Origin of the sequence: Streptomyces sp. NPDC001787, assembly GCF_040297465.1 — a bacterium.
In the GTDB taxonomy this organism is placed as follows: domain Bacteria; phylum Actinomycetota; class Actinomycetes; order Streptomycetales; family Streptomycetaceae; genus Streptomyces.
In genome coordinates, this window is sequence record NZ_JBEOZE010000003.1 from 1 (window position 1) to 56,896 (window position 56,896).

General features: G+C 70.3%; 51 protein-coding genes, 1 tRNA gene and 1 pseudogene (1 of these 53 cut by a window edge). 22 read left to right on the plus strand and 31 right to left on the minus strand.

What is annotated here, in order from left to right; genetic code table 11:
• Positions 1-138: 138 nt before the first annotated feature.
• From fbaA to ABT170_RS05000, 6 genes are all read right to left on the minus strand, one after another.
• On the minus strand, positions 139-1,161 hold the full coding sequence (fbaA, locus tag ABT170_RS04975) for a class II fructose-bisphosphate aldolase (RefSeq protein ID WP_329942788.1): 1,023 nt from the start codon (positions 1,159-1,161) through the stop codon (positions 139-141).
• Between the two features lie 189 nt (positions 1,162-1,350).
• Positions 1,351-1,890: an orotate phosphoribosyltransferase gene (gene pyrE, locus ABT170_RS04980; protein WP_329942787.1), complete on the minus strand. Its 540-nt coding sequence runs from the start codon at positions 1,888-1,890 to the stop codon at positions 1,351-1,353.
• 41 nt (positions 1,891-1,931) lie between these two features.
• Entirely contained in the window at positions 1,932-2,726 is a 795-nt protein-coding gene (locus ABT170_RS04985; RefSeq protein WP_329942786.1) for an aldose epimerase family protein, read from the minus strand.
• A 22-nt stretch (positions 2,727-2,748) separates the two neighbouring features.
• The gene (locus tag ABT170_RS04990; protein WP_351864138.1) at positions 2,749-3,741 is read right to left on the minus strand and encodes an SRPBCC domain-containing protein; all 993 of its coding nucleotides are present in this window, start codon (positions 3,739-3,741) and stop codon (positions 2,749-2,751) included.
• Between the two features lie 106 nt (positions 3,742-3,847).
• Complete coding sequence (locus ABT170_RS04995; RefSeq protein ID WP_329942784.1) at positions 3,848-5,446, minus strand: polyamine aminopropyltransferase; 1,599 nt, start codon at positions 5,444-5,446, stop codon at positions 3,848-3,850.
• Positions 5,447-5,569: 123 nt separating this feature from the next.
• Positions 5,570-6,091, minus strand: coding sequence for a DUF2617 family protein (locus ABT170_RS05000; protein WP_351864141.1), 522 nt, complete (start codon positions 6,089-6,091; stop codon positions 5,570-5,572).
• A gap of 789 nt (positions 6,092-6,880) precedes the next feature.
• On the opposite strand from ABT170_RS05000, the gene ABT170_RS05005 reads away from it, so the two are divergent.
• Positions 6,881-8,065 (plus strand): pyridoxal phosphate-dependent aminotransferase, encoded by a 1,185-nt coding sequence (locus ABT170_RS05005; protein ID WP_351864144.1) that lies wholly within the window; start codon positions 6,881-6,883, stop codon positions 8,063-8,065.
• Positions 8,066-8,174: 109 nt separating this feature from the next.
• On the opposite strand, the gene ABT170_RS05010 is transcribed toward ABT170_RS05005, so the two are convergent.
• A complete protein-coding gene (locus ABT170_RS05010) occupies positions 8,175-8,738 on the minus strand; it encodes a YbjN domain-containing protein (protein ID WP_329942781.1) in 564 nt (187 codons plus the stop codon).
• A gap of 138 nt (positions 8,739-8,876) precedes the next feature.
• Entirely contained in the window at positions 8,877-11,462 is a 2,586-nt protein-coding gene (clpB, locus tag ABT170_RS05015; RefSeq protein WP_351864147.1) for an ATP-dependent chaperone ClpB, read from the minus strand.
• A 364-nt stretch (positions 11,463-11,826) separates the two neighbouring features.
• On the opposite strand from clpB, the gene ABT170_RS05020 reads away from it, so the two are divergent.
• A complete protein-coding gene (locus tag ABT170_RS05020; RefSeq protein ID WP_351864150.1) occupies positions 11,827-12,228 on the plus strand; it encodes a pyridoxamine 5'-phosphate oxidase family protein in 402 nt (133 codons plus the stop codon).
• 108 nt (positions 12,229-12,336) lie between these two features.
• Here ABT170_RS05020 and ABT170_RS05025 read toward each other — a convergent pair whose 3' ends face one another.
• Together ABT170_RS05025 and ABT170_RS05030 are read right to left on the minus strand one after the other, a co-directional pair.
• On the minus strand, positions 12,337-12,657 hold the full coding sequence (locus tag ABT170_RS05025; RefSeq protein ID WP_266922404.1) for a Rieske (2Fe-2S) protein: 321 nt from the start codon (positions 12,655-12,657) through the stop codon (positions 12,337-12,339).
• Positions 12,654-12,950 carry a hypothetical protein gene (locus ABT170_RS05030; RefSeq protein ID WP_329942778.1) on the minus strand — a complete coding sequence of 99 codons (297 nt, stop codon included), beginning with the start codon at positions 12,948-12,950 and terminating at the stop codon, positions 12,654-12,656. The genes ABT170_RS05025 and ABT170_RS05030 overlap by 4 nt, the downstream gene beginning before the upstream one ends.
• Positions 12,951-13,060: 110 nt before the next feature.
• On the opposite strand from ABT170_RS05030, the gene ABT170_RS05035 reads away from it, so the two are divergent.
• Complete coding sequence (locus tag ABT170_RS05035) at positions 13,061-14,062, plus strand: helix-turn-helix transcriptional regulator (protein WP_329942777.1); 1,002 nt, start codon at positions 13,061-13,063, stop codon at positions 14,060-14,062.
• A 98-nt stretch (positions 14,063-14,160) separates the two neighbouring features.
• Here ABT170_RS05035 and ABT170_RS05040 read toward each other — a convergent pair whose 3' ends face one another.
• The 4 genes from ABT170_RS05040 to dnaK form a co-directional block, all read right to left on the minus strand.
• Entirely contained in the window at positions 14,161-14,607 is a 447-nt protein-coding gene (locus ABT170_RS05040; protein WP_266922401.1) for a heat shock protein transcriptional repressor HspR, read from the minus strand.
• Between the two features lies 1 nt (position 14,608).
• Complete coding sequence (dnaJ, locus tag ABT170_RS05045) at positions 14,609-15,796, minus strand: molecular chaperone DnaJ (RefSeq protein WP_329942776.1); 1,188 nt, start codon at positions 15,794-15,796, stop codon at positions 14,609-14,611.
• A gap of 93 nt (positions 15,797-15,889) precedes the next feature.
• Positions 15,890-16,540 carry a nucleotide exchange factor GrpE gene (gene grpE, locus ABT170_RS05050; protein ID WP_329942775.1) on the minus strand — a complete coding sequence of 217 codons (651 nt, stop codon included), beginning with the start codon at positions 16,538-16,540 and terminating at the stop codon, positions 15,890-15,892.
• The gene (gene dnaK / locus ABT170_RS05055; protein WP_266922399.1) at positions 16,537-18,384 is read right to left on the minus strand and encodes a molecular chaperone DnaK; all 1,848 of its coding nucleotides are present in this window, start codon (positions 18,382-18,384) and stop codon (positions 16,537-16,539) included. Before dnaK ends, grpE begins: the two co-directional genes overlap by 4 nt.
• Before the next feature lie 385 nt (positions 18,385-18,769).
• Here dnaK and ABT170_RS05060 point away from each other — a divergent pair, with 385 nt between their 5' ends.
• The 3 genes from ABT170_RS05060 (at position 18,770) to ABT170_RS05070 (ending at position 23,221) form a co-directional block, all read left to right on the plus strand.
• Positions 18,770-19,504, plus strand: coding sequence for a sugar transferase (locus ABT170_RS05060; RefSeq protein WP_329942774.1), 735 nt, complete (start codon positions 18,770-18,772; stop codon positions 19,502-19,504).
• Between the two features lie 81 nt (positions 19,505-19,585).
• A complete protein-coding gene (locus ABT170_RS05065; protein WP_351864156.1) occupies positions 19,586-21,853 on the plus strand; it encodes a heterodisulfide reductase-related iron-sulfur binding cluster in 2,268 nt (755 codons plus the stop codon).
• 411 nt (positions 21,854-22,264) lie between these two features.
• Positions 22,265-23,221 (plus strand): Yip1 family protein, encoded by a 957-nt coding sequence (locus ABT170_RS05070; protein WP_329942772.1) that lies wholly within the window; start codon positions 22,265-22,267, stop codon positions 23,219-23,221.
• An 86-nt stretch (positions 23,222-23,307) separates the two neighbouring features.
• Here the strand turns inward: ABT170_RS05070 and ABT170_RS05075 are convergent, their stop codons facing one another.
• On the minus strand, positions 23,308-23,805 hold the full coding sequence (locus ABT170_RS05075; protein WP_329942771.1) for a phosphoribosyltransferase: 498 nt from the start codon (positions 23,803-23,805) through the stop codon (positions 23,308-23,310).
• A 10-nt stretch (positions 23,806-23,815) separates the two neighbouring features.
• Positions 23,816-24,391, minus strand: a complete 576-nt coding sequence (gene dcd / locus ABT170_RS05080; protein ID WP_266922394.1) for a dCTP deaminase — start codon at positions 24,389-24,391, stop codon at positions 23,816-23,818.
• 543 nt (positions 24,392-24,934) lie between these two features.
• Here dcd and ABT170_RS05085 point away from each other — a divergent pair.
• The 5 genes and pseudogenes from ABT170_RS05085 to ABT170_RS05105 all read left to right on the plus strand — a co-directional run bounded on the left by ABT170_RS05085 (position 24,935) and on the right by ABT170_RS05105 (position 28,848).
• Positions 24,935-25,008: transfer RNA gene (locus ABT170_RS05085), tRNA-Gly, on the plus strand.
• Between the two features lie 382 nt (positions 25,009-25,390).
• Positions 25,391-25,761, plus strand: a pseudogene (locus ABT170_RS05090) (helix-turn-helix domain-containing protein); the annotation flags it as partial.
• A gap of 839 nt (positions 25,762-26,600) precedes the next feature.
• Complete coding sequence (locus ABT170_RS05095) at positions 26,601-26,879, plus strand: hypothetical protein (protein WP_351864161.1); 279 nt, start codon at positions 26,601-26,603, stop codon at positions 26,877-26,879.
• 107 nt (positions 26,880-26,986) lie between these two features.
• Positions 26,987-28,309 carry a UDP-glucose dehydrogenase family protein gene (locus ABT170_RS05100; RefSeq protein WP_351864164.1) on the plus strand — a complete coding sequence of 441 codons (1,323 nt, stop codon included), beginning with the start codon at positions 26,987-26,989 and terminating at the stop codon, positions 28,307-28,309.
• 26 nt (positions 28,310-28,335) lie between these two features.
• A complete protein-coding gene (locus tag ABT170_RS05105; RefSeq protein WP_351864167.1) occupies positions 28,336-28,848 on the plus strand; it encodes a MazG-like family protein in 513 nt (170 codons plus the stop codon).
• A gap of 60 nt (positions 28,849-28,908) precedes the next feature.
• Here the strand turns inward: ABT170_RS05105 and ABT170_RS05110 are convergent, their stop codons facing one another.
• Positions 28,909-29,532, minus strand: coding sequence for a hypothetical protein (locus tag ABT170_RS05110; RefSeq protein ID WP_351864169.1), 624 nt, complete (start codon positions 29,530-29,532; stop codon positions 28,909-28,911).
• Positions 29,533-30,456: 924 nt separating this feature from the next.
• On the opposite strand from ABT170_RS05110, the gene ABT170_RS05115 reads away from it, so the two are divergent.
• From ABT170_RS05115 to ABT170_RS05130, 4 genes are all read left to right on the plus strand, one after another.
• On the plus strand, positions 30,457-30,705 hold the full coding sequence (locus ABT170_RS05115; RefSeq protein WP_351864172.1) for a type II toxin-antitoxin system CcdA family antitoxin: 249 nt from the start codon (positions 30,457-30,459) through the stop codon (positions 30,703-30,705).
• Complete coding sequence (locus ABT170_RS05120) at positions 30,702-31,103, plus strand: DNA-binding protein (RefSeq protein ID WP_351864175.1); 402 nt, start codon at positions 30,702-30,704, stop codon at positions 31,101-31,103. Before ABT170_RS05115 ends, ABT170_RS05120 begins: the two co-directional genes overlap by 4 nt.
• Positions 31,104-31,607: 504 nt before the next feature.
• Positions 31,608-31,823 carry a DUF6243 family protein gene (locus ABT170_RS05125; RefSeq protein ID WP_329942763.1) on the plus strand — a complete coding sequence of 72 codons (216 nt, stop codon included), beginning with the start codon at positions 31,608-31,610 and terminating at the stop codon, positions 31,821-31,823.
• Between the two features lie 487 nt (positions 31,824-32,310).
• Positions 32,311-33,144, plus strand: a complete 834-nt coding sequence (locus ABT170_RS05130; RefSeq protein WP_329942762.1) for a PIG-L family deacetylase — start codon at positions 32,311-32,313, stop codon at positions 33,142-33,144.
• Positions 33,145-33,479: 335 nt separating this feature from the next.
• Here the strand turns inward: ABT170_RS05130 and ABT170_RS05135 are convergent, their stop codons facing one another.
• From ABT170_RS05135 to ABT170_RS05145, 3 genes are all read right to left on the minus strand, one after another.
• On the minus strand, positions 33,480-35,195 hold the full coding sequence (locus ABT170_RS05135; protein WP_351864178.1) for a sensor histidine kinase: 1,716 nt from the start codon (positions 35,193-35,195) through the stop codon (positions 33,480-33,482).
• A gap of 139 nt (positions 35,196-35,334) precedes the next feature.
• Positions 35,335-36,156, minus strand: a complete 822-nt coding sequence (locus ABT170_RS05140; protein WP_329942760.1) for an ABC transporter permease — start codon at positions 36,154-36,156, stop codon at positions 35,335-35,337.
• On the minus strand, positions 36,153-37,166 hold the full coding sequence (locus ABT170_RS05145) for an ABC transporter ATP-binding protein (RefSeq protein WP_351864181.1): 1,014 nt from the start codon (positions 37,164-37,166) through the stop codon (positions 36,153-36,155). Before ABT170_RS05145 ends, ABT170_RS05140 begins: the two co-directional genes overlap by 4 nt.
• 291 nt (positions 37,167-37,457) lie before the next feature.
• On the opposite strand from ABT170_RS05145, the gene ABT170_RS05150 reads away from it, so the two are divergent.
• The gene (locus ABT170_RS05150) at positions 37,458-38,219 is read left to right on the plus strand and encodes a response regulator (protein ID WP_329941889.1); all 762 of its coding nucleotides are present in this window, start codon (positions 37,458-37,460) and stop codon (positions 38,217-38,219) included.
• A gap of 102 nt (positions 38,220-38,321) precedes the next feature.
• Here ABT170_RS05150 and ABT170_RS05155 read toward each other — a convergent pair whose 3' ends face one another.
• The 3 genes from ABT170_RS05155 to ABT170_RS05165 all read right to left on the minus strand — a co-directional run bounded on the left by ABT170_RS05155 (position 38,322) and on the right by ABT170_RS05165 (position 41,164).
• The gene (locus ABT170_RS05155; RefSeq protein ID WP_329941890.1) at positions 38,322-38,807 is read right to left on the minus strand and encodes a hypothetical protein; all 486 of its coding nucleotides are present in this window, start codon (positions 38,805-38,807) and stop codon (positions 38,322-38,324) included.
• 128 nt (positions 38,808-38,935) lie between these two features.
• Positions 38,936-39,601, minus strand: coding sequence for an O-methyltransferase (locus tag ABT170_RS05160; protein ID WP_351864185.1), 666 nt, complete (start codon positions 39,599-39,601; stop codon positions 38,936-38,938).
• 72 nt (positions 39,602-39,673) lie between these two features.
• Entirely contained in the window at positions 39,674-41,164 is a 1,491-nt protein-coding gene (locus ABT170_RS05165; protein ID WP_351864188.1) for an MFS transporter, read from the minus strand.
• 122 nt (positions 41,165-41,286) lie between these two features.
• Here ABT170_RS05165 and ABT170_RS05170 point away from each other — a divergent pair, with 122 nt between their 5' ends.
• Positions 41,287-41,862: a TetR/AcrR family transcriptional regulator gene (locus tag ABT170_RS05170; protein WP_351864651.1), complete on the plus strand. Its 576-nt coding sequence runs from the start codon at positions 41,287-41,289 to the stop codon at positions 41,860-41,862.
• A 154-nt stretch (positions 41,863-42,016) separates the two neighbouring features.
• Positions 42,017-42,496: a hypothetical protein gene (locus ABT170_RS05175; RefSeq protein ID WP_351864190.1), complete on the plus strand. Its 480-nt coding sequence runs from the start codon at positions 42,017-42,019 to the stop codon at positions 42,494-42,496.
• A gap of 3 nt (positions 42,497-42,499) precedes the next feature.
• Here ABT170_RS05175 and ABT170_RS05180 read toward each other — a convergent pair whose 3' ends face one another.
• From ABT170_RS05180 to ABT170_RS05195, 4 genes are all read right to left on the minus strand, one after another.
• Positions 42,500-43,261, minus strand: coding sequence for a polysaccharide deacetylase family protein (locus ABT170_RS05180; protein WP_329941894.1), 762 nt, complete (start codon positions 43,259-43,261; stop codon positions 42,500-42,502).
• 229 nt (positions 43,262-43,490) lie between these two features.
• The gene (locus tag ABT170_RS05185) at positions 43,491-44,087 is read right to left on the minus strand and encodes a hypothetical protein (RefSeq protein WP_329941895.1); all 597 of its coding nucleotides are present in this window, start codon (positions 44,085-44,087) and stop codon (positions 43,491-43,493) included.
• 396 nt (positions 44,088-44,483) lie between these two features.
• A complete protein-coding gene (locus ABT170_RS05190) occupies positions 44,484-44,654 on the minus strand; it encodes a peptidoglycan-binding domain-containing protein (RefSeq protein WP_351864194.1) in 171 nt (56 codons plus the stop codon).
• Positions 44,655-44,673: 19 nt separating this feature from the next.
• Positions 44,674-45,000, minus strand: a complete 327-nt coding sequence (locus ABT170_RS05195) for a peptidoglycan-binding domain-containing protein (RefSeq protein ID WP_351864197.1) — start codon at positions 44,998-45,000, stop codon at positions 44,674-44,676.
• Between the two features lie 143 nt (positions 45,001-45,143).
• Between ABT170_RS05195 and ABT170_RS05200 the strand changes: the two genes are divergently transcribed.
• A complete protein-coding gene (locus ABT170_RS05200) occupies positions 45,144-45,404 on the plus strand; it encodes a hypothetical protein (RefSeq protein WP_329941897.1) in 261 nt (86 codons plus the stop codon).
• 793 nt (positions 45,405-46,197) lie between these two features.
• Positions 46,198-47,055 (plus strand): lamin tail domain-containing protein, encoded by an 858-nt coding sequence (locus ABT170_RS05205; protein WP_329944550.1) that lies wholly within the window; start codon positions 46,198-46,200, stop codon positions 47,053-47,055.
• A 119-nt stretch (positions 47,056-47,174) separates the two neighbouring features.
• Here ABT170_RS05205 and ABT170_RS05210 read toward each other — a convergent pair whose 3' ends face one another.
• Positions 47,175-48,380 carry an MFS transporter gene (locus ABT170_RS05210; RefSeq protein WP_351864201.1) on the minus strand — a complete coding sequence of 402 codons (1,206 nt, stop codon included), beginning with the start codon at positions 48,378-48,380 and terminating at the stop codon, positions 47,175-47,177.
• Between the two features lie 146 nt (positions 48,381-48,526).
• Here ABT170_RS05210 and ABT170_RS05215 point away from each other — a divergent pair, with 146 nt between their 5' ends.
• Positions 48,527-49,435, plus strand: a complete 909-nt coding sequence (locus ABT170_RS05215) for a LysR family transcriptional regulator (RefSeq protein WP_329944552.1) — start codon at positions 48,527-48,529, stop codon at positions 49,433-49,435.
• An 89-nt stretch (positions 49,436-49,524) separates the two neighbouring features.
• A complete protein-coding gene (locus ABT170_RS05220; RefSeq protein ID WP_351864204.1) occupies positions 49,525-50,670 on the plus strand; it encodes a hypothetical protein in 1,146 nt (381 codons plus the stop codon).
• 211 nt (positions 50,671-50,881) lie between these two features.
• Here the strand turns inward: ABT170_RS05220 and ABT170_RS05225 are convergent, their stop codons facing one another.
• The 3 genes from ABT170_RS05225 to ABT170_RS05235 form a co-directional block, all read right to left on the minus strand.
• Positions 50,882-52,378, minus strand: a complete 1,497-nt coding sequence (locus ABT170_RS05225; protein WP_329944554.1) for a serine/threonine-protein kinase — start codon at positions 52,376-52,378, stop codon at positions 50,882-50,884.
• A 109-nt stretch (positions 52,379-52,487) separates the two neighbouring features.
• A complete protein-coding gene (locus ABT170_RS05230) occupies positions 52,488-54,404 on the minus strand; it encodes a P-loop ATPase, Sll1717 family (RefSeq protein ID WP_329944555.1) in 1,917 nt (638 codons plus the stop codon).
• Positions 54,405-54,441: 37 nt separating this feature from the next.
• Positions 54,442-56,896, minus strand: partial view of a CHAT domain-containing protein gene (locus ABT170_RS05235; RefSeq protein ID WP_351864207.1) — the 3' portion only. The gene runs 842 nt beyond the window's last position; the window shows 2,455 of its 3,297 coding nt (coding positions 843-3,297); the start codon falls outside the window, past its right edge; it ends in the stop codon at positions 54,442-54,444.

The window sequence follows — 56,896 nt, forward strand, 5'->3', positions numbered from 1 at the left end:
TCCGTCCGGCCTGGTTACGCGCGTGGAGGCTGCTGGACGTCGGCTGGACGAGGTCGTGGAGGACGCCGCGCGGGGTGCGGTGGAGCGGCTGCCCGGCACCCCAAGGGGTACCGGGCCCACGCCGGATGTCCGTACGGACTACTTCAGCTTCGTACCGGTGGAGCGCAGGTTCGCGCAGGCCTCGGTGACACGCTTGGCCATGCCACCCTCGGCGGACTTGCCCCAGCTGCGCGGGTCGTAGACCTTCTTGTTGCCGACCTCGCCGTCGACCTTCAGGACGCCGTCGTAGTTGCGGAACACGTGGTCCACGATCGGCCGGGTGAAGGCGTACTGGGTGTCGGTGTCGAGGTTCATCTTCACGACGCCGTTCTCCAGCGCGGTGGCGATCTCCTGCTCGGTGGAGCCGGAGCCGCCGTGGAAGACGAAGTCGAAGGGGGACGCCTTGCCGTACTTGGCGCCGACACCCTCCTGGAGGTCCTTCAGCAGCTCGGGACGGAGCACGACGTTGCCCGGCTTGTAGACGCCGTGGACATTGCCGAAGGAGGCGGCCAGCAGGTAGCGGCCCTTCTCGCCCAGGCCGAGCGCCTCGGCGGTGCGCAGCGCGTCGTCGACGGTCGTGTACAGCTCGTCGTTGATCTCGTGCGTGACGCCGTCCTCCTCGCCACCGGTCGGGGTGATCTCGACCTCAAGAATGATCTTGGCGGCGGCGGCCTTGGCGAGCAGCTCCTGACCGATGGCCAGGTTGTCGGCGAGGGTCTCGGCCGAGCCGTCCCACATGTGCGACTGGAACAGCGGGTTCAGACCCTTGGCGACACGCTCCGCGGAGATGTCGAGCAGCGGACGGACGTAACCGTCCAGCTTGTCCTTGGGGCAGTGGTCGGTGTGCAGCGCGACCGTGATGTCGTACTTGGCGGCGACGATGTGCGCGAACTCGGCCAGGGCCACGGCGCCCGTCACCATGTCCTTGTTGTACTGGCCGCCCAGGAACTCCGCCCCACCGGTGGAGATCTGGACGATGCCGTCGCTCTCCGCCTCCGCGAAGCCGCGCAGTGCAGCGTGCAGGGTCTGGGTCGAGGTCACATTGATGGCCGGGTAGGCGAACTTGCCTGCCTTCGCCCGGTCGAGCATCTCGGCGTAGACCTCGGGGGTTGCGATGGGCATCTGACCGCTCCTTGGGATGTGCGGGTGTGCAGTGCTGGTCCCTGACCTGGGGGCGACGTCATCGTCGCCCCCATCTTCCCAGACTCTTCGTCCGGCTCCACCCGGAGGACCCTCACGAGTACGGGTACGGGGTGGGCGGTTTCACGTGAAACCGCCCACCCCGTAGAAAAACCGCAGGTCAGACCCGTATCAGCCCAGATCGAGGTCGGCCACCGAGTAGACCTGGACATAGGGCAGGCCCGCCTCGGCGATGGCCTGGGCCGCACCGCGCTCCACGATCACGGCGACACCGACGACCTCACCGCCCGCCTCGCGCACCGCCTCGACGGCCGTCAGCGGCGAGCCACCGGTGGTCGAGGTGTCCTCGACGACGAGGCAGCGGCGGCCCTTCACCTCGGTGCCCTCGATCCGGCGCTGCATGCCGTGCGCCTTCTGCGCCTTACGGACGACGAACGCGTCCAGGCTCCGGCCGCGCGCCGCGGAGGCGTGCAGCATCGACGTGGCCACCGGGTCGGCACCCAGCGTCAGGCCGCCGACGCAGTCGTAGTCCAGGTCGGCGGTGGCGTCGAGCATGACCTGTCCGGCCATCGGCGCGGCCGTGCCGTCCAGCGTGATCCGGCGCAGGTCGATGTACCAGTCGGCTTCCAGCCCCGAGGAGAGGGTCACCTTGCCGTGCACCACGGCCTTGTCCTTGATCTGCTGGAGCAGCTCAGCGCGTACGTCAGTCATGTCAACGAGGGTAAGCGCTGCGGCCCACCCCGGCGTACGGCTCAGAGCCGCACCCAGCTCCACGTGGTCGCGATCTCCAGCGGGTCGATCGGGGTGACCAGGCGCGGGGCGGTGTTCAGACCGTTCGGCGGACCCGACTGCGGCTCCACGCACACCGCCTCGTCCTGCTCGTCGTAGATCACCACCCACTCGTCCCGGCTCTTCACGGTCAGTTCGAGCCGCTCCGGCCAGGTGAGCCTCACATCGACCCCGTCGGGCATCCCGAAGCAGTCGTCCCACGGTCCGGGCAGGGGATCGATCCGGCGGCCGGTCGGCAGGTGGTCCCCGCCGCGCTCCTCCTGCCAGGCGGCGTCGAAGGAGAGCCGCACGTCCCGGCCCTCCAGGTCGCGGCGGAACCAGGGGTGCCAGCCGGCCTGCGCCGGGAAGGAGTCCCCGTAGGTCTCGACGGAAAGGCGCAGCGTGAGGGAGTCCTCGGCCAGCTCGAAGCTCTGCGTCACCCGGCCCTGGTACGGCCACGGCTCGGCGAGGTCGTAGTAGAAGGCCGCCTCCGCCCCGTCCTCCCGGGCGGTGTGCCAGGCCGTGTCGCGGCCGGTGCCGTGGATGGCGTGCGGCGGGGCGTTCAGCGGCAGCCGGTGGACCGCGTCACCGTTGCGGAACTCCCCGTCCCCGGTACGTCCGCACCAGGGCACCATCGGGAAGCAGCCGTACCGCTCCCCCTGCCGCAGCAGTTCGGTGCCACCGATCCGCAGGCTGCTGATCCGGCAGCCATGGACGGGGTCAACGGTCAACTCGGCGTCACCGACGGACAGCCGGACGTTCTTCGCAGCTCTGCTCACACCCCCGACACTACTGGCGCCGCTACCTCCGGCGACGCAGTGCCCGGCCCAGGACGACGGCGGAGGCGATCGCGAGGGCCGCCGCCGGGGCGACCCAGCGCAGGGCGGTCCCCGCACCGTGCGCGTCGGGCGAGGGCACCGGGGCGTACCGGCCGCGCGGCGGCGCGTGGTCGACCTCCTCGGCGCTGCGTCCGATCATGGTGCGCCGGGCGTGTGCGGCCTCGGCCGGGGGCTCGTCGGGCACGGTGAACTCCACTTCGGCTACGGGGTCGAGCGAGGGCGGCGGCACGGGCGCGTCGAACACGGACCCCTTGCCGGCGGCCGGGGACCGGCCCCCGGCGTCATCGGACTCGGAGTCGTCATCGGCGTCGGCGTCGGCGTCGGGGCTGTCAGCGTCATCGACGGCATCGCCCGGTTCATCGACGTCGTCGTGCAGGGCCTCGGCACGCAGATCCTCGTCGTCCTCCGCACCGGGCCGTTCCGCGTCGGCCGCGTCCGCCGCGGGCCCGGGGGACGGCTCCGCCTCCGTGCCCGCCTCCGTGCCCGCCTCCGTCGCGGGCGGCTTCTCTCCCTCCCCGTGGGAGGCCAGCGTCTCCGTCACCAGCTGCTGCGTAAAGCGGTCCAGCAACCGGTGGGCCGCCGCCAGGGCCGCCGCCGGGTCCAGCTCCTTCAGCCGGCCGTCACCGCTCGCGGACCCCGTGAAGAGGAGGGTCGTACCGCCGTCGGTCTCCGTGAGGCCGATGGTCAGCTCCAGCGTGACCGCACCGGTGCCCCGGGCCTCCGCCCCCTCCCCGGTCACCGAGACGCGGTCCCCGTCCGGGCCGGACAGCGACAGCGCGCCCCGGTACGTGATCGTGTGGCCGCCGACCCGGATCTTCAGGCGGCCGGCCAGCGGCCCGGCCGTCTCCTCGGCGTCCTGCTGGAGGCCGGGTACGCAGCGGGCGACACGGGCGGGATCGCCCAGCGTCCGCCGAAGGGACGGGGCCATCACCGGAACGAACACCTCATGCTCCATGGAAACCGAGCCTACTCAGCCCCGGCCGGTACGTCAGCGCTTCCGCACCCGGCACCACCCGGAACGGGCCCGCCCCCCGGGGCCGCTCGCGGACCCTCCCCGGAGGTCATGTCTCCTCCCAGTACCGCGGATGGATCAGGGTCGACGGTGGCTGCCCCTTCACCCGTACGTGCTCCGCCGACCGCCCCGCCTCCCGCAGCTCGCGCTCCCCCAGCGACCGCAGCCCCGGCGCCCCGGCGGCCAGGCCCAGCGGCGGCACCGCGCCCGGGGAGGCCAGCACGAAGCCCCAGTCCCGCGGGGCGGGCCCCTCTCCGTCGTAGCGGTCCGGGCCCGCGGCGATGCCGGAGAGCCTGCCGGTGACGCGGTACGGCCGGGCCGCGAGGCCTCCCGCCCGGACCGAGGCCTCCACCGTCCAGTACGTCTGCCCCCGGCTGCCCGGCGACCCCGCGTGCACCACCAGCCGCCCGCCCGGCGCGAGGGCCTCGCCGACCAGGCCGTAGAACTCCGCGGAATAGAGCTTCGTGCTCGCCGTGATGCCCGGGTCCGGGAGGTCGGAGATCACCACGTCGTAGCGTTCGCCGCCCGCCCGCAGCCAGTTGAACGCGTCCGCGCCGACCGCGGTGAGGCGCGGATCGCGGTAGGCGTGTCCGTTGAGGCCGCGGAGCGCGGGGTCCGTACGGGCCAACCGGGTGACGGCCGGGTCCAGCTCGACGACCGTGACCTCCCGGACGTCCCGGTAGCGCAGCACCTCGCGGGCGGCGAGCCCGTCGCCGCCGCCCAGGATCAGGACCCGCTCGTGGCGTCCGTTCATCGCCGGGTGCACCAGCGCCTCGTGGTAGCGGTACTCGTCGCGGGCGCTGGCCCGCAGGCGCCCGTCCAGATACAGGCCGAGGGAGTCGCGGCCGGTCCCGGTGAGCACGACCTCCTGCACCCCGGTCCGCACGGCGACCCGAACCTGGTCCCCGTAGACGGCCCGCCGCGCCGCCCGCTCGAAGTCGTCGACCAGCAGCGTGGCGCCCGCGAGCAGCCCGATCACCGCGAGGTTGGCGAGGACGAGCAGCCAGCGGGACCGGGAGCTGAGGTCCCGCCGGAACAGCCACAGCACCAGCGCCCCGCCCGCCGCCGCGTTGACCGCACCGGTGAACAGCGCGCCGGTCAGCTGCCCCAGCATCGGCAGCAGCAGAAAGGGGAACGCCAGTCCGCCCACCAGCGCTCCGACGTAGTCGGCCGCGAAGAGATCCGCGACGGCCCCGCCCGCGTCCTGCCGGTCCACCCGCTGGATCAGCGTCATCAGCAGCGGGATCTCGGCACCGATCAGCATCCCGATGGCCAGCGTGAACCCGACCAGCGCGTAACGCGATTCACCGAGCCAGGCGAACGAGGCGTACAGCACGAGCGCGGAGGAGCCGCCGATCAGCGCGAGGGCGGCCTCGATGAGCCCGAAACCCACAGCCGCACGGCAGCGCAAACGTTTCGCGAGAAGCGATCCGACCCCCATCGCGAACACCATCACGGACAGCACGACGGACGCCTGGGTGACCGAGTCGCCGATCAAGTACGAGGCGAGCGCGACCAGTTCGAGTTCGTACACCAGACCGCAGGCGGCACAGACGAAGACTGCGGCCAGCACGAGATACCGGCCGGTCCTGGGCCGTACGGGAAGCCGCGCGGCGGCCCCCCGCAGCGGCACCTGCTGGTCGATCATAATGCGAACGCTACGTGACGAATTGATCGCCATCTGTCACCCACAAGGGTGCAAGTGTCTTGAGGAGCAGCCGCGGAGGGTAATGCGGGACGAGCCGCGCGGGCACCCGGGGCCCGCCCCCGCTCAGAGGGCCGGCACCGGCATCCGCACGCCCACCCGGGTACGGGTCACCACCAGCTGCCCTTCCTGGGGGTACGCGTGCCAGGTACGCCACCGCACCTGCCCCTCGGTCCGCTGCGCCAGCATCGCGGTGAAGGCGTGCGGGCTGCCGGGGAACGTCCCGGCGAGGCCGTGCGGATGGTCGGCGACCAGCGCAAGGAGCTCCTGGGCGCGCCCGGCGAACGAACCCTCCGAGAGCGTCTCGACGCGCGCCGCGAATTCGTACTCCCAGCCCCCGAGCCGCTTGGCGACGCCGAGGGGAAGGGGCGTACTGCTGCCCGGAATGCAGGCAACGGTCTCCGAGCAGGAACCTCGGTCCTCCTCCAGGAGCACTTGATGGGAGGCGCCGAGGAGCCTCAACTGGAGCTTGGCGTCGGCGAGCTGGAGATCGAGGACGGCGAGGGCGGGCAGCGGCTCCCGCCCCAGCGCCCAAGCCAGGTCGGCAGCTCGGGTATCGGAATAGGCCGTCTGGAGGGTCGTGAGCATGGGTCGGCTCCGCTAACACACATGGACACATGGACAGGGGGCGTCCCCGGGACGACACACATGGGAGTAGGGGAACGCCCGATCAGGTCCAACTGGGGTCCGAGGGCTGGATGTTCTCTAGAGCGAGGGAATCACGAAGTACGCCGCACTCACAGCGTTTTTGCCCAACTTGACGTGGTTTCCATCCCCTCGGGGGCTGCCCGGTTCACCTGTTCAACCCGAACACCTCACGTATCCCAACGAAAAGGTGCCCGGCGGGAGTTCACCCACCGGACACCCGAGGGAGCATCCCCCGCACCAGCCGTCCGGGTCACTTGCCAGGGGCACCCGCCCCGGTCAACTACCCACCGTCATAAGCCATATACTCCGGGTCAGCTTCCCCCGCCGCAGCCGCCCCCGCCGCCGCACGACGAACCGCCCCCGCACGAGGAACTGCTGCTCCCGCACGAGTGCCCGCTGCCGCAGGACGCGCCGCCACCGCCGCCGCCACCGCCGTCACCGCCGCCCGCCCACCAGCTGCGCCTGTCGCCGGTACGGCCCCGGCCGCGGCGGGAGGCGGCCCGCCGACGGAGGCCGGCCCCGACCACCGACGGGCTCACGGCCACGACCAGCACAAGCACGATCATCACGATGAAGAAGGCTCCCACCTGTCCTCACACCCTTCCGTCCCCCGAAGCGGAACCCCCCGCTTCATGTTCATGGCGATTCTTTCGTGCAGCGGGGATGCCCCGCCGCGCCGGAGCCGAAAGCGGACTTGAGCAACTCCAGAGCTTCGGCACAGGATGGCCCATGACACAGGGACGACCGCTGCTCAACCGCCGCCTCACCGAGTTCGGCACGACGATCTTCGCGGAGATGTCGGCGCTGGCCGTACGGACCGGTTCCATCAACCTCGGCCAGGGCTTCCCCGACACCGACGGCCCCGACGAGATCCGCGAGGCCGCGGTCCGGGCCCTGCGCGACGGCCGCGGCAACCAGTACCCACCGGGGCCCGGCGTCCCCGAACTCCGTACCGCGATCACGGACCACCAGCAGCGGCGCTACGGCCTCGCGTACGACCCCGACACCGAGGTCCTGGTCACCGCGGGCGCCACGGAGGCCATCGCCGCCGCGATGCTCGCCCTGCTCGAACCGGGCGACGAGGTCATCGCCCTGGAGCCGTACTACGACTCGTACGCCGCCTCCATCGCCATGGCGGGCGGCACCCGTGTCCCGGTCACACTGCACCCGGAGGCGGCGTCCGGGACCTACCGGCTCGACCTCGGCGAACTGCGCGCCGCCGTCACCCCGCGCACCCGCCTGATCCTGCTCAACACCCCGCACAACCCTACCGGCACGGTCCTCACCCGCGAAGAGCTCGCCGCCGTCGCCGAACTCGCCCGCGAACGCGACCTGCTCGTCGTCACCGACGAGGTGTACGAACACCTGGTCTTCGAGGGCGAACACATCCCGCTCGCCTCCTTCCCCGGCATGCGCGAGCGCACGGTCACGGTGAGCAGTGCGGGAAAGACCTTCTCGTTCACCGGCTGGAAGGTCGGCTGGATCACCGGGAGCCCGGAGCTGGTCACCGCCGTGCGCTCCGCGAAGCAGTTCCTGACCTATGTCTCGGCCGGCCCCTTCCAGTACGCGGTCGCCGAGGCCCTGCGGCTGCCCGACAGCTACTACGAGGCCCTGCGCGCCGATCTGCGGGCCAAGCGGGACCTGCTGAGCACGGGGCTCGCCGAGGCCGGGTTCGGGGTCTACCGCCCCGCCGGAACGTATTTCGTCACCACCGACATCCGCCCGCTCGGCGGCGAGCGCGACGGCTTCGCGTTCTGCCGCGCCCTGCCCGGCCGCTGCGGGGTCGTCGCGATCCCGAACGCCGTCTTCTACGACCACCGCGACCAGGGCGCGCCCTTCGTCCGCTTCGCGTTCTGCAAGCGCGCGGACGTGCTGGAGGAGGCGGTGTCCCGGCTGAAGGGCCTGGCCGGGTGAGAGGCGGCCAGGACCGGAGCCGGACATGACGGAGCCCGGACATGACAGAGCCCGGCCGGTCGGGGACGCGGGTCCCCGGCCGGCCGGGCTCTCGTTCGGGAAGGGGCGCTCAGCCCTCGGAGGGCGCGTCGCCCTCGGCCTTCTCCTCGGCCTCGGCCTTGGCCTCGGCCGGCTCCAGGCCCAGGCGCTCCACGAGCCACTTGTCGAACTCGATCGAGGCGCGCACCCAGCTGACCGTCGAGGAGACGAAGTGCTCCAGGCTGACGCCGGTGCCGATGAGCATCTGCGCCTCACCGATCAGCCGGACGGAGCCCGCCTCGCCCTCCTCGCCCTCGTGGGCGTGCGTGTAGACCTTCGGCCACAGGGTGCGGCGGTTCCAGTCGTCGATCGCGTCCAGGAGGACGGGGCGCTGGTCGAGGTCGTGCGGGCGGTCGTAGAACGTACGGACCGAGAAGACCTGCTGCTCCTCCTCGCCCCGGAACATGAAGTACGTCCGGAACTCTTCCCACGGCGCCGCGAGGTCGCCCTCGTCGTCGACGACGTACTTCAGCTCCATCTGGTCCAGAAGCTGCTTGACGAGGTCCTGGTCAGGGACGACGGGGCCCTCCGGTCCTGCCGCCTGCGGTTCGGGCTGGCCCCCGAAATTAGGAATCGAGGACGGATCGATGCTCACCGTTATTTCCCTTCGTGACGGTTGCGGCCATCCTCTCCCATGGCGGGCGGGGCATGGCAAGCCCCGGCGGCCCCGATCCGCCACAAGCTGACACGCAGCCGGTGCGGACCGGGCCCGCCGGGGTCAGGGGGACCGGTGCTACGAGGCGCGGCCGACGCTCAGGCCGTCGTCGGACCGGTCCACCCGTACGGTGTCGCCGTCCGTGACCTCGCCCGCGAGGATCTCCTTCGCCAGCCGGTCGCCGATCGCCGTCTGGATCAGCCGGCGCAGCGGCCGTGCCCCGTACGCCGGGTCGTTGCCCTCCTCGGCCAGCCAGGCCAGGGCCTCGGGCGTGACGTCGAGGGTGAGCCTGCGGTCGGCCAGCCGCCCGGCCAGGCGGTCGATCTGGAGTCCCGCGATGTGCGAGAGCTCGTCGCCGGACAGCGCGGAGAAGACCACGATGTCATCGAGCCGGTTGAGGAACTCCGGTTTGAAGGATGCCCGTACGACATCCATGACCTGCTCCTTCTTGACCTCGGGCTTGACCAGGGGGTCGACCAGGTACTGGCTGCCGAGGTTGGAGGTCAGGATCAGGATGGTGTTGCGGAAGTCCACCGTCCGGCCCTGGCCGTCCGTGAGCCGGCCGTCGTCGAGGACCTGGAGCAGGACGTCGAAGACCTCCGGGTGGGCCTTCTCCACCTCGTCCAGCAGGACGACGCTGTACGGGCGCCGGCGGACGGACTCGGTGAGCTGGCCGCCCTCCTCGTACCCGACGTAACCGGGCGGGGCGCCGACGAGCCGCGCGACGCTGTGCTTCTCGCCGTACTCGCTCATGTCGATGCGGATCATGGCCCGCTCGTCGTCGAACAGGAAGTCCGCGAGCGCCTTCGCCAGCTCGGTCTTGCCGACCCCGGTGGGGCCGAGGAAGAGGAAGGAGCCGGTCGGGCGGTCCGGGTCGGCGATGCCGGCACGGGTGCGCCGTACCGCGTCGGAGACCGACTGCACGGCCTCCCGCTGCCCGATGAGCCGCCTGCCGAGTTCGTCCTCCATGCGCAGCAGCTTCTGGGTCTCGCCCTCCAGCAGCCGGCCTGCCGGGATGCCGGTCCAGGAGCCGACGACATCGGCGATGTCGTCCGGGCCGACCTCCTCCTTGACCATCGTGTCCTTGGCCGCCTCCTGCTCCGCCTCGGCGGCCTCCTCCAGCTCGCGTTCCAGGCCGGGGATCTCCCCGTACAGCAGCTTGGAGGCGGTGTCGAAGTCGCCGTCGCGCTGGGCGCGCTCGGCCTGTCCGCGCAGTTCGTCGAGACGTTCCTTCAGCTCACCGACGCGGTTGAGGCCCTGCTTCTCCTTCTCCCAGCGGGCGGTGAGGCCGCGCAGCTCCTCCTCCTTGTCGGCGAGGTCGCGGCGGAGCTTGTCCAGGCGCTGCTTGGAGGCGGCGTCGGTCTCGTTCTTGAGAGCCAGCTCCTCCATGCGCAGCCGGTCGACGGCGCGCTGGAGCTCGTCGATCTCCACGGGCGAGGAGTCGATCTCCATCCGCAGCCGGGACGCCGCCTCGTCGACCAGGTCGATGGCCTTGTCGGGGAGGAAGCGGGAGGTGATGTAGCGGTCGGAGAGCGTGGCCGCCGCGACCAGCGCGGAGTCCGCGATCTGGACCTTGTGGTGGGCCTCGTAGCGGCCCTTGAGCCCGCGCAGGATCGCGATGGTGTCCTCGACGGACGGCTCGGCGACCAGGACCTGCTGGAAGCGGCGCTCCAGGGCCGGGTCCTTCTCGATGCGCTCGCGGTACTCGTCCAGCGTGGTGGCGCCGACCATCCGCAGTTCGCCGCGGGCCAGCATCGGCTTGAGCATGTTGCCCGCGTCCATGGCGGAGTCGCCGCCCGCGCCGGCGCCCACGACGGTGTGCAGCTCGTCGATGAACGTGATGATCTGGCCGTCGCTCTCCTTGATCTCGGAGAGGACGGTCTTCAGCCGCTCCTCGAACTCGCCCCGGTACTTCGCGCCCGCGACCATGGCCCCCAGGTCCAGGGAGACGAGGCGCTTGTTCTTCAGGCTCTCGGGTACGTCGCCCTTGACGATGCGCTGGGCGAGACCTTCGACGACCGCCGTCTTGCCGACGCCGGGCTCACCGATGAGCACCGGGTTGTTCTTCGTGCGGCGGGACAGGACCTGGACCACGCGGCGGATCTCCTGGTCCCTCCCGATCACCGGGTCGAGCTTGCCCTCGCGTGCGGCCGCCGTGAAGTCGGTGCCGAACTTCTCCAGGGCCTTGTACTGACCCTCCGGGTCCGGTGTGGTCACCCGACGCCCTCCCCTGCTCTTCTCGAACGCGTCCAGCAGCCTCTTCGCACTGGCCCCCTGCTCACCGAGGATCTCACCGGCCCGGCCGCCCTTGGCCGCGATGCCGATCAGCAGATGCTCGGTGGACAGGAACTCGTCGCCGAGCTCCTTGGCCTGCTGGGCGGCGTCCGCGATGACCGCGAGCAGTTCGCGGTTGGGCTGCGGCGGCGCGACGGTGGAGCCGGTGACGCTGGGCTGGGCGCCCAGGAGCTTCTCGGTCGCGCCGCGTACGGCGGCCTGGTCGGCGTCGACGGCGGCGAGCAGGTCGGTGATGTTCTCGTTGTCCTGGCCCTCGAGCAGCGCGAGCAGCAGATGCCCGGGGGTCAGGTCGGGGTGCCCGTCCTTCACGGCCCTGCTGGTGGCCGCGTTGATGGCGTCCCGGCTCTTGTTGGTCAGCTCGGCGTCCACGTGCGCTCTCTCCTCCTTGCGGTGGTGCTTGACTCGGTTCCGGCGTCGGGTCCGGCGGTCGTCGGCCGGGCGGCGGTGACGGCGGCCGGTGGACCGGCGGCCGTACGGGCCCCGCCCGCACCATTGACTGAATCAACGTACACAAAGTTGAGTGTATTCCGCTCAAGCCTGAATGCGCGCACCCGCGGCCCGGCTCCGCCGCGCACGGCGGCTCCAAGCCCTGATCCGAGTGAACCGCTCACCCCCGGCACCCGCCACCGCACACCGCGCCGTACGCCCGCCCGCGCGGCGCGCCCGCGCACCGGGGGTCGCCGCGTCGGCGCACCGGGGGCCGCCGCGCCGGCGGAATGTCTACGCTTTCGGCATGCCCGACGTACGCAACCTCAGCCCCGAGTACCTGGCCTTCTGGCGCGAGTACCACCTCTGCACCCTGACCACGCTCCGCCCGGACGGCACACCGCACGTGGTGCCGGTCGGCGTGACGTACGACGCCGAGGCCGGGATCGCCCGCGTGATCACCAACAAGAACAGCCGCAAGGTCGCCAACATCATCGCCGCGGGCCCGGACGGGGCACGGGTCGCGGCCTGCCAGATGCACCGGGCCCGCTGGGCGACGCTGGAGGGCCACGCGATGATCCGCCCGGAGTCGGACATCGTGGACGACGCCGTACGCCGCTACACGGACCGCTACGGGCGCACACCCAAGCCCAGCCCGGACCGGGTCGTCATCGAGATCGCCGTGGACCGGGCGCTCGGCAGGGCGTGATCCGCCCGGCCGCGGCGGAACAGCACAACGGCGCCACCGCGTTCAGGTCACGGTGGCGCCGCTGTGTGGGGGAAGTACCTGAGCGACAAGGAACGACGGGGGAATCGCTCAGGCACTGCGGGGGGTGGCGGAGATGGTTTCTGGCTCGAACAGCTCATGGTCCCGCTGGTCGAGATTGACGAAAATCATGCCGTAGCGCACGGCGCAGCGGACCGGCTGCGGAGCGCCGCGGGGGCGGCGGAGACACCGATAGGCACGGACACCCTCGTCCTCCTCCAGCACGACGACGATCGGCTCTCCGAACAGGGTGACCATCAACGAATCGCCACGGCGGGGGAGTGCCGTGAGCAGATCGATGAAATGCCACCCTGAGCGGTAGGCCGTGGCCATCTCCCGCCGGAAGGTGCGGTCATCCGGGGGGATGCTCATGCCTCTGCCGTCACTCGCGGCGCGATGTCCCACACCAGGTCGGACGCCTTCACTCCGGCCGGCGCGGTGTCCCACACCAGGTCCGGCGGAGGCGCTGCCAGAGTCCGCGCCGCCGGCGTTCCGACCGGCGCGATGTCCCACACCAGGTCCGGCGGGGGAACGGCCCGCACCTGCGTGCCGGTCGCTCCGGTGGGCGCACTGTCCCAGACCAGGTCCTGGATACTGACCGCTCCGAGCGCCAGCCCGGCGGAGAAGGCCGCGGCAAGCGCCGAGCGAAGCATTTTGCTACCCATAGTCGGCTTCGTCCTCACTTCCAAGGTTTCCTCTCCCCCGCATGACAAGACGATGGCTCATTCAGGCACGTCAATGCCACAGGATCGATGCATCATGTTCCTGTAGTTTCATGTTCCTGGGGGGTGGAGAATTGATAACAAATAGCACAAATGCGACACATCCCCACTCTGTCACCGCCTTGTGCGAGGAGGGGATACGGCTCTACGCCAGCGCCCTGAGCGTGGGCAAGATAGCCCGTTCCGAGGTGGGGTCAGCGCCCTGTCTGCTCGAATTCGCCCTGCTTCACCCGGATCCGGCCGATGACGCCTGGCTCCGGCCGGTACCTCCGTCCGCCGCACTGACACAACGGCTCTACCCGATCGAACGGGAGATCCAGGCTCGAAGACAGCTCTCGGTCGAGCTCAGCGACACCTTCGAACCGTTCATGGCGATCAGTGCCCAGACGCCCACCACGCACGCGATCACCGTGCTTGAGGGCAAGGACCGGATCAACGCCTCCATCGAGCTCGCCATGGCCGAATGCCGGTCGGAGGTACTGACCATCCAGCCCGGCGGCGGGCGCAGCGAGGGCACCCTCAACATCGCCGTGGAGCGCGGCAACATGCTCACCGAGCGCGGTGTCGGCATGCGCTCGCTCTACCAGCACACCATCCGGCACAGCCACGGAACCCTGACGTACGCGGACCGCATGACGGCGGGCAAGGTCGAGATCCGCACCCTCGAAGAGCTGATCGAGCGTCTGATGATCTTCGATCACACCGTCGCGTTCATCCCCGCCACGGACGACCGCCGGGTGGCGCTCGAACTGCGCCACCCCGGGCTCGTGCAGTACCTCGTCAAGGTCTTCGAGCAGCTGTGGAACCAGGCCGCGCCGCTGCGGGAGGAAGTCAAGTACGAGCCGACGCCCAAGGGAATCAGCGGCGTCCAGCGCTCCATCGCCCAGCTCCTCGTCGAGGGCCATGTGGACGACTCCATCGCCCGGCGGCTGGGCATGAACGTCCGCACCTGCCGGGCGCACGTCGCCAAACTCTCCACCGCGCTGGGCAGCAGCAGCCGGGCCCAGCTCGGTTATCTCATCGCCCGGTCCGGAATCCTCGACCAGGACTCCTGACCGCCCCGGACGCGACAGGGCCCGCCCCCGGAACGAACTCCCGGAAGACGGGCCCTGCGGGCCGGACCCGGACGCCGCGTACGCGTCCGTCGCCCGCCTCAGTCCTTCGGCTTCTTCGGCCGCCAGACGACCAGCGCGCTGGTGTGCTGCACATCCTGGTACGGGACCAGATCACGGCGGTACGAGGCATGCACCTGCGCCTCGCGCTGCTGCATGGCCACCGCCGCGCCGTCCACCGCCGCCGAGAGCTCGGCGACGCGCTGCTGGAGCGCGGCGACCTGGTTCTCCAGCTCGATGATGCGCTTGATGCCCGCCAGGTTGATGCCCTCGTCCTGCGACAGCTGCTGCACGGTGCGCAGCAGCTCGATGTCACGGGCCGAATAGCGTCTGCCGCGCCCGGCCGTACGGTCCGGGGAGACGAGGCCGAGACGGTCGTACTGACGCAGCGTCTGCGGGTGCAGACCCGAGAGCTGCGCCGCGATCGAGATCACATACACCGGTGATTCATCGGTCAACTGGTACGGGTTACGTCGCCGGCCGTCCATCTCAAGCTCCCTTCGCAGCCTGGAACAGCTCCGCCCGCGGGTCCTGGTCCGCGGTCGCCTTCCGGTAGGCCTCCAGCGCGTCCTCGGCCTCTTGCGCGAGGTCCTTGGGCACGTCCACCTCGACGGTGACCAGCAGGTCGCCGCGGGTGCCGTCCTTGCGTACGGCGCCCTTGCCGCGGGCGCGCATCGTACGTCCGTTGGGGGTGCCTGCCGGGAGCTTCAGGGTGACCGCGGGCCCGCCGAGCGTGGGCACCTTCACCTCGCCGCCGAGCGCCGCCTCCGGGAAGGTGACGGGCACGGTGATGGTGAGGTTGTCCCCCTTGCGGCCGAAGACCGGGTGGGCGTCGACGTGGACGACGACATAGAGGTCGCCGGCCGGACCGCCGCGCTCCCCCGCTCCGCCCTTGCCGCGCAGCCGGATCCGCTGGCCGTCGAGGACGCCCGCGGGAATCCTGACCTGCATGGTGCGGGCCGACTTCGCCCGCCCGCTGCCCTTGCAGACCTCGCAGGGGTCCTGGGCGATGAGGCCCCGGCCCTTGCAGTCCACACAGGGGTCGGTGAGCGAGAAGCCGCCGCCGCTGCCGCGCGAGACCTGGCCGGTGCCGACACAGGTCGGGCAGACCCTCGGGGTGCCGTTCTTGTCGCCGGTGCCCGAACACGCCTTGCAGGGCGCCTGGCTGGACATCCTCAGCGGGACCGTGGCCCCGTCGACCGCCTCGGTGAAGCTGAGCGTCACCTCGGACTCGATGTCCTGACCGCGGCGCGGCTGCACACGCGTCCCCGCACCGCCCCGGTTGAACAGGCCGCCGAAGACGTCGCCCAGACCGCCACCGCCGCCGAATCCACCGGCCCCGCCGCCCTGACCACCGCCCTGGGTGCCACCGAAGAGGTCGCCCAGGTCGAAGTTGAAGTTGCCTCCCGCGCCACCGGGACCGGCCCGGAAGCCACCGTTGCCGAAGAGGGCGCGCGCCTCGTCGTACTCCTTGCGCTTCTTGGTGTCACCGAGGACGTCGTTCGCCTCGGAGATCTCCTTGAAGCGCGACTCGGCCTTCGCGTCACCCTTGTTGGCGTCCGGGTGGAACTCGCGGGCGAGTTTGCGGTACGCCTTCTTGATCTCGGCGTCGGTGGCGTCCTTGGGGACGCCGAGGACCTTGTAGTAGTCCTTCTCGACGAAGTCCTTCGTGCTCATCGACGTCCCTCCTTCCGGACGATCGGCCGAGCGACCGGCCTGTGGGCCGGTCGCTGGGCCGGGCGGTACACACCGGGATGGTCGGACGGAATGTCAGACCTCCTCGGTGCCACCGCTCTCCTCGTCATCTGCCTTCTCTTCCTTCGCCGCCGCGGGCGTGGCGCCCGGCTGCGGCTCGGCGACGGCCACCCGCGCGGGGCGGATGGTGCGCTCGCCGATGCGATACCCCGGCTGAAGGATCGCCACGCAGGTCGTCTCGGTGACGTCCGGCGCATAGCTGTGCATCAGGGCCTCGTGGATCGTCGGGTCGAAGGGCTCGCCCTCCTTGCCGAACTGCTGGAGGCCCAGCTTCGCGACGGTCGTCTCCAGCGATTCGGCCACCGACTTGAAGCCGCCGACCAGCTCACCGTGCTCCCGTGCGCGGCCGACGTCGTCGAGCACGGGCAGCAGCTCGGACAGGAGGTTCGCCGAGGCGATCTCCTTGACCGTGACCCGGTCCCGCTCCACGCGGCGGCGGTAGTTCTGATACTCGGCCTGGAGCCGCTGGAGGTCGGCCGTGCGCTCGGCGAGTGCCGAACGGGCCTGGTCCAGCTGAGCCGTCAGGCCCGCTGTCTGGTTAGCGTCCCCGGCCGGGGCCGCCGCCTCCTCCTCGGAGGGAGCGGCGGCCTTCGGCTCGGCGTCGTCGGAGGTGGCGCCGGAGGGGACGTCGGGCTTCTCGTCGAAGCCCGGGGTCTCCTCGGTCACGCCGCACCGCCCTTCGTGTCCTTCTCGTCGTCCACGATCTCCGCGTCGACGACATCGTCATCGGCCTTGGCACTGTCGCCCGGCGCGTCGGCGCCCGGCGTCGCACCGGCCTCGGCGTTGGCGTACATGGCCTGGCCCAGCTTCTGGGAGACGGCCGCGACCTTCTCGGTGGCGGTACGGATCTCGGCGGTGTCCTCGCCCTTGAGCTTCTCCTTCAGCTCGCCGAGCGCGGTCTCCACCTCCGTCTTCACATCACCGGGGACCTTGTCCTCGTTGTCCTTGAGGAACTTCTCCGTCTGGTAGACGAGCTGCTCGCCCTGGTTGCGGGACTCGGCGGCCTCACGACGACGGTGGTCCTCGTCGGCGTACTGCTCGGCCTCTTCGCGCATCCGGTTGACCTCGTCCTTCGGCAGCGAGGAGCCACCGGTGACGGTCATCTTCTGCTCCTTGCCGGTGCCGAGGTCCTTGGCAGCGACGTGCATGATGCCGTTGGCGTCGATGTCGAAGGCGACCTCGATCTGCGGCACCCCGCGCGGGGCCGGCGGCAGACCGGTGAGCTCGAACATTCCGAGCTTCTTGTTGTACGCCGCGATCTCGCGCTCGCCCTGGTAGACCTGGATCTGCACGGACGGCTGGTTGTCCTCGGCCGTCGTGAAGATCTCGGAGCGCTTGGTCGGGATGGTCGTGTTGCGCTCGATGAGCTTCGTCATGATGCCGCCCTTGGTCTCGATACCCAGGGACAGCGGGGTGACGTCGAGCAGCAGGACGTCCTTGACCTCGCCCTTGAGGACACCGGCCTGGAGCGAGGCGCCGATGGCGACGACCTCGTCCGGGTTCACGCCCTTGTTGGCCTCCTGGCCACCGGTCAGCTCCTTGACGAGCTCGGCGACGGCCGGCATACGGGTCGAGCCACCGACGAGAACGACGTGGTCGATCTCGGAGAGCGCGATGCCCGCGTCCTTGATGACGTTGTGGAACGGCGTCTTGCAGCGGTCCAGCAGGTCGGCGGTCAGCTGCTGGAACTGGGCGCGCGTGAGCTTCTCGTCCAGGTGCAGCGGGCCCTCGGCGGACGCCGTGATGTAGGGCAGGTTGATCGTGGTCTCGGTCGAGGACGAGAGCTCGATCTTCGCCTTCTCCGCGGCCTCGCGGAGACGCTGGAGAGCCATCTTGTCCTTGGACAGGTCCACGCCGTGACCGTTGGCGAACTGCTTCACCAGGTAGTCGACGACGCGCTGGTCCCAGTCGTCACCACCGAGGTGGTTGTCACCGTTGGTGGCCTTCACCTCGACGACGCCGTCACCGATCTCCAGGAGCGACACGTCGAAGGTGCCGCCGCCGAGGTCGAAGACGAGGATCGTCTGGTCGTCCTTGTCGAGGCCGTACGCCAGAGCGGCGGCCGTCGGCTCGTTGACGATACGCAGGACGTTCAGGCCCGCGATCTCGCCGGCCTCCTTCGTCGCCTGACGCTCGGAGTCGTTGAAGTACGCCGGGACGGTGATGACCGCGTCGGTCACCTTCTCGCCCAGGTAGGACTCGGCGTCCCGCTTCAGCTTCTGCAGGATGAAGGCGCTCATCTGCTGCGGGTTGAAGCTCTTGCCGTCCAGGTCGATCTTCCAGTCAGTGCCCATGTGGCGCTTGACGGAGCGGATGGTCCTGTCGACGTTGGTGACCGCCTGGCGCTTGGCGACCTCGCCGACGAGCACCTCGCCGTTCTTGGCGAAGGCGACGACGGACGGCGTGGTCCTGGCGCCTTCGGCGTTGGTGATGACGGTGGGCTCGCCGCCTTCGAGAACGCTGACGACGGAGTTAGTCGTGCCCAGGTCGATGCCGACCGCACGTGCCATTTCAATTCCTCCAACTGACTACTTGAGTGGATCTGACTCAAGAATGCATGACTCCCGCCCCAGAGTCAACAGACCTGAGTCGGCTGGACTCAACTTAAGTGCTCACACCCATGACGACCAGGGCTTTCCAGGTCGCGACCCTCGCCGCACACGACCTCGGCGCGCGCCACAGAAGGCCTCGGCACCCCCCTTGACCCGCCCGGCACCCCGCAACACGCGCCGCACCCGCCACCGCGGACCGCACGCAGCGCACCCGCACGGGAGGCCGCGCCACACCCCGGCGCACCCCCCACCCACCATCCCACCGTGGGATCGTTCTGTCACAAAATGCCGTGAGCCGGTCATAACCGGCACACCATCGGACCTCGAACCCCGGGTGGGCGCGATGCAGGACGCGGAACAGCGGCGCGTGAGGCAGCAGAGGCAGCGGCGACAGCAGCAGCGACAGCGGAGCCGGCGGAGCCCGTACCGGCCCGGCGCGCTCGCACCGCGCACCCCACTGCGTACGGCCGCGCGCGCGGCGGCACACACGACGGCGGACGCGGCACACCGCTTCACCTCCCGCGTGACGGCCAAACGGGTGCTGGACCTGATCCTCGGCTCGGCCCTCCTGATCCTGGCAGCCCCGGCCCTCGCCGCGGGCACCCTCGCACTCGCGGTGAAACACCGGTCCGGCGGCGTACTGGAGCGCCGGACCCGGATCGGGCTGCACGGCCGGCCCTTCGAACTGCGCTCCCTGCGCACCCGCCGGCTCCGGCTCGACCTGCTCTCCCGGCTGCCCCACGTCGTACGGGGAGACCTCTCCCTCGTGGGTCCCGCACCGCTGGCACCGGGCGACCCGGGGGCCGGAATCACCGGAGCCAGGTACTGGCGTCATGAGCTGCGACCGGGCCTGACAGGCTTGGCCCAGGTGCGGGCCCGGTCCGGGATGCCCTGGGACGAACCCGCACTGCTCGACCAGCACTACGCCGAGCACCGGGGAACGGTGCTCGACCTCGCCGTTCTGGCCGAGTCCGTACACCGTCCGCTGCGTGCGGCGCTCCGCCGGTCCGCCCGGCGCGGCAAGGCACACCTGAGCGACACAGATCACCGCTTGTCCGGCTACAGAGCCGCGGAATAAGTGGGTAGTGTCAGCACAGACTGATTAAGTTACTGCTTAGTAGTGTCGGATCCCACCCTCGCAGGCCCGAGGAGCCCCCACATGCAACTCGCCGCGATCATCGTGTCGCTGGTGCTGACCGTCGTCGGCGTCGCGCTCCTCGCCCGAGCCGTCGCGCAGATCTACCGTTTCGTCCGCCTCGGACAACCGGTACCCGCGGGCAGCCGCACCGACGACCCCAAACAGCGCACGATCACCCTGGTCAAGGAGTTCCTCGGCCACACCCGGATGAACCGGTGGGGCATCGTCGGCTTCGCGCACTGGTTCGTCGCCATCGGCTTCCTGACCCTGCCGCCGACGCTGCTCCAGGCGTACGGACAGCTCTTCCAGGCGGACTGGGTGCTGCCCGTCATCGGCGGCTGGCTGCCGTTCGAGATGTACATCGAGTTCATCGGGCTGATGACGGTCGCCGGGATCGTCACGCTGATGGCGATCCGGCTGCTGAACCTGCCCTCCCGGGCCGGCCGCAAGTCGCGCTTCGCGGGCTCCAAGGCCTGGCAGGCGTACTTCGTCGAGTACGTCATCCTCGTCATCGGCCTGGCGATCCTGGTCCTGCGCGGCCTTGAGGGCGCGATCCACCACGTCGAGGGCTACGAGGCCGCGTACTTCGTCTCGTACCCCCTGGTGCTCGCCTTCAAGGGGATGGCGCTCGGCACGCTCCAGAACCTCATCTACTTCACCGCGATGATCAAGATCGGCACCTCGCTGATCTGGATGATCACTGTCTCGCTCAACACCAACATGGGTGTGGCCTGGCACCGCTTCCTCGGCTTCCCGAACATCTGGTTCAAGCGGAACGCCGACGGCGAGGTCGCCCTCGGCGCGCTCCAGCCGATGACGAGCGGCGGCAAGGAGATCGACTTCGAGGACCCGGGCGAGGACGACGTCTTCGGTGTCTCGCAGGTCGAGCAGTTCTCCTGGAAGGGCATTCTCGACTTCTCCACGTGCACCGAGTGCGGCCGCTGCCAGTCGCAGTGCCCCGCCTGGAACACCGGCAAGCCGCTCTCCCCGAAGCTCCTGATCATGTCGCTGCGCGACCACGCGCACGCCAAGGCCCCCTACCTGCTCGCCGGTGGCGGCAAGGACATGGAGGGCAACGAGAAGGCGTCCGCGGAGCAGCTGAAGGACGTTCCGGCGGCCGCCCTCGCGGAGGCCGAGCGCCCCCTCATCGGCACCGCCGAGGAGAACGGCGTCATCGACCCGGACGTGCTGTGGTCCTGCACCACCTGCGGTGCGTGCGTGGAGCAGTGCCCGGTCGACATCGAGCACATCGACCACATCGTCGACATGCGCCGCTACCAGGTGATGATCGAGTCCGCGTTCCCGTCCGAGGCGGGCACGATGCTCAAGAACCTGGAGAAGAAGGGCAACCCCTGGGGCCTCGCCAAGAAGCAGCGCGTCGAGTGGACCAAGGAGGTCGACTTCGAGGTCCCGATCGTCGGCAAGGACGTCGAGGACCTCAGCGAGATCGAGTACCTGTACTGGGTCGGCTGCGCGGGCGCGCTGGAGGACCGTGCCAAGAAGACGACGAAGGCCTTCGCGGAACTGCTCCACATCGCGGGCGTGAAGTTCGCGATCATGGGCGGCGACGAGAAGTGCACGGGTGACTCGGCCCGCCGCCTGGGCAACGAGCCGCTGTTCCAGCAGCTCGGCCAGGAGAACGTGGCGATGCTGAACATGGCGTTCGGCGAGGACGACGAGGACGAGGCGACCAGGAAGCCGAAGTCCTCCAAGAAGATCGTCGCGACCTGCCCGCACTGCTTCAACACCATCGCCAACGAGTACCCGCAGCTCGGCGGCGAGTACGAGGTCATCCACCACACGCAGCTGCTCCAGCACTTGGTGGACGAGGGCAAGCTGATCCCGGTGACCCCGGTCGAGGGCCTGATCACGTATCACGACCCCTGCTACCTGGGCCGTCACAACAAGATCTACACGCCGCCGCGCGAGATCATCGCCAAGGTCCCGGGTCTGCGGAACGAGGAGATGCACCGCCACAAGGAGCGCGGCTTCTGCTGCGGCGCCGGCGGTGCCCGGATGTGGATGGAGGAGCGGATCGGCAAGCGCATCAACAACGAGCGCGTCGAGGAAGCCCTCTCCCTCAACCCGGACATCGTCTCCACCGCCTGCCCGTTCTGCCTCGTCATGCTGACCGACTCGGTCAACGGCAAGAAGAACGACGGCAAGGCCAAGGAGTCGATCCAGGTGGTCGACGTCTCGCAGCTCCTGCTGGAGTCCGTGAAGACACCGGCGGACCCGGAGGGCGAGCCGGAGACGGTGGACGCGCCGGAGCCCGAACCGGCGAAGTAGCCGAACCCGTCGGCGTACGCGAGCGGCCGGACCTGCCTCGGGGGCAGGACCGGCCGCTTTCGCGTGCGGGAGCTTCCACGTACGGGAGCAGCCCGCGCGTACGGGCGGCCTCGCGTACGGGCGGCCGGGGGCTGAGCCGGACCAGGTACGCGGTCGGCGGTCGGCGAACTGCGGCGTCCTGTGCCCCGGGGCGGCCGGGCCGCGCCGGGGCAGCCCGGCCGCCCGGGATCACGTTCTCGACGGCCCCGTCGCTGCCCTGCCGGCTCCCTCCCACACCTCCCGGCGGCCCCCAAAGACCCCCCAGCTGTCCCCCCAGGACTCCCTTAGGGGATGTCACAGCTCGGCCGCAAAGGCGGGCGGGTTCGCCGGGCCCCCTCACCACACCCACCCGGACCAGGTACGTTCGATTCCGTGGCTGGATTCAGGATCGGACGCGGCCGGGACAACCGCACGCCGCAGCAACCGCAGCAGCACCCGCAGCAACAGCCGTACGGAGGGCAGGCACCACAGCCGCCGTACGGCCGTCAGCCGTGGCCCCCCGCAGGGGGCAACGGCGCACCGCCGTACGGAGCACCCCAGGGTGCCCCGTACAACGGCGGACAGGGCGGCGGCGGGTACGGCGGCGGACACGGACAGCAGGGCGGCCCCGGCAACGGCGCCCACGGACACGGCGAGCCCGAGTACTTCGGCGACCCGTACCAGGAACCCCCGCACCAGGACCCGTACGCCAACAGCCCGGGTCACACGCAGGCGTTCAGCATCAACGAGGACCCCTACAACGACGCCGGCGCCTACGGGGCCGGCCAGGCCCCCGCCCAGCCCGCAGGCCCGCGCCTGCCCTGGAAGGACCTGCTCACCGGCATGGTGATGCGACCGGGGCCGACGTTCTGGCAGATGCGCGACTACCCGGTGTGGGGCCCGGCGCTCATCGTCACGTTCCTGTACGGGCTGCTCGCGATCTTCGGCTTCGACCAGGCGCGCGACGAGGCGATCAACGCGACGATCTCCACGGCCGTCCCGTACGTCATCATCACCGGCATCGGCTTCGTCATCGGCGGCCTGGTCCTCGGCGCGGTCACCCACACCCTGGCGCGCCAGCTGGGCGGCAACGGCTCCTGGCAGCCGACCGTGGGCCTCTCGATGCTGATCATGTCGGTCACGGACGCCCCGCGCCTGCTCTTCGCCCTCTTCCTGGGCGGTGAGAACTCCCTGGTGCAGGTGATCGGATGGATCACCTGGCTGGCGGCCGGAGCACTGTTCACGTCGATGGTGAGCAAGTCGCACGACCTGCCGTGGCCGAAGGCGCTGGGCGCCTCGGCGATCCAGCTGATCGCGCTGCTGTCGATCATCAAGCTCGGCACGATCTGACCTGACCGGGCACCACACGAAGAACCCCCGGAGCGCGGTGCGCTCCGGGGGTTCTTCGATATCCGCCCCCGATCCGGGGGATGCCCTCAGGCGTCGAGGACCTGCCCGTCACGGCGTACGACGGGCTTCTCCACACTCCACGGGAAGTTGATCCACTGATCGGTCTTCTTCCACACGTACTCGCATTTCACGAGCGAGTGCGACTTCTCGTAGATGACCGCGCTGCGCACCTCGGCGACATGGTCGATGCAGAAGTCCCGGACCAGCTTCAGCGTCTTGCCCGTATCGGCGACGTCATCGGCGATCAGGACCTTCTTGTCCGAGAAATCGATGGCATTCGGAACGGGCGCCAGCATGACGGGCATTTCCAGCGTGGTGCCCACGCCCGTGTAGAACTCCACGTTCACCAGGTGGATGTTCTTGCAGTCGAGCGCGTACGCGAGCCCGCCCGCGACGAACACCCCGCCCCGGGCGATGCTCAGCACCACATCGGGCTCGTACCCGTCGTCGGCCACCGTCTGCGCCAGCTCGCGCACGGCGAGCCCGAAGCCCTCGTACGTCAGGTTCTCCCGCGCCTCGCTCATCGATCCGCCCTCACACCTGGGTCCGATGGAAATTCATGTACGACCGGGAGGCGGTCGGTCCGCGCTGCCCCTGGTAACGCGATCCGTACCGCTCGGATCCGTACGGGAACTCGGAGGGCGAACTCAGCCGGAACATGCACAGCTGACCGATCTTCATTCCCGGCCAGAGCTTTATCGGCAGCGTCGCGAGATTCGAGAGCTCCAGGGTCACATGCCCCGAGAACCCCGGGTCGATGAACCCGGCCGTCGAATGCGTCACGAGCCCGAGCCGCCCCAGCGAACTCTTGCCCTCCAGCCGCGACGCGAGATCGTCGGGAAGCGAGATCACCTCGTACGTCGAGGCGAGCACGAATTCACCGGGGTGCAGGATGAACGCCTCATCCCCCTCCGGCTCGACCGTACGCGTCAGGTCGACCTGCTCGATGGCGGGGTCGATATGCGGATAGCGGTGGTTCTCGAACACCCGGAAGTAGCGGTCCAGCCGCACGTCGATGCTCGATGGCTGCACCATCGACGGGTCGAACGGATCAATGCGGACCCGCCCGGCGTCGATCTCGGCCCGGATGTCCTTGTCTGAGAGAAGCACGTCCCGAGGATACGCAGAACGCGCGAGCCCGCCCCAACCGGACCGCCCCGCGCGCCTGCCGAACCACTCCCCGGACCGCTCGACGACACCCCGGAAACCCCGAGCGCCGCCCCCGGAAACCGGGCCTGCCCCGCTCCTACCGCTCCTCGAACACCACCGGCACCGCATGCCTCAACCGGGCACAACGCGGACACCGGATCAGCCGCCCCGGACCGATCCGGCCGGCCCCGAGCTGCTGCATCGGGAACGACGAGGTAGCAAAAACGTGCCCTTCGGCACAGCGGACGACGGTGCGCTCCATCGACTCCATCAAGTCCCTTCCCCAACCAACCCTTGGACGAAAACGCCACATTAGGGGATGAACAGGACGCCACTCCAGGCGGCACTCCGACAACCCACGCTACGCCCCCAACTCCCGCCCCTCACAACCGCATCCACCCCTCCCCACCCCCGGAAACGACGACCGGCCCCACGACGAATACGCCGGGGGCCTGCCATGGGGTACAGTGTGCGACGATGCATCGCCGATGATCGGCGCGCTTCGCGGGTGTAGTTTAATGGTAGAACATGAGCTTCCCAAGCTCAGAGCGCGAGTTCGATTCTCGTCACCCGCTCCATGATGAAGGCCCTGGTCAAATGACTGGGGCCTGTTTGTTGTCTAGACCAATTTCATGACGCGTGCCATTGGCGTGCCATAAGGGCCCGGGGCCTTTCCGACCTGCACCAATGGCGCGTATGGCGCCCCGACGGCGAGAGCACCGTCGTTGAGCGCCCTATCCCGACATCAACTTCAAATGGCCCGCGTCACATGCACGGTGCGGACACGTTGCATCCCTGCGCGATCAGCGCCGCGACAGCCCGTGGGGTGGACGGTCCGGGCGGCGCAGGCGGCAGCTCGCCCCACGCGCAAGCCGCGTCATGGGTACCGTGCTGGAGACGAACTCTGTACGGACGGACCGGCGATCGCGCCGGATCGTCCGGCGGCCGGGAGGTGTCCTGATGCTGGAGGCGCCGCGGAGATCGGCAAGCGCGTCCGCAGGGCGAGGCTGCGGTTGGGTATGCCGCAGGCCGACCTGGCGACGGCCCTGGGGAAGTCGCAGGGCTGGGTGTCGAAGATGGAACGTGGCCTGATCGAGCTGGACCGGGGCGGGCTGCTCAACCAGGTGGCCGCAGAGCTGCACGTCCATCCGAACGACCTGATCGGGCGCCCGTACAGCAGCTCCCCCGACGACAACCAGTGGCAGGTTGCCGCCTCGTCGATCCTGCGCGAGCTGCGCCGCTACGACCTCGTCCCCGTCTTCGACGGGGCTCCGAGGCCCGCACTTCGGCGACGCCGACCGCCCCCGCTACATCGAGGAAGGCATCTGGCGCCGCACCCAGGAGAAGGCCACCGCTGGCCAGTCCGGCTGGGCGGCCTCCGACGACGCACGGCGGCGGATCATCCACTACCGCTACCGGTACGGCCTGGTGCCCACCACGGCTGCGCCGGCCATCGGCTTGACCGACCTGTACCTCTATCACTCCGCATCCGCCCCGGCCGACGAGATCGACGCGCACCACGACGCCCTGTGGGATTCGCTCGCCACCGGCGGCTGGAAGCAGGCACCCGGTGGATTCTTATGGACACGGCGGGATCTGAAGTGCCGGATCACCGAGCACGACGTCCACCCCCAGGACGCCGCTGCGGGCCGCACCCTCCCAGTCGGCTACCGGAGCCTGGACGTGCAGATCGCCTCTGTGTCCTACGCGCCGCCGCCCGCTGTCCGACAACTGCCATGGAACGTGCTCTCCACCGGAATCCGGTTCAAAGACCACCCTGGCACGCCGACCCGCGTGCCGGACCTGTCCGTCCTTGCGGACATGCGACCGTTCCAGGTGGAGATCGGATGCGGTACGTCGGTCGAGGCGGGCATCCCGCCCCTGCACCGGCTCCACGAGATCTACCAGGTCACCGACCGCCAGAGCCACGAGCCGCGCGAGCACCGCTTCACCCTCTCCCCGACAGCGGACACACTCCTCCATGAGGTGCTGACGGAGCCGGAGGAGAAGACGGCAGAATTCGTGGAGATGTTCCGTGCCTGCTTCCTGGCCGAGCCGACCCCAGCCATGTGGGCACTGAAGGAACTGAAGGACGCCGGGCACCTCGTCGGTCCGGTCATCACCAACAACTTCGACGTGCTCGCCGCGGGCCGGGCTCGACGAGTGCTTCATGCGCCGCTACGACCAGGCCGTACCCGACGTCGAGTGGGTCGACGGCGCCAAGGCACTCCTCGTCGTCGGCCTGCACGCCGACCAACGCAAGGTCCAGGCTCGCGCCCGTGCTCGCGGCATGCAGATCGTCTACCTGGACCCGGAGGGCTTCTGGCACGACGGCCAGTTCATGCCGTACCCGCTGGAGGGGCCCCAGGACGGTGACTTGGTGTGCCGGGCAACCGCTGCTGAGGCGTTGCCCGCACTGGTCAATCTCCTGAAGCAGCACGCTGGTTGATCTACCTGCACGAAGAGGGACGCGCCGGGTGGTGACGCTAGCGTGACGCACCCGGCCGGCCCGGACTCACCGGGCGGGCGAGAGGCAAGCAAAGGAGCGTCGACCCCATGCGCGTATCCGTCATCGGCTGCGGTCACCTGGGCATCCCCCACGCCGCTGCCATGGCCGAGATCGGCCACGAGGTCATCGGCGTAGACCTGGACCAGGCGAAGATCGACCGCCTCAACGCCGGCGAGTGCCCCATCTACGAGGACGGCCTGCCCGAACTCCTCACCACCCACACCGCCACTGGACGCCTGCGGTTCACCACCAGCCTCGAAGAGGCGGCCGAGTTCGCGGACGTCCACTTCCTCGCCGTGGGCACGCCGATCGACGCGGACGGACGCAGCTACGACACCGGACAGGTCTTCGGCGCCGCCCGCGCCCTCGCCCCGCACCTGACCCGCCCCACGGTCATCATCGGCAAGTCCACGGTCACCGTCGGCACCTCCCGCGACCTCGGCGCACTCCTCGCGCGTCTGTCCCCGGCCGGTGAGGACGTGGAGGTCGTCTGGAACCCGGAGTTCCTCCGCGAGGGCCACGCCATCGACGACACCCTGCGACCCGACCGGATCGTGGTGGGCGTGCCGTCGGCCCGAGCGGAAGACGCGGTACGTGAGGTCTACGCACCCCTCCTCGCGAACGGCGTCCCGCTGTTTGTGACCGACCCCGCCACAGCAGAACTCATCAAGGGCGCCGCCAACGCCTACCTCGGCATGAAGATCTCCTTCATCAACGGCGTCGCCGACATGTGTACCGCCGCCGGAGCCGACGTCCAACAGCTCACCGAGGCCATCGGCCTGGACCCCCGCATCGGCCGCGGCGGGCTCAACGTCGGCCCCGGTTATGGCGGCGGCTGCCTCCCCAAGGACGTCCGCGCCTTCACAGCCTCCGCCCGCACCCTGGGCGCCATCGAGGCAGCGACCATGCTGCGCGCGGCGGAGGAAGTCAACGAATCCCGCCCCGCCGCCGCGCTGAGGCTCATCGAGCAGACGCTCGGCCGACCTGTCGACGGAGTACGCATCACCGTCTGGGGCGCTTCCTTCAAGGCCGGCACCGACGACGTCCGCGAATCCCCGGCCCTGGCGATCGCAGCGCTCATGCACCAGCGCGGCGCGACCGTCACCGTCCACGACCCCCACGCCGTGCCCACGGCACTGCGCCGCCACCCCGAACTCGACTACTGCGTAAGCCTCGAAGGCTCCCTCGCTGCAGCCGAGTTGATCGTCCTGGGCACCGAATGGCCCCACTTCCGCGAGGCGGACCCCAAAGCACTCGCCCCACTGGTCGCGGACCAGGTCCTCGTCGACCTCCGCAACCTCATCGACGCCGACGCCTGGCGCATGGCCGGATGGACCGTACGCCAGCTCGGACGCCCCGCACAGGAATAGCCGAACCCATCGATCGGAGGTCCGACGTGGACACCCTGCGGGACAACATCGAGAAGCTCTCCGCTGTCTGCCGAGCGGCAGGCGCCCATCTCCCCGACGAGGAGCTCAAGGCTCTCCAGGTCGGCAAGGTCGCCGAAGAGGCCGTGGAGGCCATGCACGCCCTCCACGGCCTGAAGGGCCTCACCACCTGCGGCGACGACCACACCTGGTCCGAGGTCCAGAACGACCTGGTCGATGATGTCATCGCGGCCCGCCTGGCTATGCACTACATCGACCCCACGGGCGCCCGCGCCACCTTCGACGAAATCCTCCACCATCGGACGCAAAGGGGCCGCGAGGCCTGTGGCGGCCTGGCAACCTCCGAGCATGGCCGTCGGCCCCACCCATCAGCGGTCCGGCCATGTTCAGGCACGAGCCACGGCAGACACCAGCGTGGTAGCACTTTCTTAGGGCATCAAGGCCCGGGCACACGGCACCTTTGCGGTGGCATGCCTCCTGACTTCGCAGCGGCTGGCCCCGCCCGGAGGCTGCGGGCATGAATCGGGGAGACACACCTCCGGCGGCTGGGGCGGCCGGTTCCAATTATCCGCCCGCTCGATTCACGGTTTGAATTTCTCAGTCCCGACCACAGGAATAATTCCCTCGCCATCAAGAGTCTTAAGAGTACCCAAAAGCTTTCCCTGCGCCCAGCTATTCCAAGATTTGGCGATCAAATTATAGGAGGATCGACGTCCCCCACTCGTCCCAAGAACCACGCGATCCCGGAAGAATCGATTCCTGAGCACGAGGCGAGGATCTTTTGCGTCCATATTGGCACCAGAAATCAGACCGTTAGCCCAATCTTCGATCTTTTCTGCGTGCTCGGTCCGTGCCGCTTGGGCGAGAACCACCAGGTGAGTGGGCTGATTAATCCCAGAGGCCCGATATGAAGCCGCAGCAATAGGCGCCATGGTTGTAAGCTCTGGCCATGCCGCAACAGCTCTCAAGATATCCGAGGTGGCTGCTTTCGTGTCGTAGAAACCGTCGAAAAGAGTAACAGGATCCCACATTTTATACATTTGCCCGATGATTCGTGCTGCCGCAGCCACGATAACCCTGTGGGGAATCTTGAGTAGCTGAGCCGCTTGCCGACGATGCCCTGAGTCGAGTACGTCGAACGTCTCTGCCTCACAATTAGGAATGACAAGCATCTCGACCGACACACCTGAGTGCTTGATACCCATCAACCTATGTTGCCCATCAAGCAGCATTCCATCTCTATCGAAAGCGATACCCTGGTGCGTAGTCCTCCAGGCCCCATTAGCCATCGCCTTCGCATATCGTTCATAGACGGTATCGGAGAGAACTCGATTATGCGTCGGGTTGCAGTGAGTCAACCACAGATCAGCCATCTCTGGACTAATAGCCATGTACTTGGGTCCGGTCGGCAGAGCCGGGAGATCAATCATGTTTCGCTTGCACCCCTTGACATAGGTATGACAACAGCATGATTGCAGACCAACGGCGCCATTTTACGCACTTGCACCTAAGTGATGAAATTAGGCCAATATTTGTGCGAACTACTTCACTGTCGCGCAATTAGCAACGGTTTTCGGCTCCACTATTTTCGCCTCTGATCGGTATCTTCGACTGCCAGAATCCGCTCCGGCCCGCCTATGCAGCGGGCGTGGTCCGGGTCGTCGGCCTACGCTCGCGACGTTCGCCGCACCGTCGGTAATCGGGGGTCGCTGGCTCTACATCACCGCCATGCACTCGACATGCATCGCGGGCCGCCCCTCCCGGTTGCCGTGCCCCATCCGTGCCCTTCGGGGCGGACAACAGCGGTCATGAGCGGCGCCCAGAGGGCGCACCAACCTCGCTTGCCCTAGTCAGACATACAGGTCAGAGCGCCTCTGGCAGCCCAGCACCGTTGATTCCCAAGCTCAGAGCGCGAGTTCGATTCTCGTCACCCGCTCTTTGATTAAGGCCCTGGTCAATGACTGGGGTCTTTTGCTTGCCGCCCAACGACAACGGCAGGAGCATCACTCGCTAGTGACAGCCGTAGAGCGACCGCCCCCATGCCTTCACCCGGAGCATGCGACCTCAGGCGTCAAGGCTGGGGCCAGAGACCCGAGCCAGCGCGTGCATACTCCAGTATGCTTGGGCTCATGTCCTCAACGACTCGCATCACCGTCACGCTCCCCAGCGATCAGGTGGCGGAGCTCCGCAAGCTCACGGACAACGTCTCCGGCTATGTGGCGGAAGCCGTGGCCCGCCAGATTCGGCACCAGCTGCTGGGCGATGACCTTCGCCGCCACGAGGAAGAACACGGACACTTCAGCAACGAGGAACTCGCCGAGGCCCGCGCGAAGATCTTCGGTTCCGACGGCTCCTCCAAGGGCGCGGACGCCGCGTGAGCGAGCGTATCGAGACCGTTGTTCTGGACTCGGAAGGGCTGTCCGCCTGGATCGCGCAGGACCGCAAGCTCCTCGCGATGCTGCAGGTCTTCCACGACATGGGAGCGGACCTCGTGATCGGGGCGAACACCATCGTGGAAGTCAGCCACTCCCGCACCAACATGCCTCGCCTGAACTGGGCCCTGTCCCGCGTCAAGGTGGAACCGGTCACCGAGCAGGCCGCCAAGGCGGCGGCGGAGCTCCTCAAAGGCGCCGGACTGCATGGGCACAAGTACGCCATCGACGCCACGGTCGCCGAGGTCGCCTTGCGTCAGCCGAAACCCGTCGCCCTCCTGATCTCCGACAGCGACGGCATGACCAAGCTCTGCGGCAACCAAGTCCACATTGTCTCTCTCTGACCCGCTGGCCCACCCGGAGCACGCACCTCAGCAGGTTCCGTTGCACTGCAAGCGCTCGTGCCCCATCCGTGCCCAGCAGCGCGGACAACAGCGACCCACCCAATGCGAAACTGCAGGTCAGAGGCCCTATAACGACTCAAGAACCGTTGACTCCCAAGCTCAGAGCGCGAGGGCGATTCTCGTCACCCGCTCCGTGCCCGTCAGCCGGCGTCCGTCCGGGCTTGTCACGGGTGTTCGGTGTCCACCGGCGGGTGCTGGCGGTGTCGGGGTGGGTGTCGGTGCTGAGATTCTCGGAGGGAAACGGCTGCCCCGGCCGGGCGCCGGGGCGGCGAAAGGCCTGGCGTGCGGGGCCGGCGGGACCGGGTAACGTCTTTGTCATGTTCTTCCAGACGCCGATTTACGAGTGAGCGTGTGATGGGCCCCTGCTGACGTCCCTCGACGTCGCCGTGCCCGCCCCCCACCGATGAATCCGTAGACCACTTCACATCATTACCGGGAGAGCCCATGACCGTGAGCAAGAACATCAACAACCCCGTGGGCATGGGCGGCGGCCAGCGCAAGAAGCTGTCCCGCGCCGAACGGCAGAACAACGGTCCGCACCGCAACCTCGACCGCCAGGGTGCCGCCGACCGGAAGGCGGAGCTGGTGCGCAAGATGCGCGAGAAGGCAGGCGCAGCCGGGGACGCAGGGCAGACGGGCGACGACGCCTCACAGCGCTGACGCGCCGCCCACCCGCAGGGCAGCACCCCGCACGGGGCAGGGGCCCGGACCGCGACGCGCGGTCCGGGCCCCTGCTGCCGTACCGGGTGCTTCCGGAGCTCAGGGCGCGAGTTCGATCCCGTCACCCGCTCCACAGCCCGACTCGAATGCCCCAGGCGGGCGGCCGGGGGGGCCTTGTTGTCCAGATCCCGGAACCCATGCGTCATTCCGCGGGTCGCAAGTGCCCTGTCGGCGCGTCAGGTCGGCCGAGGGGCAGCCGCTCGGTTGGAAGCCGGATCCGACGTGGCGCTGAGACGTGCAGGTCGCCCCACCGGGAACAGCCGGTCCGGCCGGCACGGTTGCATCGACCGAAGGACCGGCGCGGCACAGGCGGGGAACACGGAGATCATCAGGCCGCCCGCCCCACCAGGAGCCGGGCCTCGGGATCGCGGTGCGCCCGCCGGCCGCGTACTCGGACCACGACGTACTGCTACAGAAGGACTGTTTCATGACTGACCGACCCCTGACGCTCATGGCCGTACACGCCCACCCCGACGACGAGGCCACCGGAACCGGAGGGGTCCTGGCGCGGTACGCGGCGGAAGGCATCCGCACGGTCCTCGTGACATGTACCGACGGCGGTTGCGGTGACGGGACGGGGGGTGCCAAGCCCGGCGATCCCGGGCACGATCCGGCGGCCGTCGCCGCGATGCGCCGCCAAGAACTCAAGGCGAGCTGTGACGTCCTGAAGATCAGCGCTCTGGAGATGCTGGATTATGCCGACTCCGGGATGGCCGGCTGGCCGAGCAACGACGCCCCCGGATCCTTCTGGCAGACCCCCGTGGAGGAAGGCGCCGCCCGGCTTGCGGAACTCATGCGGCACTACCGGCCCGATGTGGTCGTCACCTACGACGAGAACGGTTTCTACGGCCACCCCGACCACATCCAGGCCCACCGCATCACGATGGCGGCGCTGGAGATGACCGCGCTGACACCGAAGGTGTACTGGACGACGATGCCCCGCTCGACGATGCAGCGGTTCGGGGAGGCCATGCGCGAGTTTCAGGAGGACATGCCGGAGCCGGATCCTGCCGAGGTCGCCGCGATGGCCGAGATCGGCCTCCCCGACGACGAGATCACCACGTGGGTGGACACCACCGCATTCAGTGGTCAGAAATTCGATGCGCTGGCCGCGCACGCCAGTCAGGGCGAGAACATCTTCTTCCTCAAGATGGGCAAGGAGAAGTTCGGCGAGTTGATGGGCATGGAGACCTTCGCACGTGTCAAGGACACCACCGGCGCGGCCATACCCGAGAACGATCTCTTCGCCGGACTGCGCTGATCCGCCCGTCCGGCCAGGGCCGAAGGCCCGGGAGGGGGCCGGGGGGGGGGGGAGGCCGAAGGCCCGGGAGGCCGGGAGGCCGAAGGCCCGGAGCGGGCCGGGGCGGCCGGGGGGCCGGGCGAGCGCGTCCGCCGGGAGCGTTCGAGCTGTCGCGCGTCGCGGTCCGGTTCGGCATCGTGCGCCTGTGGGCGGTCCCCCGTCCACTGGGCGGTGTCCCGGCAGGTCGGGGCCGGTTCGCCGTGGGCGGCCTCGCCGGAGCGCTCGGTCGCACGAGCCGTGATCGCGCCGCTCATGCGAGGTTCCTCGCTCCGGATCCGTGGGGCGCGGCCCTGACGTCAGGGCCGGTTCGCGGGCACGGTGTCCTTCGCCACCAGCGTGTTGCCGGACCAGCAGAGCCGGTAGAAGTCGACCTGGTCCAACAGGTCGCGGCCCGAGCGGTAGAACTCGCAGGTGGTGCCGGGCGGGCGGGGCAGGGAACGGGCGTGGTCGGGCGGGAAGGGGTAGGGGCGGGCCGGGAGCAGAGAGGCGAGTTCGGCGCGCGGCCGGCCTGGAGCCAGCTCGTCGTACCGGGACGGCGGCAGCACGCTCGTGGTCAGTTGCCAGGCCAGGTAGACGGCGGCGGGCACGAAGAAGGCGGCTGCGGCGACGGGCGCGACGGCGGCGACGACGGAGCGGCGGCGGGCGGCGCTCCGTACGTCGGCGAGCCGCTTGGCGGACTCCGGGGCGGTGGCGGAGTCCATGTGCGGAGCCGGGTGGCGAGCGGAATCGGACGGCGGCGCCGACCCGTCGTACCGCCCTCGGATCCAGGCCCGCGTTCCGGGCGCCATACCGGGCGCCGATTCCGGTGCCCCGGCCCCTCGCCCTCGGGTGCGGGCCGTGACCTGGTGCGGGAGGACGGCGACGACGCGAAAGCCGCCTTGGTACGGGCCGGTCCGCACGGAGCCCCCGAGGACCGTCACCCGCTCCCGCAGCCCCGCCAGTCCCCGTCCGCCGGTGCCGGCCGCCGGGCCTTCGGCCGCGTGTGCCGGTCCGCCGGCCGGTGGGGCGGTGTTCACGACGCTCACACGGGTACGGTCGGCCTGGTGCGTGATCCGTACCCGGATCACACTGCCCGGCGCGTGCTTCACGGCGTTGGTGAGGGCCTCCTGGACGATCCGGTACATCCCGCGTTCCACCAGGGGGGACAGCGTGGGTACCGCCCCGCACCGCTCCCACCGCACCGGCGCGCCGAAGGCGACCGCCCGTCCGAGCAGGTCCTCGACCGTGTCCTTGGTGTGCAGGCCGGTGCCCGTTCCCGATCCGGGCGGGTCGTGCAGGACGGCGATGGTCTCCCGCAGCTGCTCCACGGCGTCCGCGATCGTCCCGCGCAGCTCGGCCAGGTCGGTGCGGTCGCGGTCGGTGAGGTCGGGGGAGAGTTCCAGGGCCCCGGCGCGCAGGGCGACCAGGCTCAGCGCGTGGCCGAGGGAGTCGTGCATGTCGGCCGCGATGTCCGCGCGCTCGGTCAGCCTCGCCCGCTCCGCGACCAGGTGCTGCCGCTCCTCCAGTTTCCGGGCCAGCCGCCAGCCCTCCCGCACGAGTTCGCGCCGGCCACGCCAGTGGCGTCCGGCCAACCACGGCAGCAGAAGGGCGGCGGGCAGCACGGTCAGCGCGTAGAACCACCACACCGCCTGTACCCGCAGCACGGCGCAGGTCGCGACATCGACCGCGAGGCACCCGACCAGCACCAGGAGCGGGCCCCGAACCGCGGCGACCCGGGCGCCCAGCAGACAGCTCAGGACGGCGAGCGACAGAACCTGGGCGTTGGCGGGGGTCCCGGAGCCGGCCAGGCCCAGCGCACACAACCCGTTGGCGAGGACGGTCGCGGCACCGGGCCGACGGTGGGACAGCGGCAAGGCGACCGCCAGGACCGCCAGCGGGAGGAGCAGGTCCAGGGCCGGCGATGCCGCACTCGCGTCCCGGAACCCGTAACCGGTCGCGGCGGCGAGCACACCCCACAGCGCCACATCGCCGAGCACGGTCCTGGCCGGGGGCAGGGGTATGCGATGCGGCATGGTGCGTCGACCGTCCTTCCGATGGATCTCCAGACCTGCTCGGCCGATTCTGTGGGACGGGCCCGGACGCCCGATCACGCGGAGGCATCCGGAGGCGCCCGGTCACGGCACAGGTCGGACGTCCCGGCACGGTACGGGGTCAGGCGTCCCGGCGGCGTAGTACGTACAGGCCGATCAGGTGCGCCGCGGCAGCCCACGCCACCACGATCGCCGTCGCCGTCGCCGTCGTCGGTGTGTACGGGGCCTCGGTCCCGACGCGCACCAGGTGATCCCCCGCACCGTGCGGCAGATAGTCGTTGACGGCCGCGAGCGCCGGGCCGCCGAGCCCCAGGAGCACGCTCGGCAGCGCCCACAGCAGCGTGACGAGGATCGACAGCGCACCGGCCGGATGGCGCGTGGCAAAGGCGGCTCCGACAGCCAGCGCGGCGACGAGTGCCTGGTAGAGACCGATGGACAGCACCTGCCGGAGGGCCGTGCCGGCCTCGAACGAGGCCCGTCCGTCGAACGCCCCCCACGCCACCGCCGCGCCCACGATCGCGTACACGATGCCGGCGGCGCACGAGACTCCGGCCGCCACCAGTGCCTTCGCCGCCTGGACCCGTTGCCGCCGGGGCACCCACAGCAGGGAGGCCCGTACGGTCCCCGTCGCGTACTCGGAGGTCACCGCGACCGTGGCCAGGATGACGACGGCGAATTGGGTGAGCACGACGGAGGAGGCCGCCGCGTTCCCGACGGGTTCGATCGGATGATCGTTGATGCGGGCGATCGAGGCGTAGTAGAAGGTGTGGACGCCGGTGATCGCGAGGCCTGCCAGGAGGCACAGCCAGGGGGCCCGGACGGACCACAGTTTGGTCCACTCGCAGGCGACGGCCCCGGCGAAGCCGCCGGGTGCGCCTCGGCCGGGAGTGTCGCGCACGGCCTGGAGCGAGTCTGTCCGCTTGCCGGGTGTCGTCGTGGTCACGGCGTTCCCCCTTCCTTCGGCGCCACGGCCGCGCCGGTCGTTTCCGCGCCACTGTCGTTTCCGCTGCCGTCGGCCGTGTCCGTGCTGCTTCCGCTGCCGCCGGTCGCGTACTCGACGCTGCGTGCGGTCAGGTCCATGTACGCCTGCTCCAGCGAGACCCTGACGTCGCTCAGCCCGTGCAACCGGACCCGGCAGTGGTGGGCGAGGTCGCCGATCTCGGCGGCTGTGCGGCCCTCGACGGCGAGTTCGCCGGACGCGGACGTCTCGACGCTCACCCCGTCGGCCGCCATCAGGTGGCGGACCAGCGTCGCCCGCTCCTCCGGATCGGGCACCAGGGTGCGCGCCGACGCGGGAGAGGCGGCTGCGAGGAACTCCGTCATGGAGGTGTCGCTCAGCAGCCGGCCCCGTCCGATGACGACGAGGTGGTCGGCCGTCAGCTGCATCTCGCTCATCAGGTGGCTGGAGAGGAACACGGTGCGCCCTTCCGCCGCCCGGTCACGGACGAGCCGGCGAATCCACCGCACGCCGTCCGGGTCGAGGCCGTTGACCGGCTCGTCCAGTACGAGCACCGGCGGATCGCCGAGCAGCGCGCCCGCGACCCCGAGTCGCCCGCTCATGCCGAGGGAGTACGTGCCCGCCGGCCGCCGGGCCACCCCGGTCAGGCCCACCGCCTCCACCACCTCGTCCACACGGCCCACGGGGATGCCGTTGGCCCGTGCCTGGGCGACGAGGTGCGCGCGGCCGGAACGGGCCGGGTGAACGGCTCGGGCGTCCAGCATCGCGCCGACCGCGCACAGCGGCCTTCGCAGGGCCGCGTAGGGCCGGCCTGCGATCAGGGCCCGCCCTCGGGTGGGATGGTCCAGGCCCAGGATCATGCGCATCGTGGTGGACTTCCCGGCCCCGTTGGGACCGAGGAAGCCGGTCACGCGGCCGGGCTCGATGTCGAGCGTCAGCCCGTCCACGGCAAGGGTGTCGCCATAGCGTTTCGTGAGTCCTCGGAGGGTGATCACGGAGCTCCTTCGCTGTCGGTCGCGGAATACGGAACGCGGAGTACGGAATACGGAGTACGGAACGCGGAGTACGGGACGCGGAGTACGGAACGCGGAAGGTGCTGCGGCGCGCCCACCGACGCGGGTGGGCCGCATCTCCTCCACCCGAGCGACGCTAGGAGTCCGAGGCACCGGCGCCCATCGGTCGAACGGCAGCGGCGACCTGCCCTTCGTCGGGGGTGAGCCCCGCCTCCGGGCGGATCCATGGGCGTACCCGTCCGCACGGTGGCGCGCCGCCCGTAGGCTCGCCGCGTGGAAGAGACGACGCCGAGCAGCCGACCGGTCCGGGTCCTGGTGGCCGACGACGAGGCGATGGTCCGGGCAGGTGTCCGGGCCATCCTGGCCAGGGACCCGCAGGTCGAGGTGGTCGCCGAGGCGGGCGATGGGCACGAGGCCATCGCGCTCGCCCGCCTGCACCGGCCGGACGTGGTCCTGTTGGATATTCAGATGCCCGGTCTGGACGGTCTGACGGCGGTGGCGCGGCTCCACCGGGAACTGCCGGCGGTCGGTGTGATCATGCTGACGACCTTCGGCCAGGACGAGTACGTCACCCGCGCCCTGGAGGAGGGCGCCGACGGTTTCCTTCTGAAGGCGGACGACCCGAGGGAACTGCTGAACGGGGTGCGGGCGGTGGGGGCCGGCGGGGCCTACCTGTCCCCGCGGGTCGCCGGCCGGGTCATCGCCGGGCTGCGCGCACACCGAGTGGCGCATCCCCACCGCTCGCTGGAACGGCTCACGGAACGGGAGCGCGAGGTTCTGGCCGGACTCGGGGCGGGGTTGTCCAACGCGGAGATCGCGAGGCGACTGCACCTGGTCGAGGGCACGGTGAAGGCGCACGTCAGCGCGGTGCTCACGAAGCTGGGCGTGCGCAACCGGGTGGAGGCGGCCATCTCCGCGTACGAGGCCGGGCTGACCCCGCCGCGGCAGGATCCGCCCGACCCGGGGCAGCCGGCCCCAGGGCGGCTCAGGCCGGAGCAGCTCCGGCGCGAGCAGCTCCGGCCCGGCGGAACGTGAATCGTTCGGCGACGGCGACGAGGCGTGCGCGTGCCCGCTGTGTGACGTTCACCGATTCGGCGACCGCGGTCCGGCCCGCGGGGATCGCCCTCGGCCCGGAGCTCATGGCGCTTGGCCCGGCGGGGAGGACAGGCTGGCGCGGGCCGCGGTCATGAAGGCGGTCTTGCGCTCCTCCAGGTGCTCGTTGACCTCGGTGTCGCCGATGTCCCGCCACACCGCTTGGTTGAGCGCGCGACCGTACGCGTGGACAGCGGCATGCAGGTCCGGATCGCAGAGCAGCACGAGGTGCCGTTCAGCGACCCAGAGTGTCGTCATGGTGGCCCCGGCGGGCTCGCTCCAGCCGTCGTCACCGCCCCATGGATCGGGGCGGCTGTAGGCCGCTCGTTCGGCCGCCTGGGCGCATGCGATGAACTCCTTGATCGCCTGGAGCTGTTCGGCCCGGCGCGCCTCGCCGGTGGCCTCCCTCAGCCGTCGTTCCTCGGCCCGGTCCGCGGACCGCTGGGTGGCGCGCTGGGAGAGGGCCGTCAGCCCGCCGCCGAGCGCGACACCCGTGAGCGAGAGGACCGAAGTCCACACTTCCGAGGCCACGTTGTCCCCCTAAGACACGTCTCCGCACATCAGCGTGCACATGGTCTCGTACGGCGCCCCGGTGTTCGTACAGTGCCCGGACATTCGTACGGCGCCCCGGTCCTTCGTGCGGTCCGGAGAGGGCTTGTTCAGAGGCGGCAGCTGATTTCGAGGCCGTCCTCGACGGGGAACGTGACGCTGTGGTAGCCGTTGGCGGTGTCGCGGACGTGGTCGAGATAGGGGCCGAGGCCGGGGAGGTCCACGTCGTCGGCGACGACGAGGGTGCCGGGGGCGATGTGTGGTTCGAGGAGCCGCAGGACGGGCAGGCAGAGGTTCTTCCAGCCGTCCAGGAACAGGAAGCCGACCGGCTGCCGCAGCTCGGCGAGCGTCTCCAGGGCGTTCCCCTCCAGCAGGGTGATCACGTCGTCGAGGCCGGTGGCGGCGAAGGTGTCACGGGCGGTGGACGCCTTGATCCGGTTCATCTCCGTGGTGATGACCCGGCCTGTGCCGTTGTCGCGGACGGCGGCGGCCAGGTGCAGGGTGGAGATGCCGTACGAGGTGCCGAACTCGACGACGTTGGCCGGCCTGGTGGCGCGGATGAGGTTGTAGAGGAGCCTGCCGCCGTCGGCGGAGACCGGCATGTAGATCTCCTGTGCCGCGTCGGCGAGTTCCTGGGCCGACAGCGACGCCCGGTCGTCGAGCGGGATGCTCCACAGGCGTGACGCCGTCTCGTCGTCACGGGCCGCGGCTCCGAACATGCGGGTCAGGGCGGCGGAGACACGTGGTTCCGCGAGGGTGCAGGGTTGCGTGGGCACAGTACTGACTCCTTCGGGCGGTGCGATGGGTGGTTGCCGTCTCGTCAGGCCGTACGGGCGGGAGGGGCCCCGCTAGCGCGGGGCCGCGGTCCGCCGGGCGCGGCGGGCGCCGGCGACGGCCAGGGCTCCGGCCAGGAGTACGACGAGGGCCGCGGCGCGCAGTGCGGTGTTGGCGCCCTGGGTGAACGCGTCGGTGACGGCGGTGTGGTCGGCCGGGGCCAGCGCGAGCGCTTCCTGCACCGTGCGGGGGAGCGGCGAGTGCCGGCTCAGGTCGTCGGGCAGGTGGTGGGTGAACCCGGCGGTGAGGATGGTGCCGACAACGGCCACACCCAGAGCGCTGCCCAGTTCGCGGGTCGCGGACTGCAGACCTCCGGCGATGCCCGCCCTCTCCACGGGCAGGGCCGCGGCGATCTGCGCGGTCAGGCAGGGCGCGGCCAGCATGATGCCGAGGCCGATGACGAACAGCGCGACCGCGTACACGGGGTAGGCCATGGTCGAGGCATACGAGAGGCCGAGCAGACCGGCACTGGTGAGCGCGAAGGCCGCGGCGAGGGTCGCGGGGTTGCCGAAGCGGTTGATGAGCCCGGGAACGTAGCGGGTGCCCACCAGGAGCGGGAGGGTCAGCGGGATGATCCCGAGCCCTGCCTGCAGGACGGAGAAGCCACGTCCGTACTGCAGGAGTGAGGCGTTGACGTAGAAGAGCCCGAAGCTTCCGAAGAAGGTGATGGTCATGCCCAGGCTGGCGCTGCTGAGTGCCGCGCTGCGAAACAGCCGCGGGTCGAGCATGGGATGGGTGGCGCGCAGCTCGACCCGCACCCACCACAGGCTCAGCAGAACGCTGCAGGCGAAGGCGACGAGGACGGCCGGGCTGCCCCAGCCCTGTTCGGGCCCTTCGATGATTCCGATCAGCAGTGCGACGAAGGCTGCCACGAACAGCAGCGTGCCGGGCAGGTCGAGGGTGCGCTCAAGCCGAGCGCTGCGCGGTACGGAACGTGCCACCCACACCAGGCAGCAGGCCGCGATCAGGGCGACCGCCTCGAACAGCGTGCGCCAGGAGCCCGCGCTCAGCACCGCGCCGCCGCCGACGTTGCCGACGACGCCGCCGATACCGGTGGCCGCCGCCCAGACGGCCAGCGCGTGGGGGCGCCGCGCGGGGGCGGTGGCGTGCAGGAGGACGCCGACGCAGTTGGGCAGGACGCACGCGGCGCCGAGGCCGGTGACGGCGCGCCCGATCAGCATGATCGTCACGTTCGGCGCCACGGCCGACACGACGGCGCCGAACGCGAATATGCCGAGCCCCGCCATGAGGACGCCCTTGCGGCCGAGCTTGTCGCCGGCCGCACCGGCGGGGATGACCAGGCAGGCGAAGATCACGACATAGGCGTCGACGATCCACAGCAGGTTCGACGAGGTCGGTTCCAGTGAACTCGCGGCCAGCTGCGGCACCGCCAGGTTGATCGCCGCGACGAATCCGACGACCAGGGCGGTGCACACACTCACACAGGCGAGCACCGGGCCGGACCGCCGCGTCGGGGGCGGAGCGCCCTCCGGTATGGGAGCCATAGCTCTCGATTCCTTCTGGATTGCCGTACACGGATGCACGGCCGGACACCCCATTACGAGTCACCGTGCACCGTAAAGCTAACACGTACGAGACACAGTGCCTCGTATAGAGTGGCGACATGATGGATGGAAGTGGTCGCGGACGGCCCCGCAGCGAAAGCGCACGCGCCGCCGTGCTGCACGCCGTCGACGACCTTCTGGTCGAAGTCGGGTACGCGGCCCTGACCATGAAGGGCATCGCCGAGCGGGCGGGCGTGGGCCGTCAGACCGTGTACCGCTGGTGGTCGAACAAGGCGGAGGTCCTCTACGAGGCCAGCGCCATCGACGCCCGGCACGAGCTGTCCGTGTCCGGCAGCGGCGACCCCCGCGGGGACCTCAGGGCCTACCTCGACGCCCTCGTCGCCTTCCTGTCCCGCTCCCACGCGGGCGCGGCCTACCGCGCCCTCATGGGGGAGGCCCAGCACGACGCGGACGTCGCCGCGCTGCTCGCCTCCCGCGACATCCTCGGGGAAAGCGCCGCAGAGGTCGTCGAGGCGGCTCGGAGGGCGAGCGGCACCCCCCTCTCGCTCGAACAGGCGACCGCGCTCCTGATCGGCCCGCCGTTCTTCCACATCCTGTCCGGGCACAGCGCGGACGGCATCGACACCGAGCGGCTGGCGGAGCAGTTCATGCGCACCCTGAACCATCCGGGGACATGAGGCGGCCCAGCGCCACGTACACCCCGCGTGCCCGCATGCCCGGCACACCCGAACCGGCCGAACGACGCGTGGGTAAAAGACGCGTGGGCGAACGACGCGTGGGCGAACGACGCGTGGTTGAACGACGCGTGGGCGAAGGTTCTAGTCTCCTGGCATGGAGTGGATATCCCCAGTCAGCACGGCACTTGGTGCGGTGATCGGGGTGGGCTCGACCCTGCTCACCGATCGGTTCAGGTGGCGCAGGGAGCGGGCCGGCCAGAATCTCGATACGCGGAGGCAGTTGTACGCCGACTACACCGCCTCGCTCTCGCGGATACGAACAGCCCTCAACGAGTGTGCGCGGACGAACATTCCCGCGGAGGAGCGCCCTCGGAGGGTGCGTGAACTGTTTCTGGCACCTGGGGCGTACGAGATCCGCCACCAGTTGGCCATCATCGCGCCGCGAGAGGTTGTGGAGGCCGCCCGCTCCGCGTTCGTGGTGCTGAGGGACACGCGGGACCTGCTCGTGGAAGGGGCCACGGTCGACAGCCGGGCCTACGGAGAACTGGAGGAGCGGTTCGACGCGGCGGTGGTCGAGCTGCGCGACGTGATGCGCCGGGACCTCGGCGCGGTCGATTCGATCACGGCACGATGAGGTTCACCGGACCGGGAACCCGAAGGAGTACCCCTGCTCCCTCAGCCAGGGCAGGATCTCGCGCAGAGCGGCCAGGGTCTGGGAGCGCTCGCCTCCCGCGTCGTGGAAGAGGATGGTCGGTCCGTTGGAGATCTCTCTCTTGACGGTGGCGACCATGGCGTCCGCGCCGGGGCGCTCGAAGTCCTTGGTGTCGACGTTCCAGCCCAGCGGTCGCATCCCCTTGGACGCGGCGAGCCGGCGGCTGTACGGGGTGAAGGCGCCTCCCGGGGCCCGGTAGTACTGCGACCGGACGCCGCCGGACGCCTTGGTGATCATGCGTTCGGCATCCAGGATCTGCTGGGACTGGTAGGCCTCGGACTTGGTGTCCATGGTGGTGTCGTGCGAGACGGTGTGGTTGCACAGCCGGTGCCCGTCCGCCACGACCTTCTTGACCAGGTCCGGGTACGCCTGGGCCTGCGTACCCACCATGCAGAACGTGGCCTTCACACCGCTGTCCTTCAGCAGCCGCAACACCTGCGGCGTCCACGCCGGGTCCGGGCCGTCATCGATCGTGATGTTGACGCCTCGCTCGCCGCGATCCGAGGCATGCACGATGTCCGCCGCCACGGGCCGGGAGTCCGGCGCCGAGACACGGGCTTCCGGCTTCCGGCCTCCGGTGGGCTCGGCCTGCGCGGTCCACACCGAGGCGCCGGCGGCCACCACCGTCACCCCGAGCGCCGCCGAGAGAAGCTTGCCGTGCCATCCCCTTCCCTTGTGCTTCGCCATGTCCGCCCGCCCCTTTGCTGTCTCCGCCGATGCCCTGCCCCCATCAAGACATACGAAAGCCCTCACAAGATCCCCCTGTTACCGATCGCGGACGAATCCGCAGGGGACCGGCGACAATCACCGGAGTCCCGGGACAGATGAGGGCCGCGCGGCGCCCCCGTGAACGGAGAAGAGCCCGTCAGCAAGCTGACGGGCTCCCGCGAAGGGCCGAGGCTAACCTGCCATCAGGTCAGATCGTCGGTGTGTCGTCGACGATCTCCTTGTGCGGTTCGATGATGAACTTCCAGCCCTCGCTGGGCTCCAGGAACCGCACTCGGGTCGGGTAGATGTCCAGGGCACGGCGGTCGCGGTTCTGGCTGTTGTTCTTCCGCCCCCGGGCCGGCTCCTCGTAGAGGTCGACCTTGACGTCCGGCACCGCGACGGCTTCCTCGCTCCAGCGCTGCACGACCCCCGCGCCGAACGCGTCCCGTGCGGCGGAGTAGAGCGCGTCCAGGGACTCCTTGTTCCCACCGGGCACGAAGAGGGCAAGGTTCAGGAGGACGCCGGCACTCTGGAGAACCTCGATTTCCTCCCCGGCCTTGTCGGCGATCCAGATCCCGGCCTCTTCGGCGTTCTCCGGGAGGACGTGGATCTCCTCACCGAACACCGTCCTCGCGACGAAGGCCCCTCCCTCAAAATTCTTGCCCGGCTCCGTGAGGAAGGCCGGGGCATAGCAGTCGAGAGGAAGGCCATCCATCCCTGCCGAGACGAAGATGGCGTCCTGGAGACCCAAGCCTGAAATCTCTTCGGCCGTAAGACGTCGAGCCGTAACCTTCTCGGTATTCACGCCATTCCCCTTTTAATCGCGGCGTCCTGTGAATTCATCAAGACTCTACCACGAAAGGGACCAGCCGCTTCCCATTACCCGCGCCTTCGCCGCACGGTAAATGCAGCCACACCCAGGAGGCGCCATCCCGCTTCCGCGCGGCTTTCAGCAACGAAGTCGGCCGCCCGGAGAAGTCGGCGAGATTTTCGAAACGGGGACCGTACGAGGCAGGGATAGAGCAAGCAAATTGCACATTCGCAGCATTCTGCGTTCATATCCAGACAAAGCAGCGAACTACACGCACGGAACGGGAAACCCGGTCGAGTGAAATCGGGCGGGCTTCCCGTTCTCAGCTGCGATTCTCCCGCCCGCTCCCCGTACATGCCCGGGGACAGTGGCGGTGGGGCTCCCCCGCTGTCAGCCCATGAAAGGCCACATCTGAGACCCGCAGATTCCGTCAACGATAATCTCCGGCGCGCCCGTGGTCTGAAATTCCTTCAGCGCCACGGTAGTCCCAGGGCCGAAGATTCCGCTTATGGGTCCGGGATTGAACCCCTGTCGCCGCGGGCACCGCTGAAGCAGCGCCACGGCCCCGCCCGTATCTCCCTCACTGATGGTGGGTATGCCTCAGGTCTTCCGCCGGGAGCGCTTCCCACGTCGCCGGCCCTACGACACCGTCAGCGGTAAGTCCACACGCCGCCTGGAAACTCTTGACCGCTGTGCCCGTGTCGGCCGTGGAGCCTCCGTTGACAGGCCCGCCATACACTCCTTCCCGCCGAAGCACTCTTTGAAGTAGCTCCACGAAGGAACGAGGGCCCGGTTGCCCGATTCCTGGTATTCCCCCAGGGAGGGTGGAATACGGCAGCATCTTTCCTCCAATATGGCCGCGCGTTCTGCCTTGTTCCAACGTGACACTCGGCGCATGGACGCGCATGCCGTAAGGAACGAACCATTCGTCGTCGTATCCGCTGGGCGGCCACGTACCTGTGTCACCTCCGGCCCCAGATGCGTGACCGCCCTCCGTGCCACACGCTGGACATACAGCGTTTCTCTTCTCTCGTAGAGGGGTGATCAGTCATGTCCTCACCCGATCGGATCAAGCAGGAGTCGGCAGTCAGTCAGGTGCTCGACGAGATCGGCACACCTGACTACTTCGGCCGTGCCCTGCTCTCCGCAATTCTTCGCGACGCCACGGAAAAGCTGCGTGCCGGCGATGGCGACAGTGATCACGTGGAGTTGTCCGCAAAGATCGTTGTCTCCTTCTCGGCGCCCACAACGCGTTCCGGCGGCTTCTGCTTCCACACGGATCACGTGTGGGTCTGCGTTTTCCCGGAGTAAGGGCTGTCCCGTAATCCCTGACGGATCAGCGCGCGGCGTCGGATGCGGTGCATCGCAAGGCGGAGGGACGCCCGCATACTGGATATATGCGGGCGTTCCGACAAAGCGGCGAGGTGCCGTAGCTGTCGTCGCGCGCCCGCCAGGGATCAGGGGACAGCCCTTAGCCGTCGGGCGGGAACATCGGCCTGATGCGGGAGGTGCCCGGGGCAGGGCATCGGCTCCGGGTGCGGGCCCGGTTCACTGTCGCCGTTCCCCGGCGCAGTCAGGCGCCTCCCCGCTTTCTCGCACCCGCTTTCCTCGCACCCGCCCCCGCCATCCGCGCCGGCGCGTGTCATCACTCGACCGAGAGCGCTTTACCGGCCATAGCTGCCCGGTGGGGAAATGACCCGAGAAGTCCCCGGCCCCACACGTATCGCTGCCGCTCCGGAGCACCGGAACACCGGCCGTGCCCCGGTGCGGCCCTCGCCGCCGGGAGGGGGCCGTTCCACTCCGGTCGGTCGCGGCCACCTCGTAAATGACCGGATTACGGTGCCCCGCACGGCGGACGCGGTGTCCTGGCGGGAACGCCGGTCCGTCGAAGTGGCCAGCGGGATGGTTCCCGGACGCTGTTCGGCAGACAGTGCGCGGGCGGCTCCGCAGACGGTTCGACAGGCGGTTCCGCCGACGGTTCACAGGCGGTTCCGCGGAGGTGTGCCGGCACTGGGGTGCCGGCACACCGCTGTCGCCACCAACCGCCTTCGCCACAACGGCGGTTGCCCTGCCCTCAGCGCCGGCCGAAGAGGGAGACCTGCATATGTCCACAGTCACGGCGTCCGGCACCTGGACGGCTGTCAGCCCCGCCCCGCCCAACCTCTCGGGTCTCTCCACCGACAACGTCACCTGGGGTGTTCCCGTCGGCGGAGGCAAGAGCGGTTACCGGTTCGCCGGTGGCACGACCGAAGTGAAGGTCGGCGGAACGGAATTCACTCTGGGGACCTTCACCCACCAGAACTTCCCGATCCAGGGTGGTGCGAACAACCAGTTCGACGTGGACCTCGCGGTACGCATTCGGTTCGAGGAGGACGACTCCGACCGCCAGTTCAGCTTTCGCTTCCACCACTTCGAGACGCCCAATGACGGCCCGACCCCCGACGACGAGGTCGACCTGCCCACTCGGGTGTCCCCGGAGAGCGTGACCATCGACGGCGAGGAGTACGCCGTCGTGATCACCGGCTTCAAGCAGAACGGCCAGATCGTCAACAAGTTCATCAGCCCGGAGAACGGTGCCAACAGCGCCGACATCGTCGCGGTGCTGTCCCGCGTGGGCAGGCCGGACGTGGTCATCGCCGATGTCCGCTCCAAGGGACAGGTCAAGCGCACACAGGCGGACGAGTACGTCGAGATCGTGAACCAGGGCACGGCATCCGCCGACATCTCCGGCTGGACCCTCTTCGCCGACGACCCCGGCCAGAACTTCACCTTCCCGCCGGCCACCGTGCTCCAGCCCGGTCAGCGGATCCGCATCCACACCAACGAAGTCCACCCCGAATGGGGCGGCTTCACCTACGGCAGCGGACGCCCCCTCTGGAACGACAAGGGCGACACCGCCCACCTCCGCGACGCCGATGACGCGGTCGTCTCCGACTACAGCTACGGCGCCGGCAACCCCTGATCGCCCTTCCGGAAACCCCTCCCCGGACGACCCGGACGACCCGGACGGTCCGACCGCCCCGGACGGTCCGACCGCCCGGACAACGGTCCGGGGAGGGGTCACCTCGTGACTCGTCGTCGTCAGCGCCTCGTACCCGCCGGGGCCCGGCCCGTCGCCGTTGTCACCGCGGCCCCGGCCGCCAGGGCCGCGCCCAGCCACATCACCGCCGTGGTGCCGATGCCGTCCGCCACCAGGCCGCCCAGCAGCGCGCCCAGGGCGATGGCGCCGTTGAACGCCCCGACGAACAGCGAGGACGCTCCCTCGCGGGCTTCGGGGGACGCGGCCAGGATCCAGGTCTGGGTGCTCACCGAGACCCCGCCGTAGGTGAGGCCCCACACGGCCATCAGCGTGCCTGCTGCCAGGAGTGATCCGCCCAGTGCCGGGAGAAGGGCGACGGTGAGCGTCAGGGCCGCGGCGATCACCAGCAGGGTCCTGCGGGGTGAGCGGGCCGCACCGGCGCCCGCGAGGAAGTTCCCGGCGACGCCCGCGGCTCCGTAGACCAGGAGCAGCGTGCCGATCAGGCCCTCGCCCGCCCCGGAGACGTCCTCCAGGACCGGCCGGACGTAGGTGTACGCGGCGAAGTGGCCGGTGACCAGGAGGACGACGACGGCCAGGCCGGTGCGTATACGGGCGTTGCCGAGCAGCCGCAGCACATCACCCAGCGGCGTGGGCCGCTCCGCGGGCAGCGGCGGCAGAAGGACGGCCAGCGCGACCAGTACGAGCAGTGCCAGGGCGGCAGCCGCGATAAAGGCGGTGCGCCAGCCGGCCAGGGCCCCGGCGTACGCCCCGGCCGGGACTCCCAGCACCGAGGCCACGGCGATGCCGCTGAAGACCAGCGAGGTCGCGGCGGCCACCGACCTCTCCGGCACCAGGCGTACCGCCAGCCCCGCCGCAATCGCCCAGAAGCCGCCCATCGCGATCCCGACCAGCACCCGCGCCACGACCATGACGCCGAAGCCGGGAGCCCAGGCCGCGCCCAGGTTCCCGATCATCAGCACGGCCGCCAGGACGCAGAGCGCCACGCGCCGGTCGAGCCGGCCCCCGGCCCGGATCACCAGGGGCGCGGAGACCGCCGCGACGAGCCCCGTGATCGTCAGAGTGAGGCCGGCCGTGCCCTCCGACACCCCGAGCGAGCCGCTCATCGGGGTGAGCAGCCCCACGGGCAGCATCTCGGAGGTGACCACGGTGAACGTACCGACGGCCAGCGCCACCACCCCCAGCCGGCCCCGCACCCCGGAACGTTCCCGTGTGCCCGCTGTCCGTACGGATTCCTCTGCCTGCGTCATGCCTCCAGACAACAGACCGCCGCCCGGCGGAACAACGGCGAATCCCTCATCGATTCATTAGCCGGACTCATGGATCGATAGACTGGAGGCGCAGGACATACCGGTCCGCCGTCCGAGGGATCCGAGGGATCCGAGGGAGGAGAACCGTGGGCACTCCGGAGACCCGCGAGCTGGAGGCGTTCCTCGCCCTCGCCGAAGAGCTCCACTTCGGCCGGGCCGGGGAGCGCCTCTACGTATCGCAGAGCCGCGTGAGCCAACTGCTGCGCACCCTGGAGAACAGGGTCGGCGCCCGGCTCGTGGAACGCACCAGCCGTCGCGTACGGCTCACCCCTCTCGGCGAGCAGCTGTACGCGGGCCTGCGCCCCGCCTTCGACGCCATCACCAGCACGCTCGACGACGTCCGCGCGACGGCCGCGGGCGCCGGCGGGCTCCTGCGCATCGGTTTCCAGGGCACGGTCAACCATGACGTGATGGCGGCCATGGCGCTGTTCCAGAAGGAACACCCCGACTGTGCAACCGAGTTGGTGGAGATCGCCTTCTCCGACCCGTTCGGTCCGCTGCTGCGGCGCGAGGTCGACACGGCGGTGGTCCTGATGCCGGTGGAGGAGAGCGAACTCGTCGTCGGACAGGTCTTCTCCGCACAACCGCAGACTCTCGCGGTCTCCCCCCGGCACCCCTTCGCGGCTCGCGACAGCCTGAGCGCCGAGGAACTCGCCGCCTGCCCGCTCATCAGCGTCCGGGGCGCGGCGCCGGAATACTGGCGCCGCGCGCAGGCCCCGGACACCACCCCCGAAGGGCTCGCCATCCCCGTCGGGCCCACGGTGGCCACGTTGCAGGAGGGCCTCGCCCTCGTGCGGGCGGACCGCGGCTGCCTGCTTCTCTGCCGCCCCACCGCCGACTACTACGGCCGCCGCGAGGTCACCTTCGTACCCGTCACCGGGCTCCCCGATTCCTACCTCGGCCTGGTCCGGCGCCGGGGCCATGAGACCGCTCGCGTGCGCGGCTTCTCGCAGGCACTCGCCACCGTCACCGGCCGCGTCCGGAACAGCCCCTGAGGGCTGTCCCGTAGCCGGGTCGCATACTCGTACGGAGATCGCGTACGGGATGACGTACGGGGACGACGTACGGGGAAACGGGGGAACAGGTGGGCAACTGGGCGCGGCAGCACCGCGGGTGGCTGTGGGGTTCGGGGTGCGCGCTGGCCGTACTGGTCATCGTCGCGTTCTCCGTCCGGGCACCGGTGAAGCAGTGGTGGCTGGCACGTGAGGCGTGCGGGGGCATGCTGACCGGCGCCGATCTGGAGACCGTGCGCGCGGGTGTCCGCCTCGGCGCGGAGCAGGAGTCCTTCGACCGGGAACTCGGCGAGTACCACTGCGTGTTGACGAGTGACCGGGGCAAGGTCGTGGTCGCCGTCGACGCCTACCCGGGCGGGCGGGGCCGGGACGAGAAGCTCTCGTACGTGGCCCGCTCCTATCCGCCGCACGCGGTGCTGCCGGGCGGGCTGCCCGGCTTCGAGACCGAGGACAGCCTCGTCCATCTGATGCCCGAGTGCCCGGACGGGCGCGAGGGAACATCCGAGGAGCACCCCCGCCTTCTGGTGGGCACCTGGACCTACTTCGCCAAGAGCCGCGCGGAGAAGGCGGCCATGCTGCGGATCGCGGTACGGATGACGAACGCGGTGACCGAGAAGCTCGGCTGCGGTGGTGAGCCGCTGCCCGCACCGGAGCACGGTGCGGTGCCGGACACGGGCGTACGGGTGCCCCTCGCCGAGGCGAAGGGCACCGCCTGCGACGCCCTCGCCACCACGCGGATACCGGCGGAGGGCCGTGGCGGAAGGGTCCGTATCGCCGTAGCCGACGGTGGAGTCGTGGGCCGGTGCACCCTGTACGCACCGGGGGCGGACGGCGGTGCCACCGCACGGAGCGACGGCGAACCGCTGGGCAGGCCCGTCGTCGAACTCACCGGCTGGCGCGGGGACTGGGGCACGGGGCTGCCCACGAGCAGCTGGGGCCCCGACCTTCCGCTGGGGAACGCGGGCGCCGCCTGGCAGCCCGCGCTGGACGAGCACCGCGCGTGGGCCGTCGCCGAGTGCGACGGTGAGCAGGCCGGCTTCGCCGCGCACTGGGGCGAGGGTTACCCCCGCCGGGCGCAGGGCGAGAAGTCCGAGCCCCCGACGGCCGCCGAGCGGAAGGAGCGGCGCGCGCAGCTCAGCGCGTATGTGACCGCGTTCGCGAAGGACCAGGTGCGGCGCGGGAACTGCACGGGGCTCCGGCTGCCGGACGGGCCGTAGAACCTGGCCGGACGGGCGTGGAAGCCCCCGCCGGACCGGCCCGCAGAGCATCCGCCGGGCCGGCCGCGGGGCCTCACCGGCCAGTGGTGGAAGCCCCCTGCCGGACACGGGTCGCAGAGCCTCACCCAACAGGGCGTGGAAGCCCCGCCGGGCCGGTCCGCAGAGCATCGCCGGGCCGGCCCGTGGACCCTGCGCCACGGGCCGTGGACCCTCACATCTGCTGCTGCGGAGGGTAGAGCTCCTCGATGCGGCGCTCCAGGGCGAGGATGCGTTGGAGCGCGCTGTCCCGGTCGGCCACGAGCTTGCTGACGCGATCGTCGACCTGGCCCCGGTCGTAGCCCCGTCGCACCAGTTCGAAGCCGAAGGGGGAGACCGTGTCCGACGCGACCGGACGGGGCGGGGCCGCGCGGTCCTTCCCGAAGGCGGCGCGTATGCGGGCGGCCTCGTCCTTGGCCCCGGCGAGCAGGCCCTCCGCCTCGGCCCGGATCCGTCCGGCCTCGATACGGGCGCGCTCCAGCGTGGCCTCCGCGTTCCAGGACGCCTCCTCCAGCCGCTGCTCCGCCCTGCGGCGGATCTGCTCGGTGTGCTCGGTGACCTCCTGCGCCTGCGCCGAGGCCGCGACCAACAGCCGTTCGGCCTCCGAGCGGCTCCGGCGCAGCTCCTCCAGAGCCTGCGCACGGGCCGACTCGGCCTGCGCACGCGCCGACTCTGCCACCGCCTCGGCCTCCTCTCGCCGGTCGGTGGTCTGCCGCAGCGTGCCCTGCCAGAGCTGCCACGACTTGTTCAGCAGCCGACCGGTGACCGAATCGGCCCGCCCCAGCTGCGCGATGCCCAGAATGTCGGCGCCGGGCATCGAGACGGCCTCGTCGACGAGCAGCGTGCTCAGGGCGTCGTGGACGGCGGCGGCGTCCGCCGGCCGGTCCTCGGGGCGCTTGGCGAGCAGTCTCAGGATGAGGTCGTTCAGCGCGGCGGGAACGCCCGCGACGAGATCGGCGGGCGGGGTCGGGGTGTCCTCCATCTGCATCCGGAGCACCGCCAGCGCGACCCGGCTGGTGAACGGCGGCCGGCCGGTCACCGCGTGGTAGAGAAGACATCCCAGGGAGTAGAGGTCGCTGCGGTGGTCGATCTCCCGTACGCCATGGGCCTGTTCCGGGGACATGTACGGCGGTGAGCCCAGCAGGGCGCCGGTGACGGTGAGTTCGTGGACACTCATGGTGTCGCCCATGAACTTCGCGACCCCGAAGTCGAGCACCTTGACCGTGCCTTCGGGCGTCAGCAGGACGTTGGCGGGCTTGATGTCCCGGTGGATGACGCCCCGGCGGTGCGCGGCGTGCAGCGCGTCGGCGATCTGCACGGCCCAGCCGACGGCGAGCGGCCACGGCGGGCCGGCCTCCTTGAGGCTCTGGCGGAGGGAGACGCCGGGGACCAGTTCCATCACGAGGTAGAGGGTCTGGCGCCCGCCCACCGGCACCTCGCCCCAGTCGTGCACGGTGACGATGTTGCGGTGGGAGAGCCGCCCCGCCAGCTGCACCTCGCGCCGGAACCTGGACTGCGTCTCGTCCTCGCCCATGCCGAACTGCGCGTGGACGAGCTTGACCGCCACCTCGCGCCGCATCCGCTCGTCCAGCGCCGACCAGACCTCCCCCATGGCGCCGGCGCCCAGCCGGTCCCCGATCCGGAACCGCTCGGCGAGCAGTGCACCCTTCACCCGTTGCCTCCCCCGTTGCCTCCCGCGCTGCCGGACGGCCGCCGCGCCGTGACGGCCGGGCCCGGAACCCGTTGACGAGTATCGCCCGTCCCCCGTGCGTCGCGGGCGGTCACGGGCCGCCCGAGTTGCCCGAGCTGCCGTACGATCCGCCCGCCAGGAGCCTCAGCCGCCGGGCCTCCTCCTCCAGGCGGTGCGCCACGCCTCCGGCGCCGCCCGCCGTGTCGTCCAGCCCGCTGGCGAGGAGCTGTACGGCGAGTGCGGTGAAGTAGTGGGCCGTGGCCAGGAGATGGTCCTCCACGTCGACCGGGGGCACGCCGCCCCCGTCCGGCGGGAAGCCGTTGGCGTCGTCGAGCACACGGCTGATCCGTTCGGTGATCTCGTCCCGGGCGTCGTGCCCCAGCGTCACCGCCCGGCCGACCTGGTTGAGCACGGAGTGGCAGGAGCGGCCGAGCTCCCCCAGCAGCCGCCGGTCCCGGTTGACGGCGGTGGTCGCCGGGCCTGCGGGGCCGACACTGCCCGAGGTGACACGGGAGCCCGTCAGGAGCGGCTCGTAGGTACGGAGGTCGATGGCGCTGGTGGCACCGAGCGCCGCCCGGAAGCAGCGGTGGACATGGAACTCCGTCTCGTGCGGCTGCGCCGGGAGGTCGTCGTCGCCCGCGAACACCACGTCGTTCCCGCGCCGCACCCCCAGGAAGCCCACCCCGTACAGGATGTCGACCACTCCGGACAGCGTCAGCGCGTCCGCGTACGCGGGAAACAGCCGGTGGAGCGTTTCGGCCGCCGCCTCGTAGCGGCTGCTGAGCGCGGCGCGGGTGACGACGTAGCCGGTGTTCTGGAAGAGCGGGAAGAGGTGTTTGAGAAAGGGGTGCGCGACCAGGTACTCCATCGCCAGGTCCTTGAGCTTCCAGGCGGAGAACTGCCGTCCCGCCTGGAGGACGTCCGCCTCCGTGATCCGGTCCCGGCCGTGGACCAGCGAGGCCGTCTCCTGGCAGAGGTTGAGGAACTGGATGGCGTCCCGGGGCCTCGGCAGACACCGGCTGAAGAGGTACCGCGCCGTGTCCTCGTCGCCCACGGTCGCCGGGAAGATCTCCCGCCACAGCTGTTCCCCGGTCAGCTCCGCGCCCGCCGAGGCCCGCGCGCGGGCCAGGGCGAGTTCCCGCAGGGCCTGCGGTGTCCAGACGATGCGCAGTTCGTCGCCGTGGAACTTGTCGCCCTCCCCGAAGGAGAGCGAGTCGTAGATGTCCGCGCGCAGGAACAGCAGGAACCGCACCGACCGGCCGTAGAGCCCGGCGGCGTGCTTCGCCGCCAGCAGCAGCCCGATCACGAGGGAGTTGCTGTCCGGCTCGGCCGACCACACCTGCTCCAGCTGGTCGACCATGAGCAGCAGGGGGCCGTGCGCGCCCTCGCAGGCCAGCTCGTCGAGCGCGGCGGCCACACCCTTCTCGACCACCTCAAGCTGCGCCGCCGCACGGGCGCCCTCCGACGGCGAGCGGGCCATGTCCATGCTCGCCTTGACGCCGAACGCCTCCAGGGACAGCGACGTCTGCAGGCCCCTGGCCCCTTGCGCCAGCCGGTCGGCCAGCCGGCCGCCGGGCAGCTCGTCGTTCTGCTTCAGGAACCGGGCCAGCGCCTTCACCGCGTCGGGCCTGCGCCCGTGCGCCTCCCTGGCATGGGTGACCAGGTGGCGTGCCGCGTGCACGGCGAACACATAACGCCAGATCAGGGCCTTGGCCGAGTCACCGGGCAGCCCCTGCAGTTCGAAGCGCCGGATCTCCTCCCCGGCCGCCTCGTCCGGAGTGATGAGGGCCTTGCCTGTGTGGTGTGCCCCGTCGGCCGCCAGTCGCATGCAGATGGCGCTCTTGCCGGAGCCCTTGCGGCCGATGATCAGCATCTTCCGCCCGCTCACCGCCGCGCGGTAGGCCGCGTTGGGCAGGAAGCCGCCGCGCAGCAACAGCCCTTCCGTCACGTCCCGTTCGGCGTCCTCGCGTCCGAAATGCAGGTCCGCGAGGACCGGCCCCTCAGTCATCCGCACTCCTTACGCACACCTGTGTCACCCGCATCTGTCAGACCCCCATGTGGAGATGGGCGGACCACAGCGTCGGGAACCTGGGGTAGCGGTCCCGCATCAGCCGCGTCGCCCGGTGGACGCACTCGCCCGCGCGCGCGGAGTCGAACCCGTCGGCCGCGAGGCCCGTATAGATGCGCTCGGCGATCCCGGCGGCGATCCGGTCGTCGACCTGCCACAGGGTGCCGACGACGTTCGGGAACCCGGCGAGCTGGAACGCGGTCGCCACATGGATCGACTCGTCCGCCAGCTCGGGCGCGGTCGCCGCGGTGCTGCACGCGGAGAGATAGGCGAACTCGGAGGATTCCAGGCGTAGTCGGGAGATGTCCAGGACGGTCAGCGGGTGGCGGGCGTGGTCGTGGACCAGCAGGTGGCTGCGGTACGGGTCGGCGGGGTCCGTACCGGCGTGGCAGGCGAAGTGCACCCAGGGGTGGGTGGGGAGGCCGGACAGCACGGACGCGCGGGTGGCGTCCCGCGCGACCAACTCGTCGACCGCGGGCAGCAGCCGGGCCAGATGCCCGTACTCGCGCTCGGCGCCCGGCAGTTCCGCCGCTCCCGGGGTGTGCGGCATGGCGATCGCCAGTACGCGCAGCGGACCGCGCGACTCCCCGGCCGCCGCCCGCTGCGCGGCGCGCAGGGAACGGGCGTGGGCCAGGGCCCGTACCGTCGGGGTGTACGAGGACACCGCCCGGTCCATGACCGTGCGCCGGGGCGCGCCCTCGGCGGGCGCCTCCAGGTGGTGGCCCGCCGCATGGAGCGGGAAGTGGGCCAGCGGACCGCAGGGGACCCACCACAGCCGGCGCGCGGCGTCCTCGTCCAGGGGCCCCGTGAAGCCGATACGGTCGAGCACCGGACCGGTGACGGTGTCCCACAGCCAGGGCAGCGTCCCGGCCGCCAGGCCGTGCTCCGCCTCCCGGCGCCCCGTGGCGTCGAGCCCGCCGATGCCGCCCAGCAGGCTCTGGAGGGCGCCGAGCCGGCTGTGGATCTCGTCGAGGTCCAGCCGGGGCAGCTCGCAGACCTGGACGCCCTCCGCGGTCACGATGAGCGCGTCGCAGCGGTGGTGGCTGACGTTGACCACGGCCACGGGGCCGTCGCAGGCCTCGGCGGTCAGCGCGGCGGCCCGGGGCGGCAGCAGGAACCGTTCCAGGCCGGGCAGGGCCCGGATGTCGGCGACCAGGGCGTCCAGCTCCCGGGCGAGGGCGCGGCGGCGGTCCGGATCGTCCTCGGCGGGTGTGCCCGCCGCGATGTCCAGGACCGCGTCGGGGGAGCCGTCACCGTCCAGCCGGGCGCAGAGGCGGTCGAAGCCGGAGGCCAGGTGCGGGGCGCGCTCGCGCAGTTCCGTGAGGTCCGTACGGGACTCCAGCACCTGGGCCAGCAGGACACCGCGGCCCACTTCGAGCAGTTCGACGGCCTGCTCCGGCCGGCCCACGGCCAGCGCGCAGGCCGCGGCGTCCCCGGCCAGCCGCCCGTACTCGGCCATCCACCGGGCCGCGTCGGCGCGCGGCAGACCGCGGGCGGCGAGGCGCGGCAGCAGCCCCACGCCCAGCGCGAGGCCGCGGGCCGCGTCCTCGTGGTCCCCTCGGCGTGCGGCGAGAGCGCCCCACTCCCGGGCGGCCGACACCCGGACCCCGGTCGGGGCGGTGCTCCTGGACGCGGCGGTCTCCAGCAGCCGCACCGCCTCCTCGACCGGACCCGCGTCGCCGGTGCGCGGGCCGTGCTCGCTCAGCACCATGGCGAGGTTGAACTCGCACTGCGACCTGTGGGCGTGGTCCTCGCCGGTCCCGGCGACCGCCGCGCGGCAGACCGAGACCGCCTCCTCCAGCGCGGCGGTGTCGCCGGTGCGGTGGTGGAGGAGACGGAGCGCGTTGCCGAGGTTGGAGAGCGCGGCGGCCCCGTGACGGCCCGTTCCGACGGCCGCCTCGGCCGCCCGGCGTCCGGTCCCGATGGCGAGCCGCAGGGCCCCGAGGTCGTCGGTGAGCTCCGCCCTGGCCTTCAGACACACCGCGAGGTTCGCCAGGTGCATCCACCGCTCGGGATGGTCCCCCCGAGTCGCCTCCACCGCCTGCCGGCCCAGATCGACCGCTTCGTCCAGGGCCTCCGCGTCCCCGGCCCGCACGAAGCGCTCGTGCAGCTGTCCGACGAGGGCCGAGCGGTAGAGCGGGCCGTCCGGATGGCCTGGGGGCGTGTCGTGGACGACGGCCCGTACGTTCTCGATGGCCTCGTCGAGCGCGTCCAGGTCACCGGTGCGGGCCGCGAGGACCTGGAGCAGGGAGCCGAGGTTGTACTGGCTGATCTGACGGCCCGGTGTGCCGGGCAGCGCCGACCGGGCCGCGCGCCGCGCCATGGTGAGGGCCTCGTGCAGCACGGCCGTGTCCCCCGTGCTCTCGAACGCGCACCGCAGCAGGATGGAGGAGTTCACCAGGACGGCCGCCGGGGGCTCCTCGTGCTCCGCC

What these genes read in the sequence shown, in the direction of transcription:
- ABT170_RS05210 (WP_351864201.1), bottom strand. Translation starts at nt 48,380, where the DNA reads ATGACGCAGGCAGAGGAATCCGTACGGACAGCGGGCACACGGGAACGT.
- ABT170_RS05230 (WP_329944555.1), bottom strand. Translation starts at nt 54,404, where the DNA reads ATGACTGAGGGGCCGGTCCTCGCGGACCTGCATTTCGGACGCGAGGAC.
- ABT170_RS05095 (WP_351864161.1), top strand. Translation starts at nt 26,601, where the DNA reads ATGCGCCGCTACGACCAGGCCGTACCCGACGTCGAGTGGGTCGACGGC.
- ABT170_RS05000 (WP_351864141.1), bottom strand. Translation starts at nt 6,091, where the DNA reads ATGCTCACGACCCTCCAGACGGCCTATTCCGATACCCGAGCTGCCGAC.
- ABT170_RS05030 (WP_329942778.1), bottom strand. Translation starts at nt 12,950, where the DNA reads ATGGGTAGCAAAATGCTTCGCTCGGCGCTTGCCGCGGCCTTCTCCGCC.
- ABT170_RS05060 (WP_329942774.1), top strand. Translation starts at nt 18,770, where the DNA reads ATGCAGGACGCGGAACAGCGGCGCGTGAGGCAGCAGAGGCAGCGGCGA.
- ABT170_RS05195 (WP_351864197.1), bottom strand. Translation starts at nt 45,000, where the DNA reads ATGCGCGTCCATGCGCCGAGTGTCACGTTGGAACAAGGCAGAACGCGC.
- ABT170_RS05165 (WP_351864188.1), bottom strand. Translation starts at nt 41,164, where the DNA reads ATGGCTCCCATACCGGAGGGCGCTCCGCCCCCGACGCGGCGGTCCGGC.
- ABT170_RS05035 (WP_329942777.1), top strand. Translation starts at nt 13,061, where the DNA reads ATGTTCCTGGGGGGTGGAGAATTGATAACAAATAGCACAAATGCGACA.
- ABT170_RS05020 (WP_351864150.1), top strand. Translation starts at nt 11,827, where the DNA reads ATGCCCGACGTACGCAACCTCAGCCCCGAGTACCTGGCCTTCTGGCGC.
- ABT170_RS05040 (WP_266922401.1), bottom strand. Translation starts at nt 14,607, where the DNA reads ATGGACGGCCGGCGACGTAACCCGTACCAGTTGACCGATGAATCACCG.
- ABT170_RS04995 (WP_329942784.1), bottom strand. Translation starts at nt 5,446, where the DNA reads ATGATCGACCAGCAGGTGCCGCTGCGGGGGGCCGCCGCGCGGCTTCCC.
- ABT170_RS05125 (WP_329942763.1), top strand. Translation starts at nt 31,608, where the DNA reads ATGACCGTGAGCAAGAACATCAACAACCCCGTGGGCATGGGCGGCGGC.
- ABT170_RS04990 (WP_351864138.1), bottom strand. Translation starts at nt 3,741, where the DNA reads ATGGAGCATGAGGTGTTCGTTCCGGTGATGGCCCCGTCCCTTCGGCGG.
- ABT170_RS05205 (WP_329944550.1), top strand. Translation starts at nt 46,198, where the DNA reads ATGTCCACAGTCACGGCGTCCGGCACCTGGACGGCTGTCAGCCCCGCC.
- ABT170_RS05025 (WP_266922404.1), bottom strand. Translation starts at nt 12,657, where the DNA reads ATGAGCATCCCCCCGGATGACCGCACCTTCCGGCGGGAGATGGCCACG.
- ABT170_RS05065 (WP_351864156.1), top strand. Translation starts at nt 19,586, where the DNA reads ATGCAACTCGCCGCGATCATCGTGTCGCTGGTGCTGACCGTCGTCGGC.
- ABT170_RS05170 (WP_351864651.1), top strand. Translation starts at nt 41,287, where the DNA reads ATGGATGGAAGTGGTCGCGGACGGCCCCGCAGCGAAAGCGCACGCGCC.
- ABT170_RS05200 (WP_329941897.1), top strand. Translation starts at nt 45,144, where the DNA reads ATGTCCTCACCCGATCGGATCAAGCAGGAGTCGGCAGTCAGTCAGGTG.
- ABT170_RS05115 (WP_351864172.1), top strand. Translation starts at nt 30,457, where the DNA reads ATGTCCTCAACGACTCGCATCACCGTCACGCTCCCCAGCGATCAGGTG.
- ABT170_RS05180 (WP_329941894.1), bottom strand. Translation starts at nt 43,261, where the DNA reads ATGGCGAAGCACAAGGGAAGGGGATGGCACGGCAAGCTTCTCTCGGCG.
- ABT170_RS05005 (WP_351864144.1), top strand. Translation starts at nt 6,881, where the DNA reads ATGACACAGGGACGACCGCTGCTCAACCGCCGCCTCACCGAGTTCGGC.
- ABT170_RS05135 (WP_351864178.1), bottom strand. Translation starts at nt 35,195, where the DNA reads ATGCCGCATCGCATACCCCTGCCCCCGGCCAGGACCGTGCTCGGCGAT.
- ABT170_RS05100 (WP_351864164.1), top strand. Translation starts at nt 26,987, where the DNA reads ATGCGCGTATCCGTCATCGGCTGCGGTCACCTGGGCATCCCCCACGCC.
- ABT170_RS05130 (WP_329942762.1), top strand. Translation starts at nt 32,311, where the DNA reads ATGACTGACCGACCCCTGACGCTCATGGCCGTACACGCCCACCCCGAC.
- fbaA (WP_329942788.1), bottom strand. Translation starts at nt 1,161, where the DNA reads ATGCCCATCGCAACCCCCGAGGTCTACGCCGAGATGCTCGACCGGGCG.
- ABT170_RS05110 (WP_351864169.1), bottom strand. Translation starts at nt 29,532, where the DNA reads ATGGGTATCAAGCACTCAGGTGTGTCGGTCGAGATGCTTGTCATTCCT.
- dnaK (WP_266922399.1), bottom strand. Translation starts at nt 18,384, where the DNA reads ATGGCACGTGCGGTCGGCATCGACCTGGGCACGACTAACTCCGTCGTC.
- ABT170_RS05175 (WP_351864190.1), top strand. Translation starts at nt 42,017, where the DNA reads ATGGAGTGGATATCCCCAGTCAGCACGGCACTTGGTGCGGTGATCGGG.
- pyrE (WP_329942787.1), bottom strand. Translation starts at nt 1,890, where the DNA reads ATGACTGACGTACGCGCTGAGCTGCTCCAGCAGATCAAGGACAAGGCC.
- dnaJ (WP_329942776.1), bottom strand. Translation starts at nt 15,796, where the DNA reads ATGAGCACGAAGGACTTCGTCGAGAAGGACTACTACAAGGTCCTCGGC.
- ABT170_RS05075 (WP_329942771.1), bottom strand. Translation starts at nt 23,805, where the DNA reads ATGAGCGAGGCGCGGGAGAACCTGACGTACGAGGGCTTCGGGCTCGCC.